47 protein-coding genes, 1 tRNA gene and 2 pseudogenes (1 of these 50 running past the window's edge) are annotated in these 57,671 nt (G+C 43.1%); 39 read left to right on the forward strand and 11 right to left on the reverse strand.

Translation table 11 applies throughout. The features are described from left to right. Positions 1 to 219: 219 nt before the first annotated feature. On the reverse strand, positions 220 to 1,521 hold the full coding sequence (purD, locus tag L2740_RS16940) for a phosphoribosylamine--glycine ligase (protein ID WP_248951270.1): 1,302 nt from the start codon (positions 1,519 to 1,521) through the stop codon (positions 220 to 222). 169 nt (positions 1,522 to 1,690) lie between these two features. Then, positions 1,691 to 3,280 carry a bifunctional phosphoribosylaminoimidazolecarboxamide formyltransferase/IMP cyclohydrolase gene (gene purH, locus L2740_RS16945; RefSeq protein WP_248951271.1) on the reverse strand — a complete coding sequence of 530 codons (1,590 nt, stop codon included), beginning with the start codon at positions 3,278 to 3,280 and terminating at the stop codon, positions 1,691 to 1,693. A 338-nt stretch (positions 3,281 to 3,618) separates the two neighbouring features. Here purH and zntR point away from each other — a divergent pair, with 338 nt between their 5' ends. The 9 genes from zntR (at position 3,619) to selB (ending at position 15,986) form a co-directional block, all read left to right on the forward strand. After that, positions 3,619 to 4,095: a Zn(2+)-responsive transcriptional regulator gene (gene zntR / locus L2740_RS16950; protein ID WP_248951362.1), complete on the forward strand. Its 477-nt coding sequence runs from the start codon at positions 3,619 to 3,621 to the stop codon at positions 4,093 to 4,095. Positions 4,096 to 4,149: 54 nt separating this feature from the next. Beyond that, positions 4,150 to 5,508, forward strand: coding sequence for an SO_0444 family Cu/Zn efflux transporter (locus tag L2740_RS16955; RefSeq protein ID WP_248951272.1), 1,359 nt, complete (start codon positions 4,150 to 4,152; stop codon positions 5,506 to 5,508). A gap of 179 nt (positions 5,509 to 5,687) precedes the next feature. Beyond that, positions 5,688 to 6,077: a thiol-disulfide oxidoreductase DCC family protein gene (locus tag L2740_RS16960; protein WP_248951273.1), complete on the forward strand. Its 390-nt coding sequence runs from the start codon at positions 5,688 to 5,690 to the stop codon at positions 6,075 to 6,077. An 820-nt stretch (positions 6,078 to 6,897) separates the two neighbouring features. Further along, entirely contained in the window at positions 6,898 to 9,918 is a 3,021-nt protein-coding gene (fdnG, locus tag L2740_RS16965) for a formate dehydrogenase-N subunit alpha (protein ID WP_248951274.1), read from the forward strand. 2 nt (positions 9,919 to 9,920) lie between these two features. Continuing rightward, positions 9,921 to 10,823 (forward strand): formate dehydrogenase subunit beta, encoded by a 903-nt coding sequence (gene fdxH, locus L2740_RS16970; RefSeq protein ID WP_248471418.1) that lies wholly within the window; start codon positions 9,921 to 9,923, stop codon positions 10,821 to 10,823. Positions 10,824 to 10,828: 5 nt separating this feature from the next. Further along, the gene (locus L2740_RS16975) at positions 10,829 to 11,473 is read left to right on the forward strand and encodes a formate dehydrogenase subunit gamma (RefSeq protein WP_248951275.1); all 645 of its coding nucleotides are present in this window, start codon (positions 10,829 to 10,831) and stop codon (positions 11,471 to 11,473) included. A 2-nt stretch (positions 11,474 to 11,475) separates the two neighbouring features. Continuing rightward, positions 11,476 to 12,465: a formate dehydrogenase accessory protein FdhE gene (gene fdhE / locus L2740_RS16980; RefSeq protein WP_248951276.1), complete on the forward strand. Its 990-nt coding sequence runs from the start codon at positions 11,476 to 11,478 to the stop codon at positions 12,463 to 12,465. 99 nt (positions 12,466 to 12,564) lie between these two features. Next, positions 12,565 to 14,070 carry an L-seryl-tRNA(Sec) selenium transferase gene (gene selA, locus L2740_RS16985; protein WP_248951277.1) on the forward strand — a complete coding sequence of 502 codons (1,506 nt, stop codon included), beginning with the start codon at positions 12,565 to 12,567 and terminating at the stop codon, positions 14,068 to 14,070. Further along, entirely contained in the window at positions 14,067 to 15,986 is a 1,920-nt protein-coding gene (gene selB, locus L2740_RS16990; protein WP_248951278.1) for a selenocysteine-specific translation elongation factor, read from the forward strand. Before selA ends, selB begins: the two co-directional genes overlap by 4 nt. Here selB and L2740_RS16995 read toward each other — a convergent pair. Continuing rightward, a tRNA-Sec gene (locus L2740_RS16995) sits at positions 15,964 to 16,058 on the reverse strand. The two genes, selB and L2740_RS16995, sit on opposite strands and share 23 nt — an antisense overlap. Before the next feature lie 287 nt (positions 16,059 to 16,345). Between L2740_RS16995 and fdhD the strand changes: the two genes are divergently transcribed. The 3 genes from fdhD (at position 16,346) to yedF (ending at position 18,849) form a co-directional block, all read left to right on the forward strand. Further along, positions 16,346 to 17,209: a formate dehydrogenase accessory sulfurtransferase FdhD gene (fdhD, locus tag L2740_RS17000; RefSeq protein ID WP_248951279.1), complete on the forward strand. Its 864-nt coding sequence runs from the start codon at positions 16,346 to 16,348 to the stop codon at positions 17,207 to 17,209. 59 nt (positions 17,210 to 17,268) lie between these two features. Then, positions 17,269 to 18,528 carry a selenium metabolism membrane protein YedE/FdhT gene (gene yedE, locus L2740_RS17005; RefSeq protein ID WP_248951280.1) on the forward strand — a complete coding sequence of 420 codons (1,260 nt, stop codon included), beginning with the start codon at positions 17,269 to 17,271 and terminating at the stop codon, positions 18,526 to 18,528. Between the two features lie 84 nt (positions 18,529 to 18,612). Then, on the forward strand, positions 18,613 to 18,849 hold the full coding sequence (gene yedF / locus L2740_RS17010) for a sulfurtransferase-like selenium metabolism protein YedF (RefSeq protein ID WP_012153712.1): 237 nt from the start codon (positions 18,613 to 18,615) through the stop codon (positions 18,847 to 18,849). A gap of 421 nt (positions 18,850 to 19,270) precedes the next feature. On the opposite strand, the gene L2740_RS17025 is transcribed toward yedF, so the two are convergent. Together L2740_RS17025 and L2740_RS17030 are read right to left on the reverse strand one after the other, a co-directional pair. After that, on the reverse strand, positions 19,271 to 19,999 hold the full coding sequence (locus tag L2740_RS17025; protein WP_248951281.1) for a YebC/PmpR family DNA-binding transcriptional regulator: 729 nt from the start codon (positions 19,997 to 19,999) through the stop codon (positions 19,271 to 19,273). 173 nt (positions 20,000 to 20,172) lie between these two features. Beyond that, positions 20,173 to 21,078: a LysR family transcriptional regulator gene (locus tag L2740_RS17030; protein WP_248951282.1), complete on the reverse strand. Its 906-nt coding sequence runs from the start codon at positions 21,076 to 21,078 to the stop codon at positions 20,173 to 20,175. A 143-nt stretch (positions 21,079 to 21,221) separates the two neighbouring features. Between L2740_RS17030 and L2740_RS17035 the strand changes: the two genes are divergently transcribed. Together L2740_RS17035 and L2740_RS17040 are read left to right on the forward strand one after the other, a co-directional pair. Next, a complete protein-coding gene (locus L2740_RS17035) occupies positions 21,222 to 21,587 on the forward strand; it encodes an isochorismatase (protein ID WP_248951283.1) in 366 nt (121 codons plus the stop codon). A gap of 526 nt (positions 21,588 to 22,113) precedes the next feature. Then, complete coding sequence (locus L2740_RS17040; protein ID WP_248951284.1) at positions 22,114 to 23,949, forward strand: multiheme c-type cytochrome; 1,836 nt, start codon at positions 22,114 to 22,116, stop codon at positions 23,947 to 23,949. Between the two features lie 353 nt (positions 23,950 to 24,302). Here the strand turns inward: L2740_RS17040 and L2740_RS17045 are convergent, their stop codons facing one another. Then, entirely contained in the window at positions 24,303 to 25,250 is a 948-nt protein-coding gene (locus L2740_RS17045) for a LysR family transcriptional regulator (RefSeq protein WP_248951285.1), read from the reverse strand. Between the two features lie 94 nt (positions 25,251 to 25,344). Between L2740_RS17045 and L2740_RS17050 the strand changes: the two genes are divergently transcribed. From L2740_RS17050 to L2740_RS17060, 3 genes are all read left to right on the forward strand, one after another. Further along, positions 25,345 to 26,418, forward strand: a complete 1,074-nt coding sequence (locus L2740_RS17050) for an HlyD family secretion protein (RefSeq protein ID WP_248951286.1) — start codon at positions 25,345 to 25,347, stop codon at positions 26,416 to 26,418. After that, on the forward strand, positions 26,418 to 27,989 hold the full coding sequence (locus tag L2740_RS17055) for a DHA2 family efflux MFS transporter permease subunit (protein ID WP_248951287.1): 1,572 nt from the start codon (positions 26,418 to 26,420) through the stop codon (positions 27,987 to 27,989). The genes L2740_RS17050 and L2740_RS17055 overlap by 1 nt, the downstream gene beginning before the upstream one ends. 142 nt (positions 27,990 to 28,131) lie before the next feature. Beyond that, positions 28,132 to 28,602, forward strand: a complete 471-nt coding sequence (locus L2740_RS17060) for a GNAT family N-acetyltransferase (RefSeq protein ID WP_248951288.1) — start codon at positions 28,132 to 28,134, stop codon at positions 28,600 to 28,602. A gap of 86 nt (positions 28,603 to 28,688) precedes the next feature. On the opposite strand, the gene L2740_RS17065 is transcribed toward L2740_RS17060, so the two are convergent. Then, the gene (locus L2740_RS17065; protein ID WP_248951289.1) at positions 28,689 to 28,946 is read right to left on the reverse strand and encodes a hypothetical protein; all 258 of its coding nucleotides are present in this window, start codon (positions 28,944 to 28,946) and stop codon (positions 28,689 to 28,691) included. A 172-nt stretch (positions 28,947 to 29,118) separates the two neighbouring features. On the opposite strand from L2740_RS17065, the gene L2740_RS17070 reads away from it, so the two are divergent. Continuing rightward, positions 29,119 to 30,006 (forward strand): radical SAM protein, encoded by an 888-nt coding sequence (locus L2740_RS17070; protein WP_248951290.1) that lies wholly within the window; start codon positions 29,119 to 29,121, stop codon positions 30,004 to 30,006. Positions 30,007 to 30,063: 57 nt separating this feature from the next. On the opposite strand, the gene L2740_RS17075 is transcribed toward L2740_RS17070, so the two are convergent. Then, a complete protein-coding gene (locus L2740_RS17075) occupies positions 30,064 to 30,903 on the reverse strand; it encodes a mechanosensitive ion channel family protein (protein ID WP_248951291.1) in 840 nt (279 codons plus the stop codon). Between the two features lie 212 nt (positions 30,904 to 31,115). Between L2740_RS17075 and L2740_RS17080 the strand changes: the two genes are divergently transcribed. Next, the gene (locus L2740_RS17080; RefSeq protein ID WP_248471401.1) at positions 31,116 to 31,574 is read left to right on the forward strand and encodes a hypothetical protein; all 459 of its coding nucleotides are present in this window, start codon (positions 31,116 to 31,118) and stop codon (positions 31,572 to 31,574) included. A gap of 60 nt (positions 31,575 to 31,634) precedes the next feature. On the opposite strand, the gene L2740_RS17085 is transcribed toward L2740_RS17080, so the two are convergent. Beyond that, positions 31,635 to 31,850 carry an HP1242/YdcH family protein gene (locus L2740_RS17085; protein WP_248471451.1) on the reverse strand — a complete coding sequence of 72 codons (216 nt, stop codon included), beginning with the start codon at positions 31,848 to 31,850 and terminating at the stop codon, positions 31,635 to 31,637. A 484-nt stretch (positions 31,851 to 32,334) separates the two neighbouring features. Here L2740_RS17085 and udp point away from each other — a divergent pair, with 484 nt between their 5' ends. Further along, positions 32,335 to 33,093 (forward strand): uridine phosphorylase, encoded by a 759-nt coding sequence (gene udp, locus L2740_RS17090; RefSeq protein ID WP_248471400.1) that lies wholly within the window; start codon positions 32,335 to 32,337, stop codon positions 33,091 to 33,093. 85 nt (positions 33,094 to 33,178) lie between these two features. Here the strand turns inward: udp and L2740_RS17095 are convergent, their stop codons facing one another. Further along, positions 33,179 to 33,931, reverse strand: a complete 753-nt coding sequence (locus L2740_RS17095) for an outer membrane protein OmpK (RefSeq protein ID WP_248951292.1) — start codon at positions 33,929 to 33,931, stop codon at positions 33,179 to 33,181. 392 nt (positions 33,932 to 34,323) lie between these two features. On the opposite strand from L2740_RS17095, the gene L2740_RS17100 reads away from it, so the two are divergent. The 19 genes and pseudogenes from L2740_RS17100 to L2740_RS17190 all read left to right on the forward strand — a co-directional run bounded on the left by L2740_RS17100 (position 34,324) and on the right by L2740_RS17190 (position 57,212). Continuing rightward, positions 34,324 to 34,809 (forward strand): NfeD family protein, encoded by a 486-nt coding sequence (locus L2740_RS17100; protein ID WP_248951293.1) that lies wholly within the window; start codon positions 34,324 to 34,326, stop codon positions 34,807 to 34,809. Positions 34,810 to 34,832: 23 nt separating this feature from the next. Next, a pseudogene (locus tag L2740_RS17105) lies at positions 34,833 to 35,132 on the forward strand (SPFH domain-containing protein); the annotation flags it as partial. 146 nt (positions 35,133 to 35,278) lie between these two features. Then, positions 35,279 to 36,388, forward strand: coding sequence for a site-specific integrase (locus L2740_RS17110; protein WP_248951363.1), 1,110 nt, complete (start codon positions 35,279 to 35,281; stop codon positions 36,386 to 36,388). Positions 36,389 to 36,393: 5 nt separating this feature from the next. Next, positions 36,394 to 38,622, forward strand: coding sequence for a hypothetical protein (locus L2740_RS17115; protein ID WP_248951294.1), 2,229 nt, complete (start codon positions 36,394 to 36,396; stop codon positions 38,620 to 38,622). Positions 38,623 to 38,624: 2 nt separating this feature from the next. Continuing rightward, complete coding sequence (locus L2740_RS17120) at positions 38,625 to 40,718, forward strand: site-specific integrase (RefSeq protein ID WP_248951295.1); 2,094 nt, start codon at positions 38,625 to 38,627, stop codon at positions 40,716 to 40,718. Then, positions 40,712 to 41,374 carry a hypothetical protein gene (locus tag L2740_RS17125; protein WP_248951296.1) on the forward strand — a complete coding sequence of 221 codons (663 nt, stop codon included), beginning with the start codon at positions 40,712 to 40,714 and terminating at the stop codon, positions 41,372 to 41,374. Before L2740_RS17120 ends, L2740_RS17125 begins: the two co-directional genes overlap by 7 nt. A 34-nt stretch (positions 41,375 to 41,408) precedes the next feature. Further along, a complete protein-coding gene (locus L2740_RS17130; RefSeq protein ID WP_248951297.1) occupies positions 41,409 to 41,846 on the forward strand; it encodes a VPA1267 family protein in 438 nt (145 codons plus the stop codon). After that, the gene (locus L2740_RS17135) at positions 41,843 to 44,005 is read left to right on the forward strand and encodes an AAA family ATPase (RefSeq protein WP_248951298.1); all 2,163 of its coding nucleotides are present in this window, start codon (positions 41,843 to 41,845) and stop codon (positions 44,003 to 44,005) included. Before L2740_RS17130 ends, L2740_RS17135 begins: the two co-directional genes overlap by 4 nt. 598 nt (positions 44,006 to 44,603) lie before the next feature. After that, positions 44,604 to 44,942, forward strand: a complete 339-nt coding sequence (locus L2740_RS17140) for a hypothetical protein (RefSeq protein ID WP_248951299.1) — start codon at positions 44,604 to 44,606, stop codon at positions 44,940 to 44,942. Positions 44,943 to 45,069: 127 nt separating this feature from the next. Next, entirely contained in the window at positions 45,070 to 45,675 is a 606-nt protein-coding gene (locus L2740_RS17145; RefSeq protein WP_248951300.1) for a type VI secretion system-associated protein TagO, read from the forward strand. Positions 45,676 to 45,851: 176 nt separating this feature from the next. Beyond that, complete coding sequence (locus L2740_RS17150) at positions 45,852 to 46,052, forward strand: hypothetical protein (RefSeq protein WP_248951301.1); 201 nt, start codon at positions 45,852 to 45,854, stop codon at positions 46,050 to 46,052. Positions 46,053 to 46,730: 678 nt separating this feature from the next. After that, entirely contained in the window at positions 46,731 to 47,189 is a 459-nt protein-coding gene (locus L2740_RS17155; protein WP_248951302.1) for a GNAT family N-acetyltransferase, read from the forward strand. A gap of 126 nt (positions 47,190 to 47,315) precedes the next feature. After that, on the forward strand, positions 47,316 to 48,041 hold the full coding sequence (locus L2740_RS17160) for a hypothetical protein (protein ID WP_248951303.1): 726 nt from the start codon (positions 47,316 to 47,318) through the stop codon (positions 48,039 to 48,041). Positions 48,042 to 48,678: 637 nt separating this feature from the next. Then, entirely contained in the window at positions 48,679 to 50,964 is a 2,286-nt protein-coding gene (locus L2740_RS17165; RefSeq protein ID WP_248951304.1) for a tellurite resistance TerB family protein, read from the forward strand. Between the two features lie 3 nt (positions 50,965 to 50,967). Further along, positions 50,968 to 52,275 (forward strand): ATP-binding protein, encoded by a 1,308-nt coding sequence (locus tag L2740_RS17170; protein WP_248951305.1) that lies wholly within the window; start codon positions 50,968 to 50,970, stop codon positions 52,273 to 52,275. Continuing rightward, the gene (locus L2740_RS17175) at positions 52,272 to 54,494 is read left to right on the forward strand and encodes a DEAD/DEAH box helicase (RefSeq protein ID WP_248951306.1); all 2,223 of its coding nucleotides are present in this window, start codon (positions 52,272 to 52,274) and stop codon (positions 54,492 to 54,494) included. The genes L2740_RS17170 and L2740_RS17175 overlap by 4 nt, the downstream gene beginning before the upstream one ends. Before the next feature lie 581 nt (positions 54,495 to 55,075). After that, positions 55,076 to 55,705 (forward strand): annotated as a pseudogene (locus L2740_RS17180) (SPFH domain-containing protein); the annotation flags it as partial. Continuing rightward, the gene (locus L2740_RS17185; RefSeq protein WP_248951307.1) at positions 55,705 to 56,646 is read left to right on the forward strand and encodes an SPFH domain-containing protein; all 942 of its coding nucleotides are present in this window, start codon (positions 55,705 to 55,707) and stop codon (positions 56,644 to 56,646) included. The pseudogene L2740_RS17180 and the gene L2740_RS17185, both read left to right, overlap by 1 nt. A 152-nt stretch (positions 56,647 to 56,798) precedes the next feature. Further along, positions 56,799 to 57,212, forward strand: coding sequence for an NUDIX hydrolase (locus L2740_RS17190; RefSeq protein WP_248951308.1), 414 nt, complete (start codon positions 56,799 to 56,801; stop codon positions 57,210 to 57,212). A gap of 123 nt (positions 57,213 to 57,335) precedes the next feature. On the opposite strand, the gene L2740_RS17195 is transcribed toward L2740_RS17190, so the two are convergent. Next, positions 57,336 to 57,671 carry the final stretch of a putative bifunctional diguanylate cyclase/phosphodiesterase gene (locus L2740_RS17195; RefSeq protein ID WP_248951309.1) on the reverse strand. It continues 1,737 nt past the right edge of the window, so only the last 336 of its 2,073 coding nucleotides appear in the window; its start codon lies off the right edge, out of view — the gene reads right to left on this strand; it ends in the stop codon at positions 57,336 to 57,338.

A 57,671-nucleotide genomic window follows, 5' to 3' on the forward strand; every position in this document is an offset into this window, starting at 1 on the left:
TTTTTACGGGCCAATATTACACGGTAGGCGATGGAGCGCGGTTAATTAACCTTTGCCATTTTTACGGGCCAATATTACACGGCAGGCGATGCTGCGCGGTTAATTAACCTTTGCCATTTTTACGGGCCAATATTACACGGTAGGCGATGGAGCGCGGTTAATTAACCTTTGCCATTTTTACGGGCCAATATTACACGGCAGGCGATGCTGCGCGGTTAATTAACCTTCACCGTTTTCACGGGCAATCGCGCGGTAAGCGATGTCAGTTCTAAAGTAGACGTCATCCCAATGGATTGCATCAACTAAAGTGTAAGCAGCTTGCTGCGCTGCCGTGACTGTATTGCCAAGGGCTGTTGCGCATAATACGCGGCCGCCGTTAGTCACTACGTGACCGTCTTGCATGCTAGTACCTGCATGGAACACTTTAGCGTTGTTATCACCAAGAGTTAAACCATCAATTACATCGTGCTTGCGGTATGTATCAGGGTAACCGCCTGCAGCCATTACCACACCTACTGCGGCGCGTGAGTCAAACTCAGCTGTCACTTGGTTTAGTTCACCGCGAGTTGCTGCAAGGCAAAGCTCAACTAAATCAGACTTAAGACGCATCATAATGGGTTGAGTTTCAGGGTCACCAAAGCGGCAGTTGTACTCAAGTACTTTAGCGCTTCCATCTGGTGAAATCATCAAGCCAGCGTATAGGAAACCAGTGTAAACATTGCCTTCAGCAGCCATGCCATCAACGGTTGGGCGAATAACATTTTCAATGGTCCAGTCGTGTACTGCTTGAGTTACAACAGGAGCAGGAGAATAGGCACCCATACCGCCAGTGTTTGGACCATGATCGCCGTTATCGCGGGCTTTATGATCTTGGCTGGTGGCCATTGCTAGAATGTTCTTACCATCTACCATCACAATAAAGCTGGCTTCTTCGCCTTTTAGGAACTCTTCAATAACGACGCGAGAACCGGCTTCGCCAAACTTATTGCCAGCTAGCATATCTTCAATAGCGGCATCAGCTTCACCTTGATTAGCAGCGATGATCACGCCTTTACCTGCAGCTAGGCCGTCGGCTTTAATTACGATAGGGAAACCCGTTAAGCCAGTTACTTGCTTAACATAAGCTTTAGCTGGCTCAATCTCAGTAAAGTTTGAGTAAGCAGCAGTAGGAATGTCGTGACGAGCTAAAAAGTCTTTAGTGAAAGCTTTAGACGACTCAAGCTGCGCAGCGCCCTTAGTTGGGCCAAAGATAGGTAGACCCGCTTCATTAAAGGCATCAACTACGCCTAGTGCCAAAGGCACTTCTGGGCCAACAATGGTAATTGCCACTTTTTGCTCTTCAGCAAATGCCACTAAGGCTGAGATCTCTTCAACGTTAATTGCCACGTTTTCAAGCTTTGGCTCTAATGCTGTACCCGCGTTACCTGGTGCTACAAAAACTGTTTCAACTTGCTCAGATTGTGCAGCCTTCCACGCCAATGCATGTTCGCGACCGCCGCCACCTATGATCAATACTTTCATATCTTTACCTTTTATAGCTGCGCCATTCTTCCTATCTCTGCATCAAGCATGCTCACGTATTGGCATACGCTGCGCGTGCTTTCTTTGACCTAGAAAAAATGGCTTGCTCTAAACGTTAAATATTAATTTTGTTAATGCGCGAATAAAGCCCTTTATTCGCGCAAACCAATTAATGACGGAAGTGACGCATACCGGTAAATACCATTGCCATGCCGTGCTCGTCTGCCGCTGCGATGATCTCTTCATCGCGGATAGAGCCACCTGGCTGGATGATACAGCTGATACCTGCTGCGGCAGCTGCGTCGATACCATCACGGAACGGGAAGAATGCATCTGATGCCATAACTGAGTTTTGTACTTCTAGACCTTCGTCAGCCGCTTTAATACCAGCAACTTTAGCACTGTACACTCGGCTCATTTGGCCTGCGCCAACGCCGATGGTCATGCTGTTCTTGGCGTAAACAATTGCATTTGATTTAACAAACTTGGCAACTTTCCAGCAGAACATTAGGTCTTTCATCTCTTCCGCTGTTGGCTGACGCTTAGACACTACTTTAACGTCATTTAGGCCAACCATGCCTTGGTCGCGATCTTGCAGCAATAAGCCGCCGTTTACGCGCTTGTAATCTAGGCTGGTAGTCTTAGCTGCCCATTCGCCACACTCAAGTAAACGAACGTTAGCTTTTGCAGCTACTACGTCGCGAGCCGCTTGGCTCACTTTAGGGGCAATAATGACTTCAACAAATTGGCGCTCAACAATTGCGCTTGCGGTTGTTGCATCTAACTCGCCGTTAAAGGCGATAATGCCACCGAACGCAGAGGTTGGGTCTGTTTGGAATGCGCGGTTATAAGCTTCAAGCAGGTTCTCACCAATTGCTACACCACATGGGTTAGCGTGCTTAACAATCACACATGCTGGTTCGTCGAACTCTTTTACGCACTCTAGTGCTGAATCAGTATCGGCGATGTTGTTGTATGACAGTGCCTTACCTTGCAGCTGAACTGCAGTAGCAACAGAGGCTTCATCAAGGTTGGTATCAACATAAAAAGCAGCTGTCTGATGGCTGTTTTCACCATAGCGCAGGTCTTGCTTTTTAACTAGCTGAGTGTTGTAAGTGCGTGGGAACTTAGAATCTGCATGACACTCGTCTTTGCTGTGCGCAGGCACTTTAGTGCCGAAGTAGTTAGCAATCATGCCATCGTATGCAGCAGTGTGTTCAAACGCGGCAATCGCTAAATCAAAGCGAGTTTCAAGCGTGGTGCTACCTTCGTTCGCTTGCATCTCAGCAATGACGCGGCCGTAGTCGTTAGCGTTAACGATGATAGTGGTGTCTTTGTGGTTTTTAGCGGTAGAGCGAACCATAGTCGGGCCGCCGATATCGATGTTCTCGATAGCGTCTGCAAGCGTGCAGCCTTCTTGAGCTACAGTTGCTGCGAATGGGTACAAATTAACCGCTACCAAGTCGATAGGCTTGATATTGTTTTGTTCCATTACGATTTCGTCGATACCACGACGCGCTAAAATGCCGCCATGCACTTTAGGGTGCAGAGTTTTAACGCGGCCATCCATGATCTCTGGGTGACCAGTATAATCTGATACTTCAATGACAGGCACACCATTATCAGCCAGCAGGCGTGCGGTGCCACCAGTAGAAAGTAGTTCAACACCTTGAGCATGCAGCGCTTGTGCAAACTCTAAGATTCCGGTTTTATCTGAAACGCTTAACAGCGCGCGACGAATAGGTCTGGCATTATTCATTGTAGGTACAGGGTCCAGTAGTTATTTTTAAGGATCTTTCGGAAAACAGAACAGTCTCACGCTATAAACGCCTACACTGCTTTCCAAAAGTCCCTCAATTTTTATACCCATCATCACGGCGCGCGTATTTTACCGTAAATTTACCTCTGGCGGTGTTTTTTTCTGCGCGATTTCACAATACGTTCAGCAGAACAAGCTTTCTTTATTATATAGGTGCAGAATAAGCCTTGACCTTGGATACAACTCCAAGGTTTATACTTAGATTACTGTCGTGGCGGAATGCGCTTTTGAGTCACGTAGAGTTTGAAATTGAATTTAACTTTGGGTTGGAGTTAGGCATGTATCGAATTGGTGAGTTAGCACAATTATGCGAAGTCAAAGCTGATACGTTACGTTTTTACGAAAAGCACGGTTTGCTTGCGCCATCGTCGCGAACAGATTCCGGTTATCGCATCTACACCGAGGCCGACGCCGAACGTTTACGCTTTATTTTACGAGCAAAAGCTGTGGGTTTTACCTTGGCTGAGATTACTGAACTGTTGTCGATAGAGCTAGATAAATCCAATTGGGCTTGCGCCGATGTAAAGGGATTAGTCGATGATAAGTTGGCCAATGTACAGGCCAAAATTGCCGAGTTAAATCATTTTCAATTGTCTTTGCAGCGTTTGTCTCAAGCATGTTGTGGTGGGCCGGAAAGTGCCGAGCATTGCTCGATCCTTGAAGCGCTAGAGTCAAATACCGATAGCATTCGCTGTGAAAATGATCAGCATAGTCATGGTGAGCATGAGTTCACCAAAGCCTGCGCAGATAAATAAGTGCAAAATTGCACAATTAAATTGAAAGCTTAAGAATATACGTGAGAAGTCGTTATGTTATTAGAAAACTTTATTGAGCTGTTTTTAGAGTCGGCCCCTTGGCTGTTGCTGGGCCTTGTATTGGCGGGCATGTTGAAGATGTTTGTGCCTATGGCATGGATGCAAAAGCAGCTTGGTGGTCATGGCTTCAAAACCACAGTTAAGGCGGCAGTATTGGGTGCGCCATTACCTCTATGTTCTTGCGGAGTTATTCCTGCTGCTGTTGGCCTGCGTCGCAGCGGTGCATCTAAAGCAGCAACAACTTCTTTTTTAGTTTCAACGCCTGAAACTGGCGTTGACTCAGTCACAGTTTCTTACGTATTGCTAGGGCCATTTATGGCGATTGTTAGACCAATAGCTGCGGTTACTAGTGCTATCGTCGCGGGCTTGTTAGTTGGCCGTGATGACAATGAAGAGCAGGTTACCAGTAAAAAAACTGAGTCTAATGGCAACAGCGCATCAACATCATCTTGCTGTAGCAGTAAAAAGGTTGAGCCTAAAACTGAAGCTATGAGCTCATGCTGCAGTAGCAAAAAAGCCGAGCCAAAAGTTGCAGCGGTTACGTCTTGTTGCAGTAGTAAAAAAGCAGTCGAAACTGTTGAGCCTAAGGCCGAAAAGTCTTCGTGCTGCTCAACTAAAGCGCCTGCCGCAGCTGCAGTAACTGCAGAGAAATCGTCATCTTGCTGTAGCAGTAAAAAAACCGATACAGCTAGTCATGCTGCCGGCCATAATCACAACCATGAAGATGGTGAAAGCTGCTGTGAATCAACCAAAGATATTGCTACCGAGTTAAAAGGCAATTCAGTTATTAGTCGTATAGGCAAAGGCTTACATTACGCGGCGACAGATTTAGTGCGCGACACGACAGTATGGTTATTGATTGGTTTATTCTTCGCGGCATTAGTACAAACCTATGTACCGGCTGACTTTATGGCGAAGTGGGGCGATGGCATTTTAGCGATGTTAGTGATGGTACTGATCTCTGTACCTATGTATATCTGCGCCACGGCATCAACACCTATTGCGGCAGGTTTACTATTAGCAGGTGTATCACCGGGGGCAGTATTAGTGTTTATGTTGGCGGGCCCAGCTACTAATATAGCGACCTTAGGCGTGGTAACTAAAGAGTTAGGTAAGCGCGCTCTATATGGCTATTTAGGTGGCGTGTTAGGTGTAGCGTTAGTGTCTGGTATCTTGGTGAATTACTTAGTGGATACCTTCGGCTTTGTGGTGATGCCGCAAATTGGTGAGCAGCATGAGTTATTACCAGCTAGTATCGTTTATACCTCTGGGGTGATCCTAGCGATACTCATGGCTAAAGTCTTCTTAGATAAGTTGCCTAAAAACTGGTGGCGCCGAGATTGCTGTTCTTAATTGCTTTAGCAATCGTGTTATCTGCATTATAAAGAGGCGCTCATTGAGCGCCTCTTTGGTTTTTAGCCCTAAACCAGTCTGTTCAAAAGGCTGTTGTTTACTTTATCTATGCTGGCGATATCCTGCTAAACCGTGTTAGAAACAACAGTATCGGGATAAAGTGTTGAGGAGAAGCTGGCTTGCAAAAGATTACTGAACAAACTGCTGTGGTGATCTTCGATGGCGCTTGCAATCTATGTGATGGCGCGGTGAGTGTGATTACACGTCATGATCCGCATAAAGAGTTTGAGTTAGTTGCGTTGCAATCAATCCAAGGGCAAGCATTATTGAGTCAATATCAATTAACGGATGTGGCTATGGATAGCGTGGTCTTGATAAAGCAGCAACACAGCTATTTGCGTAGCGATGCCGTTATTGAAATTGCAAAGCGACTCCACGGCTGGCCTCGTTTGCTAAGACATGCAGCTTTACTTCCAAAGGGATTGCGTAACGCGATCTATAACCTCATTGCCAAACACCGTTATCGCTTGTTTGGTCAAAAAGCGATTTGTCAGCTACCTAAGAAGTAATTATCTCAAGCTCTCTCAAAGCTGGTTCACTGCAAGCGCCCCTTAAACTCTGTCTAAACTGCTATCTCGGCTTACTCAAGTGGTAGCAAAAGCTGTGCAACTAAATTTATGCATTATTTGTTGAAAATACCCACTGCTTACCTGTGCCAAATTGGGGCAAAAAGAGTCTATCGGTACAACAGAGTTAAATTGCTATAACGGCAAATTCAGCTTTTTTTAGGCGCAAAACAATAATGCCATAAGTTTTGTATGGTTTTTGGCTGTGCCATATTGTCTAAAACTAAACTTCAAACCTAGTAATTGAGCACTAGGTTGCGTAGGCGTTAATTGTTTTTATCGCTGCTTATCCCCTTACTGTAAGCGTTTGTCAGTTCTTTTTGAGTGTTGCAAAGCCTCATATTCATTCATCTATTTAACATTTTATAGTCGCTGCATGTGAGACATAATGTCTTTTTACGTTGAGACATAAAGTCCTTTTTGTTGTTTTTTGGTGTTATTGGTTTTTTGTGCTGCTTGTTCGTGTTTTTGGTCCGTCTTTTTGGTTTTTTATTTGGCTTTTGTGTGTTTTCTCTTGTTTTTTCTCTGTTGTGGTTTTTGTGTGATTTCGATCGTGTGTAATAAATTGTCCGTTTAGCTGACTTTGGGGATAATTCTTTTACGTTAATAAGTCTGCTTCAGCCTTAAAAGTTTACGTATTTTACGTCAGTAAAAATATAGATCTGCTATCCAAGGTTGCAGACTCATTTAACGAAAACCAAAACTACAGCGCCGAAGATGAGATAGTCGGTCAGTGTAGCAATACTAATTGTGTGAGGGTGATATGGACAGACGACAGTTTTTTAAACTGTGTGCCTGCGGAGCGACCACATCGGCAATATCAGCGTTGGGATTAATGCCCGGCACTGCGATGGCTGCGCCTCGTGAGTATAAGTTGTTGAAAGCAAAAGAAACCCGCAATAACTGCTGTTATTGCTCTGTGGGTTGTGGCTTGTTGATGTACAGCCATGGTAGCAACGGTAAAAACGCCGAAAAAGCGATTTTCCACATTGAAGGCGACGCAGACCATCCGGTTAACCGCGGCGCACTATGTCCTAAAGGTGCCGGTCTAGTTGACTATGTGAATAGCCCTAACCGTAACCATTTCCCTGAAGTACGCGAACCAGGCTCTAACGAGTGGAAGCGTATTAGCTGGAATGAGGCATTCAGCCGTATCGCGCGTTTGATGAAAGACGACCGCGATGAAAACTTTATTGAAAAAAATAGTGATGGCACCACAGTAAACCGTTGGTTGAGTACCGGCATGATGACTTCATCTGCACAACCAAACGAAGGTGGTTTTATTACTCATAAGTTTGCTCGTTCTCTTGGCCTAGTGGCCATCGATACTATTGCGCGTAACTGACACTCCCCAACGGTAGCAAGTCTTGCTCCAACATTTGGGCGCGGTGCCATGACCAACCACTGGATCGATATTAAGAACTCAAATGTCGTGGTGATCATGGGCGGTAATGCCGCTGAAGCACATCCTGTCGGTTTCGGTTGGGTAACGGAAGCTATGGAACACAATAACGCCAAGTTGGTGGTTGTGGATCCACGCTTTAACCGCAGTGCAGCACTAGCTGACTGCTATGCACCACTTCGTAGTGGTACTGATATCGCATTCCTTTTAGGTTTATGTCGATACCTCATTGAGACTAAACAAGTTAACTACGAGTATGTCAAAGCGTACACCAACGCTAGCTACATTATTCGTGAAGATTTCGAATTCAATGAAGGCCTATTTAGTGGTTTTGATGACAAGAGTCGTACTTACGATAAAGACTCTTGGTACTACGAATTAGATGAAGATGGTTATGCCAAAGTTGATGAAACTTATGAGCACCCACGTTGTGTGTGGAACTTATTAAAGCATCACGTTGACCGTTACGACTTTGAAACAGTAAGCAATATTACCGGTACGCCAGTTGAAGATTATGAAAAAGTTTGTGCGCTAATTGGTAGCACACACGTTCATGATAAAGCGGCGACTTTCATGTATGCATTGGGCTGGACCCACCACACTAAAGGCGCACAGAACATTCGTTCTATGGCATTAGTGCAGTTGCTACTGGGTAATATTGGCGTATTGGGTGGTGGTGTTAACGCACTACGTGGTCACTCAAACGTACAGGGCGCAACCGACATGGGTCTGCTATGTCAGAACCTACCAGGTTACTTAAAGCTACCAAATGATAACGATACAGATTTAAGCACATATCTAAATAACTATACGCCTAAGGCGTTGCGTCCAGGCCAAACCAACTACTGGTCTAACTATCCTAAGTTCTTTATCTCACAGATGAAGAGTTTCTGGGGCGAGCACGCAACTGCGGCTAATAGCTTTGGTTATGACTGGTTACCTAAGTGGGACTTACAGTACGACTTCACCAAGCACATCGACATGATGTACAAGGGCCAAGTGAACGGTTACTTCGTGCAAGGGGTTAACGCGATTAACTCTATGCCAAACCGTAACAAGACCTTAGCAGCATTATGCAAGCTTAAGTATTTGGTGGTTATGGATCCGTTAGCGACAGAAACATCAGTATTCTGGCAAAAAGCGGGCGAGTTTAACGACGTGCAGCCAAGCGAAATTCAAACCCAAGTGTTCCGCTTACCGACCACATTATTTGCTGAAGAAGAAGGCTGTATCGTTAACTCTGGTCGCTGGATGCAGTGGCACTGGAAGGGCGCGAATCCACCGGGCGAATCTAAGCCAGATGCCGAAATTTTATCAGGCATCTTAATGAAGCTGCGCGAGCTGTATAAAGCTGAAGGTGGTGTATTACCAGAGCCGATTGAAGCGGTTAACTGGGCTGGCTACCACAACCCATACTTCCCACACGGTGAAGAAGTGGCAAAAGAGCTTAACGGTATCGATCTTAAAACCGGTAAGCAGCTTGATAGCTTTAGCCAGCTAAAAGATGACGGTAGTACGTCATGTGGTTGCTGGATTTACTCTGGTAGCTGGACCGAAGCCGGCAACATGATGGCGCGTCGTGATAACTCTGATACGTCAGGCAAAGGTATCACTCCAGGTTGGGCGTTCTCTTGGCCGCAAAACCGCCGCGTACTTTACAACCGCGCATCTTGTGATGTGAATGGTAAGCCTTGGGATCCAAAGCGCATGATCGTTGAGTGGAACCACGGCAAATGGCACGGCATCGATGTGGGTGACTTCAATATGACGTTACCACCACAAGAGTCTGCGCATCCGTTCATTATGCAGCCTGAGGGTGTGGGTCGTTTCTTCTCGCTAAAACTATTAGCAGAAGGTCCGTTCCCAGAGCATTACGAGCCGATGGAATCACCAATTGGTACTAACCCATTACACCCTAATGTGGTCAGTAACCCGGCGGTACGTTTGTTAGAGGGCGTAGAACAGACGCTAGGTTCACATACGGAATTCCCTTATGTGTGTACTACGTACTCGTTAACTGAGCACTTTAACTTCTGGACGATTCACTGTCGTTTAGCTGCGATTTCTATGCCGGAAACTTTCGTTGAACTGGACGAAATTTTAGCGGCCAAGAAGGGCATTGCGAATGGCGATTGGGTCAAGGTGAGCTCTAAGCGCGGTAGCTTGTTAACTAAAGCGTTAGTGACTAAGCGTCTGCAGCCACTGAAAGTTCACGGCCAGATGGTGCACACGGTTGGTCTACCACGTCATGGCGGCCATAACGCACTTACACGTAGAAGTTATAGCTGTAACGTACTGACCACCGAAGTGGGTGATGCGAATACCCAGGTACCTGAATTTAAGGCGTTCCTAGTGGATATCGCTAAGGCTGAGGGAGTTTAATCATGTCTGCTCAAGATATCATTTTAAGCTCTGGTACATCAGAGCTCACTCCTGCGGCGCAGGTTCGACGTAAGTTAAGTAAGGTGGCTAAGTTATTTGATGCCACTAAGTGTAATGGTTGTAAAGCGTGTCAGGTGTCTTGTTCTGAATGGAACGACCTGCGTGCACCTGTGGGTAGCTTCCAAGGTTCTTACCAGAACCCAATGGACCTGTCTTCTGAGTGTTGGACGCTGATGAAGTACCAAGAAGTTGAGCGAGATAACAAGCTAAATTGGCGTTTCGCCCATAGCGCATGTATGCACTGTGATGATCCAGCCTGTTTAACCGCTTGTTCAACTAAAGGCGCCATCGTTCAGCGTGCAAACGGCGTGGTGGATTTTGATTCTGATAAGTGTACTGGTTGTGGCTACTGCGTTTCGGCTTGTCCGTTCGATGTACCAAGACTCGATCCTATCGATCAAAAAGCTTACAAGTGCACCATGTGTTCAGACCGGATCCAAGTCGGTCAAGAGCCAGCTTGTGTGAAGTCGTGTATCACAGGCGCGCTGAAATACGGTACCCGTGAAGACATGCTGTTTATTGCCGACCTGCGGATTAAAGAACTGCGTAAGCGTGGTTATGTTAATGCCGGCCTATACAACCCAGAAGGCGTGGGTGGTACAGGCATGATCATGATTTTGCATGACATCAATAAGCCGCAAGACTATGGCTTACCAGCGGATCCGAAAACGAGTGTGCCAGTTAAGTTATGGCAAGACGTGGTTAAACCATTGGGTGCGGCGGGCATCATGGCAACAGTTGCTGTTGCTTGCTTACACCGCATTACAGTGGGTCGTAACCTTGTTGAAGAGGACGAGCCAGCTGCGTTCGACCACACTCACTCAGATAAGTCAGATAAGGAGTAACGCTCATGCATAAGCAGAATATGATTTTGCGCCATAAGTTGTTCGACCGCATCTGTCACTGGTTTGTGGTTGCAACGGGTTTGGTGACATTCCTAACCGGCTTTGCTTTCTTCTTCCCATCATTTCAATGGTTGGGATCGATTGCTGGTACGCCACAAATGGCGCGCTTTGTTCACCCAATTGCCGGTTTGATGATGTGTCTGCCGTTAATGGTGATGTTGGTGCGCTATTACCACCATAACAAGTGGGAAAAGAACGACCTAACATGGATGTTAGCTATCAAGGACGTGATGTTCGAAAACGAGGACAAGATCCCTGCAATCGGCCATTACAACCCAGGTCAAAAAGTGCTGTTCCGTACCTTCGTGGTGACCTCAATCGCATTGACGATTACCGGCATCATGATGTGGCAGCCTTACTTTGCCCCTTACTTTGATGCAATTGCTATTCAGTGGGCCATTTTAATCCACGCAATCTGCGCCGTGATCATGTTGATCTTCGTGATTGTGCACTTTTGGATGGCAACGTGGGTAGAAGGATCGGTTGCCGGCATGTTGTACGGCTATGTGTCGCGGGCTTGGTGCAAGAAGCATCACCCTAACATGCTAAACGATCCTGAATTAAAGACTAATAAGCAGGAAAAACACTAATTATGAGCACAGCAATACTCGACGCTGAAAAGATCCCTGGTCAGTCATTGGATATTAAAACCGTGATCGCAGCTGATCCAAAAGCCGTTTATCAATTTCGCGCTAAGCGACTTGCAGAGCTCGCCGAAGAATCTGGATTAACAGAATACTTTGGCCTCCTTGAGCAGTTAGTTGGCGCTCAAGAAAAGGTAGCGGCACTTTACGGTGAGGCGGCAAAGAGCTGCTTTGGCCCTAAGCCAGAGTTAGATCTCAACCAAGCTCAGCCTATGGCGCAGCAGCATTTTGAGTGGGGCAATTATTGGCAGTCGGTATTGCTGGAACTTGTTAGTGAACTTATGCCTAAAGTCAGTACTGACTTGCATGTAGTGCTAAAGGAACTAGCCAAAGCGGAAGCTGATGTACTGCAAGGTTACGCCAAGTCGATGTTAGGTGGTCACTTTGCTGAAGTACCAGCACAGTACAGCCTGTTTATTTGGGCATCGTTATCTGTGTACTGGTCACATTGGGCGGTGGATGTTGCCCAAACTTTGGCTGATAAAGGTGAGGCGCATAAGCGTTTATGCCCAGTGTGTGGCAGTCATCCAGTTGGGAGCGTTATCAAGGAAGAACCACGTGTTGGCCTGCGCTACTTGCATTGCAGCTTGTGTGAAACCGAGTGGCATGAAGTGCGCGCTGAGTGCACCTCATGCGGCGAAAGCAAGGGCGTATTCTTGTGGGCTGAAACCGAAACTAATGCTGCTATTCGAGTAGAAAGCTGCGACACCTGTAAGGGTTATACCAAGATGTTCTTTACTGACATCAACCCAAGACTGGAAGTGGCAGCCGACGACTTGGCGACCTTAGTGATGGACAGCCATTTGGTTGAGCAAGGATATAGCGCAACCACGGTGAATCCATTGCTTCTTGCTCATGAGCAAGAAGTAGAGCCTCAGCTAAGTGAAGAGCCTCAGCTAGAAAAGGAGCCTCAGCCTAAAGTCGGTGCTATCCATTAGCCAGCTTTAACAAAGTAAGTCGAACAAGAGCCGCATTACGGTGCGGCTCTTTTATTAACCTAAATATCTAACATCATTGAACCAACTAGACGAAGACCTATGACTCAAGCTATCAACTCAACTCAAGCCCTTTACCGTTGTTTACCTGCAATGGACAGCTTGCTGCTGATACCTCAAGTGATAGGTTTTATTGAGCAACAGGGTAAGCCTTGGATTAAATCATTATTGACGCAAATGCTTGATGATGCGCGTCAGCAAATCACCAACAGTCAAAGCTTACCAAACTGGTGCTTAGATTCCGCGAATATTACAACCGAGTTAGCCAGCCGTATTAGCAAAGCCCAGCGTCAAAGCATGACGCCAGTGATTAACTTAACAGGCACGGTCTTGCACACTAACCTCGGGCGCTCGCAGATGTGTGAAGCGGCGATTGATGCGGTCACCCAAGTGATGCGCAGCCCAGTGCCGCTTGAGTTTGATATGGGCCAAGGCAAGCGTGGTCATCGTGACAGCGCAATATCCGCACTTATTCATGAGCTAACGGGCGCTGACAGTTGCTGCATCGTTAATAACAACGCCGCAGCGGTTTTACTGATGTTGGCCGCAACCTCTGCCGGTAAAGAGGTGATAGTATCGCGCGGTGAGCTGGTGGAGATTGGCGGCGCCTTTCGGATCCCAGACATTATGGCGCAGGCAGGTTGCAAGCTGGTGGAAGTGGGTTGTACTAATCGTACTCACCTTAAAGATTACGCTGCCGCGATTACTGAAAACACCGCGGCGATAATGAAGGTGCACACTAGTAATTATCATATTAGTGGTTTTACTAAGGTCACTGAAGAAGCTGAGCTTGCAGCTCTATGTAAAGACAAAGGCATCGCACTGATCTCCGATCTTGGCAGCGGCGCATTAACGGATCTGTCTCGCTTTGGTTTATCAAAAGAACCCATGCCGCAGCAGATGCTAAAAGATGGCGTTAATCTGGTGAGTTTTTCTGGCGACAAACTGCTCGGCGGGCCGCAAGCAGGGCTAGTCGTTGGTGACGCGGAGCTGATTGCTAAGCTGCAAGCGCATCCACTAAAGCGTGCACTGCGCTGCGATAAAATGACTTTGGCTGCGCTTGAAGCCACCTTAATGCAGTACCGTAATCCGCAAACGCTAGATAGCCAATTACCTATTTTTAGAAAGCTCTCCCGTCCTTTGGTGGAACTTGAACAGCTTGCACAAACACTGCAGCAACAATTAGTTGATAGCGTCAATAGCAGCCTATTTGATGTAACAATTCAAGCTTGCCAAACTCAAGTGGGTAGCGGTTCGCAACCTGATGTACTGCTTGATTCTGTCGCGCTGTGTTTTGCTGTAAATCCTGCTGCAGCCAAAGGCCACAGCTCGCTAACTGTGTTGCAGCTGGATAAGCATTTTAAAGCTGCTAGCTTGCCAATTATTGGCCGCATTACCACTAATCAGTTGTGGTTAGATTTGCGCGGCGCTGACTGTGACAGCCAGCTTATCGAAGTCCTGACGACAAGCCTACTTAGGTTTCATAGAGAGATGGGCTTTCATAGAGAGATTGGCTTTGAGATAAAAAGCCCGGAGGTAGCATCATGATTATTGTTACCGCAGGTCATGTAGATCACGGCAAGACTAGCCTTATTCAAGCACTAACAGGTACCGATGCCGACCGATTACCGGAAGAAAAAAAGCGCGGCATGACTATCGAGCTGGGTTACGCCTTTATGGATTTAGCTGATGGCGAGTGCTTAGCCTTTGTTGATGTGCCGGGCCACAGCAAGTTTATTAATACCATGTTGGCAGGGGTGAGCTGCGCCAAACATGCGCTATTGATTATTGCTTGTGATGATGGAGTGATGCCGCAAACCCATGAGCACTTGGCAATTTTGCAGCTGCTTAATCTTGAGCACTTAATTGTGGTGCTCACCAAGCAAGATAAAGTCGATAACGAACGTGTTGAAATGGTTAAGCTTGAGGTGAGTGAGCTACTGGCTACACATCAAAGGCAAACCGATATCTATGTGGTATCTGCGCAAACAGGCTTTGGTATTAGTGAGTTAAGTGCTGCGATTACTCAGCTTGCACAGATGCAAATTACCAAGCTTAAACAGACTCGCGAGCAAGCTAGTTTTCGCATGGCAATCGACCGAGCTTTTAGCGTTAAAGGCGCGGGTCTTGTGGTTACTGGCACAGTGATCAGCGGTCACGTCAGCCAAGGGCAAAACCTGTATCTATCGGGTCAGCGAAAACCAGTCAAAGTTAGAACGCTACATAGCCAAGGTCGAGTGAGTGATAATGCCCATCATTGTCAGCGGGTGGCGCTGAATATTACTGGTGTTGATGCGCATCGCGGTGCTGTTCGCGGTGATTGGCTAACGGCGCTAGAACCTGTGGCAGAAGCAGACATTGCAGCATCAAAAGTCATTTGCGGCGTATTTGAATCTGTATTGCCATTTAAGCACTGGCAAAGTGTGCAAGTGCATCTTGGTAATCGCCACACCATGGCGCGTTTAGGCTTACTGCAAAACCTTACTGACGGCAGCGCCTTAGTTGAGTTGCAATGTGAGCAGGCATTAGGCTCTATCGAGCAAGACCGCATCGTTGTTCGAGACAGCGCTGCTAAAACCACATTAGGTGCCCTGCGAGTGTTAGACATTAACCCGCCAATCCGGGCTAAGCGCAGCATTGAGCGCTTAACTTACTTAGAAAACCTTAAACAGTGTGACTCGCTAACGGCGAGTTTACAGGTGCAAATAAACCATCACTGCGTGTCAAAGTCGGCTTTTATGTGGGCCAATCAGTTAACTGAACAAACGCCCTGTTTGGCAGACGAGCAGGTGATAAACCTTGATGGTTATCTGTTATCAAGCGCATTACAACAGCAGATTGAAGCGCAATTACTGGCACTCATTGCCGATTACCATCAGCAGTCGCCTGAGCTATTAGGTTTGAGTATTAATCGCCTGCAGCGCATGACCCATAATCACTATCCATTGCCAGTACTCTTGAAACTTACCGATGGGCTCAGGGAGCAAAAACAACTGCAAAGCACTCGTGGTTTACTGCACCTACCACGTCACAATTTAGCCTTATCAGAGGCGGAGCAGCTTGTGTGGTCGCAAATAAAGCAGCAACTACTTAGCACTAAAGGGCCTTTATGGTCGTCAGATTTAGCAACTGGATTAAACCTAGACCTGACTGTAGTGCGTAGCCTGTGCCGTAAGCTTATTCAGCTAGGTTATCTGTCAGCGATTATTAAAGACCGCTTTATGCTCACCGAAAGTCTGTATTTCTACGCCGATGTTATTCGCAATCAAATCAATACCAGTGGTGAGATCAAAACTGCCGATTTCAATTCAATTATTAAGCTTGGCCGCAAAGCCAGTATTCAGCTGTTGGAGTTTTATGACCGCAGTGGATTAACGTGGCGCAAGAAGAAAGATAATTCGAGAGTAATTAGAGATGGCAGCATATTTATAGCGAGTGATTTGGCGGAAGAACATAGGAGTTGAACCTACCCGGGACTGCTGGCAGCCCCACCTGGATTTGAAATCCAGACGTTTCACCGGAAACGACGTTCTTCCGTATCACTTGCGGCGAATAATAGGTAATTGTATTTGGCTAAACAATAGCGGCTTGCAGCAAACTTTATTAACTGTGAGTGCAAATGATATTTATCGCTAATAACGGTGCAGAGTGGGACATTATTTACCAAATAGTTACGGCATAGCTCAAATGATGCGGTGTTTTTATAAATGATATTAATCGACTTATATGTTTATTAAATGTGAGTCCTATTTACATCTATCCATATTGGCAATATTAACGCGCCTATTGTGATCTTATTTAATAGAAGAGATGGAACAGCTTTATGACGGAACTTGTATGTGGCTTAAATAATATTACTGAGCAAGCTTCAGTGACGTGTTTTCGTAATGATAGAGAGCAGTCATTAATAGAAACTGTGGCGAAAGAGGTCAGAGTCGCACTGATTTACAATGGTATTTCTCATGTAGTGATGATGGCATGCCCAACAGCACTAAAAGAGTTTGCTATTGGTTTTAGCTTGTCTGAATCGATTATTGAAAGCGTACGCGATATCCGTTCAATTGAAATTGAAACCATTGCTAGCGGAGTGCTAGTGCATATTGAAGTTTCACAGCGCTGTTTTATGCAGTTAAAGCAGCATCGCCGCAGTCTTGCAGGCCGCACGGGATGTGGACTGTGCGGTGTTGAGCAGATAGAGCAAACGGTTAAGCCCATTGTGCAAGTGACCAGCAACGAACGGTTTGACTTAAACAGTTTAAAAATGGCGCTAGCCAACCTGCACAAGTACCAAAATGCATTTAATTTGACCGGTGCTACTCATGCCGCTGCCATGTTGTCACCAGAAGGTGATATTATGTGCTGCTTCGAAGATGTGGGGCGTCACGTCGCGTTAGATAAATTAATTGGTCATATCAGTATCGATAAACCGACTCGTCATTCGGCGTTGTTATTAACCAGTCGAGCCAGTTTTGAAATGGTGCAAAAAGCTGCCGTTGCAAATATTAGTATTATATTTGCAATTTCTTCAGCAACTTCGTTAGCGATTGATATCGCGCATAAATCAAATATTACCTTGGTTGGTTTTTGTCGGGAAAACAGAGTGACAATATATACTCACCCTGAAAGGTTGTATTTGTGTAATAAAAAAGTCAGTAATGTTGAAAGTAATAACTTAGCTGTAATGTAATAAAGTTTATAAGTTGAACTGTTAATTTAAGTTCTTAATGTTAGTTGGTAATTTTAAATATGTGGTTAACCTTTAAAAATCAGTTTTTTATTAAATTCTGGTCGCCTTTTGCTGCCGTTATTGCAGCAGGAATATTGTCGACTTATTTCTTTGGTCTTACAGGCTCACTTTGGGCGGTAACCGGCGAGTTTACCCGCTGGGGTGGCCATGTATTACAATGGTTTGGCGCAGAACCTGAGTCATGGCAGTACTTTAAAATCATCGGCCTGAATGGCACTCCAATGGATCGTGTGGGTGGAGTGATGATAATTGGTATGTTTGGCGGCTGTATGGCGGCGGTGCTGTGGGCAAACAACCTAAAGCTGCGTATGCCAAGCTCGAAAAAGCGTATTGCACAAGCATTAGTGGGCGGCATGATTGCCGGCTTTGGTGCACGTCTTGCTATGGGCTGTAACTTAGCAGCCTTCTTTACCGGTATTCCGCAGTTTACTTTGCATGCATGGATCTTTGCTTTTGCCGCTGCAGCAGGTACTTATATCGGCGCTAAGATCACCTTATTACCGTTTTTCCGCTCTACCGCCACGCTAAAAGCGGGTGGCCTGAAGAAAATAGCCAAGCCGAATCCGAATCAAGTACGAAACCGTTTCCGCTTAGGTTGGTTGGTGTTTGCAGCCATGATTGGCTTGTCGCTGTATGTTATGCAAAGTTCGACAAAGCTGGGCATTGCCATGTTTATGGGCATGATGTTCGGTCTATTGATTGAGCGAGCGCAGATCTGTTTTACCTCAGCGTTTAGAGATATGTGGATCACCGGTCGTACGCATATGGCTAAGGCGATTATCTTAGGTATGGCAGTGAGTGTTATCGGCATTTATAGCTATGTGCAGCTAGGTATGACGCCTAAAACATTATGGGCTGGCCCGAATGCGGTGATTGGTGGCTTGCTGTTTGGCATTGGTATTGTGATTGCTGGTGGCTGCGAAACCGGCTGGATGTACCGCGCATTAGAAGGCCAAGTGCATTTTTGGTGGGTGGGTGTCGGTAACATTATTGGTGCAACCATATTGGCTTATTACTGGGATGCGATTGCCGAACCTATGGCGACCAGTTGGGACAAAATTAACCTGCTAGATGTGTTTGGACCGCTTGGTGGCTTGGGTGTGACTTATCTGTTACTGGGCTTATCGTTTGTGCTGATTTTAATGTGGGAGCAGCACTTCTTTAATAAGCAGAAGCGTGAACAACAAGCCGTGGCTGCAAAGCTTGAAGAGTTAAAGGCTGCACCAGTTGCGATGGCAACGTCTGCCACACAAGCTTAAAAATCGGTTTTAAAAGTAAGATTTATTCTATTTGTTCTATATTCGGCTCAATTAACTGAGCCGACTTTTGCTGAGGAGCAGTTTATGCCAGCATCTATCGTACCTGATTACAATTTAGAGATTTACGGTGAGCCTTGCCCATACCCAGCAGTTGCTACGCTTGAAGCGATGCAATCATTGAAAGCGGGTGAAGTATTAGAAGTGATCACCGATTGCTCGCAGTCGATTAATAACATTCCTAATGACGCAAAGAACCACGGTTACGAGGTTTTAGACATTAGCCAGCAAGGTGTAATGCTGCGTTATTTGCTTAAGAAGTAGCTTAAGAAATAGTTGAAAAATAGTTAAACAGCTCTGCCACGCGTGGCTTGGACAATCGATTAATAACATTATTATTTCAAGCGACGCAAAGAACCACGGTTACGAGGTTTTAGATATTAGCCAACAGGGCGTTATGCTGCGTTATTTGCTTAAGAAGTAGCTTAAGAAGTAGTTGAAAAATAGCTAAACAGCTCTGCCACGCGTGGCTTGGATAATCGATTAATAACATTATTATTTCAAGCGACGCAAAGAACCATGGCTATGAAGTTTTAGACATTAGCCAACAGGGCGTTATGCTGCGTTATTTGCTTAAGAAGTAATTCAAGACGTAAGCTCATAAATGAACGATAAAAAAGGCACTCAATGAGTGCCTTTTTGCTGAGTCGCGTTTGGCGAACCAGTAGTGAATATAGAGTTTAATTTACTCTGGAAGCTCGGCGTTGTGGTAAACGTTCTGTACGTCATCACAATCTTCAAGTGCCGCTAGGAACTTCTCGAACTGCTCAACTTCTTCAGCATCAGTAATTGCTGTCATTGTTTGCGGCACGAATGTGATCTCTTCCATCACATAATCTGTGTCTTCTGGTAGCTCAGCTGCTAATGCAGTTTTTACTTTGAAGAATTCAGTGTGTGGAGCGTAAACGCTGATCATGCCATCTTCTAGTTCAACGTCAGATACATCAACGTCAGCCATCATTAGCATTTCTAGAATTGCATCTTCGTCATCGCCAGCGAATACGAATACAGCTTGGTGATCGAACATGTGGCCAACAGTACCTGGGCCGCCTAGCTTAGCATCGTTTTTAACGAATGCCTGACGAACTTCAGTGAAAGTACGCTTAACGTTGTCAGTTAGACAGTCGGCAATAACCATGCAGCCGCCAGGACCAAAACCTTCATAACGCGCAGTTTCGTAGTCTTCACCACCACCGCCTTTGGCTTTTTCAATTGCACGTTCGATAACGTGTGCTGGTACTTGGTCTTTCTTGGCTTTGGCAATCATGGTGCGAAGCGCAAGGTTGCCATCTGGATCGAAGCCACCGTTCTTGGCGCAAACGTACAACTCTTTCCCGTAACGAGAATAAAGTCTAGTTTTTTGCCCAGCAGTTTTCGCCATGGATTCTTTTTTGTTTTGGTATGCTCTACCCATCTTGATCTTTCTCACTAAGCTTAAAAAATTGCCAGCAATGTTAGCAGCTTTATCGAAACAAATCAGGTGCAGGCCTTTAAAAATGCTAATCGCAGCGATTAATTTTGTTTTATGGCAGCAACTAAGGCCGTTATGCACAGTTACAGGATCCAAATGCAGCCAATTTATGGCCTTTACTGTGGAGACTGGAAAGACGTTATCAATGCGTCGATGGTTTTCTTAATAAGAAGTGGTGGTTCTCGGCCAAAATCATGTACGGCGTAAACACTGTTTACTTCACATTGATGGCTGCTAATGATTTCGCTTAACTCCTGTTGCTGCTGGGCTTGCTCAAATACAAAATCAGGCAATAGCGCTACGCCTAATCCAGCCTTTGCTAACGATAATACCGCAGCGGAGCTATCGGCGTAGCGATTAGCATTAAACTGTACTATCAGGTTCTTTTGGCCTTTAGTTGGGATTTTTGATTGCATTTGATGCTGAATTTTTTGTCCTTGCCAAGAATTTGCAATGTAATCGAGTTCTGCAAACTGCCCAGCGTTTATCGGCGCACTATGGCGCTGAATAAATGCAGGACTGGCGCAGAGTACATCTCTAAATTGACCGACTTTTCGCTGCATAAGGTTACTCGATGTCAGCTTGCCGACCCTCACAGCAAGATCGATATCTTGGCCAAGTAGGTCAATACGGCGATCTTGCAGCTGAATATGCGGGCGGATCATTGCGTTATTAAGGCAAAGTGCTGCCACTGCTGGGGTGATAATACTGTCGACTAAGGCATGGGGAGAGCTGATTTTTAACGGCCCTGCGAGTGTATCCGCCGCTTCTCTCGCCTCTTGCCAAGCGATTGCGGAAATAGCTCCTAGCTCATTGCAGCGCTGGTAAAAGTCTTTACCTGCTGGGGTTAATTGTTGCTTGCGAGTGGTTCTATGCAGCAGTTGCACACCTAAGGCGAGTTCAAGTGACTTTAAGTGATGACTAATAACGGACTTAGAGAGATCGAGCTTATCAGCCGCAGCACTAATAGAACCGCTATCGACAATATGTTTGAAAATGGCCATATGCCGTAAATGTTCCATATTGCTGTCCTTATCTTTTATCTCGTTAGTGGTTTTATATTGTTCTGTTTAATCGAACTATGATTGCGATTTTAGCTAGGTTATCAATGCTAATGATCGCTGTAAACTGCAGGCATAAATTGATTCAAATACAGGTACACACTATGTCACAGCAATTACTCGATGCCGTAAAACTTGCCAGCGCCACTTGGATGCAAGGTTTTAACACTCAAAATGCAGCACAGTGCGCTGCACAATATGCTGCAGATGCGCCAATGTTAGCGCGTCCTTTTGGTGAGTTTGTGGGGACTGAAGCGATTCAAGCTTTTTGGCAAAACTTGATTGATCAAGGCTATGCGGATGTTGAATACACAAGCCCTGAGTTTAAAGTGCTAGATGAAAAGTCTGTACTATTAACTACGGCTTGGAAAATGAATAAAGCCCATGGGGTAGTGCACAAAGAGATTTGGGTATTGCAAGATGATGGCACCGCTAAACTTGTTGATGATGAGTTTGAAGTTTTAGGCTAGCTTTTATGGTTGGCGCTCAAAGCTGACACTAAGAGCTGTACCAAGAGCTAGTACTCTCGGCTAAATTCTCACGGTACATAATTCGGGCTATACACTAATATTTTCAATTTGCTGCTTAGTAGCGATGTAATAAATAAGCTGATTATATTTAGTGTGTTAGCTGCCTAATTGTCATTTAAGGCTTAATGTGAATTAAGCCTTTTTATATTTAGCGTATGACGTGTTCTTTAATTTATATATTTATTGGAAGCCATTGTTTAAGTATATGAATATTACTAATAAATATGCCGTGCGGTAAATTGGCGTTATTTGCTTAGATTGAGTGGGATTTAAGTTTTAATTAATGGAGTTTCATTAACTGAATATTAAATTGGTATCGCTTATGTTTTATTTGCTTATTTATGTGAACTCTACCTCTAAAGAAGTATGTTGTTGAGAAATTAATCACAAAAATAAGTGTGGGCAATCTTTAAGGTATTTACGGGGGAGTAAAAGATCACGACTTAATAAAAATTATGGAGTGATGATGAGAAAATTTAATAAATGCAGTGCGGTGTTAATAGTCGCTACCGCTTTCGGTTTAGCAGCCTGTAGCGATGGTAAAGATGGCAGTGATGGTGAAGATGGCACTAGCCCACTACCGCCAGTCGTTGAAGCGACTGAAATCACTAATGTTGAAATGCTCAGCCATACCTTGGAGGAGGGGGCGGTGCGTTTCGAATTTGAAGTCACTAACGAAGAAGGCTTGTTAGTTAGCGGACTTGAGAAGGTGAGTGCTGAAGTGGCAGCGCTAACTGATAAAGGTATTGCTCGCAGCCGCCCGGACTTTGAAGGCACTATCGTCGGTGGTAGCGCTAGTGAAGAAACAGTCGGCGCAAGCCTGACAATGACTGAAGATGGTCGTTATGAGTTTCTAGCACCTATGCCTGCGGTTAATGCGGGTACTGAAGGCATCATTCGTCTTGCAGTGGGTGGTAGCGAGAAAATTGCTAAATCTGCTTATATTGTGGTCGATAAAACTGAAGGTCTACACACCACATCAACGGCAACTTGCCATGGTTGTCACGTTGACTACGCCGCATCAAATCTAAAACACCCAAGCTATACCGCAATTAACACTGACGGCGAGACTGACTTAGTTGCTGGCTGTATGGTGTGTCACGGTAATGTGGTTCGTGACGAAGGTGGCTATGCGCGCAACTCAATGCAAAAAATTGGTCATATTAATCACCAGAAGTTTGAAAAAGACTTTGAGCCAGCTAACTGTTATACCTGTCACGCAGAGCCTATTACCAAAGTAAATAGCATGCAAACTTGTACAGATTGTCACGATGCTGCTGGCGTTGGTAGTGCGGCAGTCGCAATGACTTACAGTGGTTTTAGTGAATCAGATGATGTGCGTTTATTCCACAAACAAGTGGCTGAAAAAGCGCAGGTTCGTGATGAGCATTCATCAACTATTTCTGCACCATACATGAGCGCAGATGCGGGCTACTGTACCGATATCGCCTTGTTTAAAGGTGATGAGCAACTGAATCTTGAGACCTTGCTAGCCGATGGTACTGTCTCGTATTTAGGCGCTTACCTACATGGTTATGATAATGGTTCTATCGTTGGCCGTGCAGCACGCACTGCAACGACGACATATGATGCTAACGGTACAGCTTCTATCTGTTTTGCCAGCTTAGATGCGACTTTCCCTGAGTTAATGGCAAGCTCGCGCATTACCTTTAACTTTGGGGAGGATGCTAGTTATGACGGTGTGACCTTGCATGGTTACTCTGACATGATGTCTGGTACGCTATATGAGCGCCGCCATAGTGTCACCATGGATAGCTGTAGCACTTGTCACAACAACGAAACCAATTACCACAAGAATGGTAGCTATGCCGATGGTGGTTTAGGTTGTGTCGCTTGTCATAACAATGGTCAAGATCGTAGCTCAGCAAACTCTGCACCAGGCTTTGGCCCTATGGTTCACAGCATGCACTGGGGCGTTGGTAGCTCAGCAATTACTGGTGAACCAAACTCTGCGACTCAGCTTAATGCAGAAAACTGCGTGGCTTGTCATGCTGAGGGTATCGACTTAAATGCTGTTCCTAACCAGTACATGTTGTCGAAAGCCTTTAATGGCGGCACACCAGGTGTAGCTTCAAGCCCTGTCACGGCCAACTGTTTTGCTTGCCATGATAGCGACCAAGCACTGAACCACATGAAGTCGAATGGCGGCGAAATCAATACTCCGGTTGACCATACAGGCGATTGGTTCAGCCAGGGCACTTCAGAGTCGTGTGCAACTTGTCACGCTGAAGGTCGTTCGTACGGTATTGACAAGTACCACGTGTTTGACCGTAAGGAATAAAAAGTAAGGGTTAGCGGCTCCCTGCAATCTGCTAACCCATCACTTTTTAGGGCGTGATTTGATCAGTATTTGAATAAGTGACTCTTTTAAATACTGATTACTTGGCGCCTTTTTTATATTCTTAAATATTGCTCTGTGTATTTTAATTTATATTTATAGTGGTTTTTGTGATTATATTGCTTCGCAGCTTAAATGTAACAGCTTGTATTAATTTTTAGTGCTGATGCTTACGCTGAATACTTAAAATATAAAGGGTGAGAGTGACGGTTTAATATATTGAAATTTGTTTGTAGCGACTTAAGCTGCTCCCTGCTCAGATTCAATGCAGATAACAGCTTTGGTTTATTTCTGCTTTATTGATTACTAAAATCTGGTCGCTCGATAAAGTCTGGCACCTCTAATACTCTGTCTTGCCAATTATTAAATAGCGCTTGATAAAGAAACTCGATAAAGACCTGATAGCGCCTCGGTATATACACCCGCTGCGGCATACTCATGGTGACTAAGCTTTGCTTCATCGGAAAATCATTCAACACTGTAACTAACTCACCTTTTTCTAACGCATCATGGGCTATCACTAGTGGGATAGCTGCTATACCGAGTCCTTCAATCGCGGCTTCACGCATTAGGGTGATGTTGTTGGTTTCAAGCCTAGATTTAGGCTCGATAGTGACCCATTCTTGGCCATTAAATAGGGTCCAATTACTGTCGATATGTGGCGAGCTTAGACGAATACATTGATGTTCACTTAATTGCTCCGGGCAATTGGGTTCGCCTTGTTGCTGCAGATACTTAGGGCTTGCCATTAAAATCTTAGGAGTATTAATCAAGGCGTAGGTCTTAAGCCTGTCATCGGTTTGCGCAGTGATTTGAAAGAGTAAATCTATACCTTCTCCAATCACATCTACAGGGCGGTTTGTTAGTTCTGCTTCAATGGTGATATCGGGATAAAGCGCTAAAAATTTAGCGAAGATCCGCCCAAAATACAGTTGGCCCATTTCAATCGGGCAGACGATTTTTAGATGCCCTTTAATGGTTTGCTGTCTGGCGCTTAGTTGATCTTCGGCATTTTGTAGATCAGCTAAAATGCGATTAACTCTATGATAGTAATCAGCCCCCGCTTCGGTCAGTTTTAATGCGCGGGTGGTTCTATATAACAGTTGAACGCCGGCATCAGCCTCTAGCTCTGCCACTTTGCGGCTCACGGTCGCTTTAGTTAACCCCAAGGCATTAGCTGCCTTAGTGAAACTGCCTTGTTCGACGACTTGAGAGAACATTTGAATGCGGTTGAGATCTATCATTGTTACACCTGTGAAACAGTGGGTAATATTTTAGCTATCTAATAAATATACTGAGACAGTATTAAACTATGACTCACTAATCAAGGAGTCATTCATGTCCAAAACCAAATTATTTATCGGGATCCCAGCCCTTATACTTGCACTTGTAGCAGGTGGTTATTATTGGTGGACTCAAGTACGTAATTTTGAATCTACCGATAACGCTTATGTTGAAGCGGATATCTCTCATATCAGTGTAAAAGTGCCTGGCTATGTGACCGCCACTTTTGTCACCGATAACCAACACGTGGCCAAGGGCCAGTTATTAGCACAGCTAGAAGATAGCCAATTTGCGGCTAAAGTTGCCCAGAGTCAGGCATTACTTAGCAGTGCTAAAGCGCAGTTAACCACGCTTAATGCGCAAATTGATTTACAACAAGCATTGATCAGTCAGGCGCAGGCGGGGGTTACAGCTGCAAAGGCTGAGCAAGTTCGTAGCCAGCAGCAGTTAAGCCGCGCATCAAAACTAAAGGTAAAAAACTACAGCTCACAAGATGCGGTTGATGAGGCGCAGGCGGCTTTTGAATCTGCCACCGCCCATGTTGATGAAGCCCAAGCCGCTCTTATTGCTAAGCAGCGGGAGTTAAATGTATTTAAGGCGCAATTAGTTGAAGCTGACTCGAGTGTTGAGCAAAACAAAGCGGGCTTGGCATTAGCGCAAATTCAGTTAGCCGATACTCAAATTACCGCGCCATTTAGCGGCGTTATCGGTAAACGCGGTGCGCAGCAGGGTCAGTATGTACAGCCAGGGCAAGCCATTTACAGCCTAGTGCCTGATAACGCAGTGTGGATCACCGCTAATTTCAAAGAAACTCAGATTGCCGATATGCACGCAGGCCAGCAAGTCGCCATTGAGTTAGATGCGTTTGCGGGTAAGCATTTCTCTGGTGTGATTGACAGCCTGTCACCTGCCTCTGGTGCCAAATTCAGCCTATTGCCAGCAGAAAATGCCACAGGTAATTTTACTAAGATTGTACAAAGGATCCCGGTACGCATCCGCCTAGATAAAGATTCCGCGGCTCAGCTTGAACAGGGCAGAATTGTTCCGGGACTTAGTGCGCTGGTCAAAGTCGATACTGCAAGTGATAGTCAAAGCCCTGCAGTTGTCGCAAGTAGAGCGCAATACTAATGTCAGCGACTAGAGCTGATACATTACCATCTATTGAGCGAGTTGAACCCGGCAGTCGCCGCGCTTGGATAGCCGTATTTGGCGGATTAATTGGTGCATTTATGGCGATTTTGGATATCCAAATCACCAATGCGTCGATGAAAGAGATCCAAGGCGGATTAGGGGCAACTTTAGAAGAAGGCTCGTGGATCGCAACTGCGTATCTAGTAGCGGAAATGATAGCAATCCCGTTATCAGGCTGGCTTAGTAAAGGCCTAGATATTCGCCGCTATATGTTGTGGAACAGCGCGATATTTATCTTTGCCTCTTTGCTGTGTTCTATTGCATGGAATCTTGAATCTATGATTGCCTTTAGGGCGATGCAGGGTTTTTTTGGCGGCGCATTGATCCCTATGGCCTTTAGGCTGATTTTAGAATACTTACCCGACAGTAAACGCGCGGTAGGTATGGCGCTTTTTGGTATTACCGCGACTTTTGCGCCATCAATTGGCCCCACTTTAGGTGGCTGGCTTACCGAACAATTTAGTTGGCACTATCTGTTTTACATCAATGTACCGCCTGGATTGGTGGTGATGTCGATGCTGGCTTATGGCTTAGTTAAAAAGCCAATTAATTGGCCAGAGCTTAAGAATGTCGATGTTATGAGTGTGCTGACCATGGCTTTGGGGATGGGCTGTTTGGAGGTCGTGCTAGAAGAGGGTAACCGTAAAGACTGGTTTGGCTCAGATCTTATCCGCAATTTAGCCATTGTGGCTGCGGTAAATATTGTGATTTTTGTTTATCTGCAGTTTAAGAAAAAAGATCCTTTGGTCAACTTGAGGTTACTGGCAAATCGTGACTTTAGTTTGTCGACCATAGCTTATTTTTTACTGGGATTAGCACTGTTTTCATCGATCTATATGGTGCCTTTATATCTGTCGCAAATTCAAAATTACAACTCGTTAGAGATTGGTGAAGTCTTGATGTGGCTTGGCTTTCCGCAGTTGCTGATTTTGCCGTTTATGCCCAAGTTAATGCAGCGTTTTGATAATCGTTATTTAGCCGGCTTTGGTTTCTTCATGTTTGGCGTGAGTTACTACATGAATTGTCATATGACTGCTGACTTTGCTGGGCCGCAATTAATTGCCTCTATGGTGGTCAGGGCTATTGGCCAGCCGTTTATTATGGTGCCAATCGGCATGTTAGCGACGGCTAGATTAAAAAAGTCTGAGAACGCTTCGGCATCGACAGTATTGAATGTGGTGCGCAATTTAGGCGGAGCATTTGGTATTGCATTAGTTGCAACCCTGACTGACAACTTAGGCAGAATTCATTTAGCTCAGATGAAAGAAACCTTGCCTGCCGTGAGTCCTCTGGCTAACGGGTATTTGGATCAAACAGCAGCTATGTTACAAGCAGCGGGTTCTGACCCTGTCACCGCTAGCCAGCAAGCCTCTGCTTTGCTTGGGCAAACCATGCAGCAACAAGCCATGGTTCAAGCTTATAACGATGTATTTTTTATTATGGCAGGGTTGTTGATGATAGCTGTGGTATCGGTGTTGTCGATTCGTAAGCCGATAGCTCAAACTTAAACAGATGCTTAAGCCTTTTGAGTTAACCAAATGGCTATTAACGAATAGGTGTTATTGGCGTGAAAAACTCGCCATTTAACGCCTGTTTTTATCATAGCAAAGTGCTAGACTGCAGCCTATTGCCGTGTATTAGGAGCAAGCTATGCTTTGGAAATCTTTGTCTTTTTCTGAGCTTTCACTTAACGAGTTATATGATCTATTAAAGCTTAGGGTTGATGTGTTTGTGGTTGAGCAAAACTGTCCCTATCCAGAGCTAGACGATAAAGATCGCCACGCTCAAACTCAGCATTTACTGGGTTTGAATGAGCAAGGTGTTATTCAAGCTTATGCCAGAGTGCTCGCACCTGGTGTGAGTTATCCTGATGCCAGTATCGGGCGGGTTATTGTGGCTGAAGCTGCCCGTGGTGGTGGTGTTGCTCATACCTTAATGCAAAAAGCCATTGCGATTTCGATCAAGCGCTGGCCAGAGCATAATATTCAGTTAGGTGGGCAAGAGCATTTAAAAGGCTTTTATCAGCAACAAGGTTTTGAAGCTGTTTCTGAGATGTACTTAGAAGACGGCATTCCGCACATCGACATGCTACTGACCTTAACTGAGTCTGCTAAAACTTAAGAGGTTGTGAGGCGAATAAATAACTGAAGCCCAATCACTTAGCAGGCTCTTATCGTGCGGCTAAGCAATGAACTTACCAAGCATAATTAGTGCTTATTTGACTGTCTAATTTGCACTTTAGGTGAGTAATCCACCTCGCCATTAGCTTCAATTACCGCTAAGGATTCATTTTGTGTGATAAATGCAAGCGGGCTTGAGCTCAGTTGTCGAACAAAAAGTAATTGATAACCAAATTTGTGCAGATCATAAAGAGTAATTTTTTGCTCCGCACTCATTAACTCCCAATGGCTATTATGAGATCGTTGGCTTTGGCGCCTCTCTCCAGTTTGCAATGCCGTTAGCATACTCGCCTCGTTCATGAAAAAGTGGTTTGTGTTACTAGTTTTAGTTTACGTTATAAACACGCAATCGGTTTAATCTATGCAGCTTTTATGACAATTAATATGTAGCTGTTTATTTTACAGATGAAAAATGTTCAACTTCTGCATCGATAAAATGCTGTTGAAATAGGAGAGAGTGTTGCTGAACTATATTGAGCCTGTGTTTAGGCCACCATCAGAATGGAAGTCTCTTATACTGCAGGTCACCAATGGTTGTAGCTGGAATCAGTGCAGCTTTTGTGACATGTATACTCAGCCGCAGAAACGTTTTCGGGCGCAAAAGACCGACAAAATAGAACAAGACCTAATTGCTGTTGCGGGGTCTCGCGCTCATATTAGCCGAGTATTCCTAGCCGACGGCGATGCCATGACCTTGCCATTCGCCCGTCTAGAAGCCATTTGTTTAATGATAAAACAGTATCTGCCAAACGTAACCAGAATTAGTAGTTATTGCCTGCCACGCAATATTAATAATAAAACCCCTGAGCAGCTTCAACGTCTTAAAGAGCTTGGACTCAGCCTACTTTATATCGGTTGTGAAAGCGGCGACGATGAGGTGTTAGCCCGCATTAAAAAGGGCGAAACATTTGCATCATCACTGGCAGCCTTGCAGAAAATTAAAGCGGCGGGGATCAAAGCTTCGGTGATGATATTAAACGGTTTAGGCGGAGTAGAATTATCCAAGCAACATGCCGAGAACTCTGCCAAATTAATGAATGCAGCCCAGCCAGAATACTTGTCGACCTTAGTGGTCACTTTACCTTTAGGCAATGAGCGTATGGACGCCGCCTTTGACGGTCATTTTCAGTTACCGAATCAAGCGCAGTTATTTACTGAGATGCATACTTTACTGACTCATCTAGAGCTTGATAAAACCGTGTTTCGCTCAGATCACGCCTCAAACTATTTGGTGCTAAAAGGCATACTCGGTAAAGATAAAGCTGCACTTGTTGCGCAAGTCGAAGCCGCGATGACAACCCCAGAGCGTATTGTATTACGTCAAGAGTGGCAGCGGGGGCTGTAGTGAATTAACAAAAAGAGCAGCTATAGCTGCTCTTTTTGTTTTATGCGGTAAATGAGTTTATAGGTGCTCTTGGATTTGGACCTGTTTAACAGGGCAAGGGATCTCTATATTCGCCGTTTTTAATGCTTTAAAAAGTGCTGCATTGGTTTGATACTTATCTTGGAAGTAGCTTTCAGTGGGCACCCAATAGCGAATACCGATCTCAATACCAATACTATTAAAATCATTAATACCGACTTGGGCTTTGTCGCCCTCAAATACTCTTGGACTATCGGCGAGCACTTTAGCTAGCATGGCGACGACTTCTTCAGTATTCGCTTGGTAACTGATATTAAACTTAGTCTCAACTAACTTGTTGGCAAAAGAGTTATGTAAGATCTCACCAACAATATGCTTGTTTGGAATGTTGATCTCTTCGCCTTCTTCGTTAGTTAATACAGTCATACCTAAGTGAATATCTTTAACTAGCCCACCTACGCCTTTAATCTCGATAGTATTACCGACGATAAAGGGCCTAGTCACAATAATAGTGATCCCCGCGGCGTAATTAGCCAGCATGCCTTGTAGGGCTAAACCAGCACCTAATGATGCGGCACCAATTGCAGCAACCATAGGGGTGACGCTAATACCTAATTTACCTAGGGCAATGATCCCGACCATCACGATAATGAGTATACGAACAAAGTTGCTGGTGAAGTTACTCAGAGTGATATCTATTTCATGTTTTTCAAAAATGCGAGTAACAAGGTTGGCCACCTTAGATGCTATCCACAGGCCAATTAAGAAGATAATGATGGCACCAAGAATACTAAAACTATACTGCACTAAAAACTCAGTTATAGCGGTATAGGCATTCTGTAACTGCGCTATTTCTTGGTCTAATCCTTGCTCTTCCATTTTTGTATCCCTTATGACAACGTCTGCTAATTAGATTACTGAATAAACAGGATTTTGTAACTTAGAATTTATATATGTATAGCGGAAGACTTGATTCATTAATGACTGAAAAACCTTTGCGTGAAGAGGATCAAGCTTTGCCGCGAAGTTTACTGTAGCTATATCAATAATAGGTTATTCTTTCTGCTAATTCTAATTTGTCGAGTCCAATTATGAGAGCACTTATTTTCGCTTTATGTAGCCTGTTTACCACATCTGTTCTGGCTAATACTTATCAGGTTGGCGACCAAATCACTGATATCAATTTACAAGATCAGCACGAAGCGGTTTACAACGTTGATAGCAGCACCACTAAAGTGCTTTTTAGCCGCAGTATGGATGGCGGAACCTTGATTCAAGAAGCGCTAGAGGCTGAACCTGAATTAGTTAGCGACACTGGACTGATTTATGTGGCTGATATTAGCGGCATGCCGTCTTTGATTGCGCGCTTTGTTGCATTACCTCAGTTTAAAAAGTTTCCTTACCGCGTCGCACTAGACAATGAAGGTGAGCAAACTAAGCCCCTGCCAGCAGAAAAAGATCAGGCGACTTTGATTGAGCTAAACAATAATCAAATTACCAAGATTACCTTCTTTGCCACGACAACAGATTTACTTGCTGCTTTGAAGTAGCAAACTACAACAGCTAAAAAGGGCGCTTAGCGCCCTTTTTTATTGCCTAAAATACGCAACTTAACTGGAGTGACCTTTCAAAATATCGTAGATCTCTTCTTTCAGATGTAGCTTTTTCACTTTTAGTTCATGCACTTCAGAGGTGTAATCGCTAGCGTTACTCTTTTCCAGGTTTTTTATCTCCTCATCGAGTTCATTGTGCTTGTTAAACTTCTTTTGGAAGTGTGCGTCAGATGTTTTTAATTGGCTGATAAGTTCTCTGTACTCTGGAAACATGCAGGCGTCCTTTTGGCTGTTTTAGTGCGGATTAATCATTTACTTCACTTTTAAACTAGCGCGATTATTGACCGTTAAATGTGATGTTGATCGAATAATGAGCGATTGAATTGTTAACTTTATAAATGCGGATTTATCAGCGTTTATTAAGGTGAAAAATATGCCAGGTAAGCAGGTAAAACACAGCAAATAGGGAGCGCAATTTCTGAGGCTTTAAGTTAGCTAAGTTATTGCTAATATTATATATAATTATTATCGAAATACTTTGTATTTAGCTTGGTAAAGACGGGCGCTTTAAGCTGGCAGTATCAGTTGAAGCTGCTATATTTTAGCTCTGCTGATTTGATGTGTTGGTAACTAGATTACGACATTTCATTGACTCTTGGCTGGAAAAGTGTGATCTAGTTAACCTTTTATGGGTGGCGACTAGGTTAAAGTCGCATTAATCCGATTATTAATATCAAAAATGAAAGGGGTTTTCACGATGTCTGATGTATTTCATTTAGGCTTAACTAAAGAGATGTTAGATGGTGCTAGCTTAGCGATCGTGCCAGGTGATCCTGAACGTGTTAAGCGTATTGCCGAGTTAATGGAAAATGCGACCTTTTTAGCAAGTCACCGTGAATATACCAGTTATTTGGCTTATATCGACGGCAAACCCGTAGTAGTGTGTTCAACTGGTATTGGTGGCCCATCAACCTCTATTGCAATTGAAGAACTCGCTCAGCTTGGTGTGCGTACTTTCTTGCGTGTTGGCACAACTGGGGCAATTCAACCACATGTGAATGTGGGTGATGTTATTGTGACTCAAGCTTCTGTGCGTTTAGATGGCGCGAGCTTACATTTTGCGCCAATGGAATACCCTGCGGTTGCTAACTTTGATTGTACTACTGCTATGGTTGCAGCAAGTCGTGAAGCTGGCCTTGAGCCTCACATTGGTATTACTGCATCGTCAGATACCTTCTACCCAGGCCAAGAGCGTTATGACACTGTATCTGGCCGCGTAACTCGTCAGTTCAAAGGTTCAATGCAAGAGTGGCAAGACTTAGGCGTGCTTAACTACGAGATGGAATCATCAACGCTATTTACCATGTGTGCTTCACAAGGTTGGCGTGCTGCATGTGTTGCGGGCGTAATTGTAAACCGCACACAGCAAGAGATCCCTGATGAAGCTACCATGAAGAAAACCGAAGTGAGTGCGGTTTCTATTGTGGTTGCAGCAGCCAAGAAACTATTGGCTTAACTTTGGGTTGAGCTTATTGTTTTAGTTTTACCCACAAAAAAGGCGCTTTCAGCGCCTTTTTTAATGCTCAATTGGTTGCTCAAATTTAGAAATGATATTTAGCAATCACAGAGTAAGTGTTTTGATCTATGCCATTAACACCATATTTGTTTTGCCAGTAATCATACTCGATACCAACAAACAGCTTATTCTTTTGGTGCTCACCTAACACAACCGCGCCTAAGTCATACTTAAGCTGTGGGTTGAAATGGAAGTTGCTCTCGTAGGCCGCTTCGTCAGTGGCAAATACCCAATCGATGTAACCATCAAGTACTATATTGGAGTTGCCAACAGGAAAATCCATTCTAAACGACGGTGATAACTGCCAGCCATCACTGATGTTTTCGCTACCAGAAGCATGACGACGGTAAGTATTTAGCTGGAAGTAGCTGAAATAAGGCACGTTAATATCCATACCAATACCGTATAAAAAGCTCTTAACTGGGCCTTCGCCTTCTTCTAAAGCTAGCGCTAGTGATAAGTCAGTTACAGGGCCAAAGCCAATTTGCTTACCTAAAATCTTGCCAGCACTTAAGCGGGTCGAGATTTCGCCGTAGGTAGTATCGTCTTTGCCGCCATTTTCTCCATTAAAAAATATAACATCCTGGAAAGCGAACCAGTCGCCATATTTCCAGTCACCAGCTGTTTCAAACGTCAGCGTGGTTTGCTTGTCAGAAGGAGCTAAATCGTAATTCTCACCATGTAGAGCGGTAACACTAACGTCCCACCAATTAACCAAGTTATCGGCCATTGCTGCAGGGCTAGCGAGTAAAGCTAGACATAGAAGTTTGTTGTTCATCATAACGCCTTTGTTTTTATTGAGGTCGAAGATCTAGGTATATAAACCCTTGCTAAAGCATGGGTTTTATTCGCGGGGAATATAGGCGTTTTGCTGACAATGTTCAAAGATTTTGTGAGTGTTTTTTCTCTGCTCTAGTCAATATGGATTTAACTTGTTGAAATAATGGGGTTTACATATTTATGTTTGCTTGGCCATTATCCCTTTTAGCAAACGTTGTTAATCGCTATTAGCGACTTTTACTCCTGATAATGGCCATGTTAGTGTGGGCGCAGTAAACCTGTTGGATGGTTTTTGTTACAGCCTGGAGTGGATAATGTTGACATAATATGTCGTATTGTTCAGCCACAACTGATATAGTCGTTGTAGATTTTCCATTTTCAGGGGGAAATATGGAGTTTTCAAATCCCATTCTAATTTGGGCATGCATAGGTATCTTACTTATGCTGGCTGAAATCATTTTACCCGGCGGTATAGTGATCTTTTTAGGTGCGGCTTGCTTAATCGTTGCTGGCGCTTTGACTATAGGTTTAGTTGAAGGAGTAACTCAAAGTTTAACGCTTTGGTTTATTGCATCTATGGTTCTTCTACTGGCGTTTCGTCAGGTCACACAAAAGTTAGTCGGCGGCGATGCCCATGTCGATAACACAGATGAAGAGTTAGATATTTACAATCAACTCGCCATCGTCAAACAAACTATAGGTCCAGCGCAACAGTTGGGACGTATTGAATTTCAAGGCAGTGAATGGCCCGCTTTAGGAGATGGTAGCGAGATTGCTGCTGGCGCTCAGGTGAGGATTATTTGCCGCGACAACATCGCCTTAGTGGTCGAGCCGATTGCGGCTGATAGTGAGCACTTTTCGCCTAAAAATCATTGATTTAAAAAGGAAGGAATCTATTTATGTTCGGAATTACACTGTTTGTTCTGTTTGTGTTTTTTATTCTCTACAAATTACTGCTGATTGTGCCTATGCGTGAGGTCAATGTTATCGAACGTTTAGGTAAGTTTCGTACTGTGCTACAACCGGGTTTTCATTTTCTAATCCCGTTTTTTGACCGCGTAGCATACAAGCATGAAATCCGTGAACAAGTCCTTGATGTACCGCCACAAAGCTGTATCTCAAAAGATAACACTCAGCTAGAAGTTGACGGTCTAGTCTACCTAAAGGTGATGGATGGCAAGCTTGCAAGTTACGGTATTTTATAGTCCGTTATGTTTCTACCCTTGCTTTTTTCTCTGGCATATATATAGTTAGTATATTGTTCGGCAAATGTTGCAGGCTTGTGTTGCACTCTCGATACTTACTCAAAAATTTCAAATACGGTTCTACTCTACAAAACATCGAAATGATATTTGATTGTGATAGAGAGCCGCATCACCCTTCTTGCTTTTATTTATTTAATTTAAAGTGTGTAAGACATGCGGCGGACAACACTTGCGCATCACAGTGCAATCAAATTAAACAGTTTTTGGATTTTCTCGAACAACTTGAAATAGGCTTAGAGCATGTTAGTACCGAGGTTGTTCAAAAATATCTATTTGGCTATCTTTTTAAAAAGAAAAAACTGCAAGCCAGCACAATTAAAATACACTCCACAACTCTTTTCTCCTTTTTTAAGTTTTGCTTTGAGCGCTGCTTTATCAGCGAGCGCGTTATTTATTTCAGTGTTTTCACTGATGAGTATGTTGAGAGCCAGCAGACTTACGCCGAGTTAGCGCTCGAAATTAAAGATCTTTACATGACCAACTCCGACATAAAATTGCTTTGCGAACATGTAAGCGGCAATTCCGACTTCATACGCAAGCGCAACAGACTTGCGATGATGTTCGGCTATTACGCTGGCCTTCGCACCAGTGATGTCGCATCTAACCCGCTATTAACTGTTGCTTACTTCAAAAGATGCATCCCTAATGTGCTTGAAGGAGGAGAGTTGCCTATATCGCTGGACATATCTTATATAAATAAAAAATCATCTAAAAAAGTGTCTCTCAACATTGAGTTTGCTCTCATTTCTGCAATCCATGACTTCATATACGATGCTAACATCCAAGATAAGTTGACTAGCAACACTCCACTCATTTGCCAAGAAAATGGCTCAGCACTAAACGATGACCGATTTGCTTCACGCAAGTTCTCCGAAGCGGTTGAAAATTTGATTGCTGCCGGAAATATCAATAACTCCGAGGTAAAAAAATGGCGAAAACGTCACTTTCATATCTGCCGTAAATGCTTCGCTACAAACAAAGTTGTCTGGTGTCGGGAGCAAGGTTTACCACCTTCTATCATTGTCAGAGATTATCTCGGCCACGCTGATTTTGGAACTTCTATCAAGCACTATATATACGCCGATTGGCTGCTGAACCAGCACAATAATAAAGAGTATTTAACTTTCCTAACTGCTGACGAAACGAGTCTAGGGCGCAAATTTATGAAGAAATCGGCAATAGAGATGTAAAGAATATGGATAGTTCATTTAACGAGCACACTGATACCATTGACTACGATTCGCTAGAGATGCCAGCGAAAGTTGTGTCGCTAGAACAACTGCGCAACAAGAATTCAACGTCGATATATTTAGGCCGACTAGGCACCGCCAATACTGAGTACGGAGTGTCTATTCCACAAGGTTACGAGGATGACCTAGTCTGCCAATGCATGATTTGGTTTTTAGGAACAACTTATGTTCAAAACCACACGAACAAAACCATCATCAGATATATTACAAATATACAGTATTTTTTTGACTTTTTAACGCACAAAGCGCCTACAGTGCCGCTTCCTTTCTCGATTTTAAACGAATACAAGCACTACATAACCACAGTGAGTGATGCAAATAACAGCGGCCTAACTCAAAACAAAAAATATCGCGGAGCACTGCTGCCTCTAGAACATCTCGCGCTTTCACAATCAGACGAAAATCAAACAAAGTCGCAGTTGCCAGAGAACCTGCTAAATTGGCAGGAGCACGTAACATATCGAGTTAAAGCCGGACGACTTGGCAGTAACTTATCAGAAAACTCGGAAGCGCGTGACTGCTTATCATCACTATTTAAAGGCTGTGAGTATAGCGACACGGCACTTATCAATTCACTTAAGGTTGTAGCAAGCACTACCTTATTGCTTTTCGCAGAAAAAAGAGGTGCACTGCGCGAACATCTTGAAAAGGATAAAGAGTTCCAATGTCTGTTGGTTGAGGCGCTTGATAAACATACAATAAGTGAGCCACCAAACTCATGCGGATTCTTGCGCACCAACAACGGTAGAAATTCACAAGAGCAGGTTGATTATGCCCACGGCCTATACCACAGACTATCAAAAGCGGTATGTGAATTAAACGACCCTATTTTGCTTGAGGTATGGTCATATAACCTCGGTAAAGTAAATCCTGCATCCAGTAAAGTGCGAAAGTTCACCTGGTCATCCACTCCTACGATTAACGAAATGACTAATTTGTGGTCAGTAGTAACCGCAACCGATGGGCGCATTAATACTAATCTAGCTGTATGTAACAGAAGTAAGAGTACAAAGGTGTGTAGTGTATCAACTATTAATGCACTTACAGTGCGTGACTTGCTGACGATCACCGACTTTGAGCAACTTCTTATGCTCTGGCTAAAAAATGCGGATAAAATCTACGATGATGCTGCACTCGCAATGACAATAGATGATCACATTATTTCTACCGAAGACGTATTTGGACGGTCGATAAAAGGACGTAGAGACAAAATGAATCGGGTGGTCCTTTCAACCCCCGCGACAAAGGCTAACCTTCTATACTACGCCACTGTAGAGTACACAAATGCAATTGAATCCTGTCAAAAGCTACTGTGCAAAGATCAACAAGGTAAACTATTTCCGGGATTTGCTTTCTCTTGGCTAAAATTCTTATCCCCAAAGACTAGGGTCGTAAGCCCCACGTACAAATTACTGACTTCATTAGTTGACGACAGCAGCCACATTTTATTGTTTCTAAAATCAGAGCTTGGCGAGACTAAGCTAAAGCCTTTCCAATGGTTATTGCAAAACATAATATCACAAAAACAAAGCCTTAACGCATCAGCCATCCGTAATTCGGTCATCGCGGCCGAAGCAGCACGAGGCATGCGCGGTGAAGCTTTTGATGATGCGCTCGATAGAGACGCGGAGGCGGCAGGACACAGTGTAGAGACTCGACTAAACACCTATATATCCCGCACAAAGTCACGAGAGATTGCAAGCTCTGTCATCGACATGGAGCGAAAAGCTATCGAAATGATGGAGCAGGACGCGAATGCGATTTTAAATGCATTTGAAAGCGCCAAGGAAGGTGGTTTTGATGTTATCAGCCAGGCGCAGGTTGAAGAGCTCAGAAAGAAGCAAAAATACAAAGACGTTAATAGTAGCCACAGTAAGTTGTACCAAGCCTTTGAATCAGAAGAGCAGGCAGACGGAATGCTCTACGCACAAAACAATCATTATTTGTTTATCGAGAGTCCTCTTAGCGTGGCTTTTATGCTAACTCAAATCCACCTAAAGCTAGCAAAAGCCGATCTAAACAAAATTAATCTCAATGATGCACAGAACACATCACTACTAACTGATGTAGTCATCATGCGCTATGTAATGGAAAACAAATTCACAACGCAAGTTGTTGAAGAAGGTGAGAAGTTCTTTGAAGAGCACATTAAGCCGACCTTAGAGATCAATTAAAGATGGATAATAGACAAGCACGCAACACAGGATTACTTCCGCAACCAAGTGAACAAAGCAACGATGAAGCTCTCGTTAATGATATATATAGTGCAGATCATGCGCTCACATTTTATGAGCTATCTGATGACAGCGAATATAAGCTTAATCAACTTAACGATAAAAATATCAAAGAAAAGTGGGCGTTCTGGGCGAAGGGAGCAATTGTCAACTACTTTGGTGGGTGGGATGATGTAAAAAGACAGACGCTCAAACAAAAAAAAGGTACCTCCATGGTTGTCGTCGGAGCCTTTTACGCTATAGCCTTATTCGCTAGCCGTCACTACCCAGACACTCCCATCGCGCAGTGGAAAATGTTTCATGTTAATGAATTAATTCAACGCCTACTACGACGTGAATTCACTACTAGAGAGAGAGACTCCGAACCCCCTTACTTTAGTTATAGCAGTGTAGAAAAGGTCATAACCAGTTTACAAACTACATACTCCGCGTTTATTACAAGAGAAATTTCAGACGGCCTGTCATTCAACCTTTCGACAGCTCAGAAGGTTATCCGAAGCGCCGTTAAAGAAGAAATTCCCAAGTTCGGGTTATTAGTTGAAGAGTGGATAAAAGGAGGGAGTTTCACTGCGTTAGATGCCGTCTTAGCCGCAACCATGAGCGCCTACGCCCTTAGCATTCTGAACCACCCAAAAACTAAATTTTTACAAGACTTTTATCAAGTACAACGTCAAACAGGTGAAGTAATACCCTTTACATACTCCGCCCTGTTTTATAGGGCGCTCTACACTTTCGCCTTAAAAGAAGTTGATAACGTAGAACACTTGACAACATCAAATGGAAGAAAATATAAGGAAAAAGATCTCGAAGCCAAAAAGCTCTATCTTGAGCTAATCAACCGTCACCGCGATAGCGTTACCTTGTATAATCGTACAGGCTTCCCTTTTGAGTCCATCGCTGAGTTCCATGATTGGATAGACTCAGTCTACGATGCGTGCTATTGGCTATTCTTGGCGATGACAGGGGTTCGAAATAGCGAAGTAACCTCACTCAACGGGGACAGTTATGATGACGTTAGTCAGCGCTATAGAACAAAAGTCAAAAAAACAGATAACCGCGCAAATCATGACCGTGGCGGTGCCGATTTGATTAAGCAGTTATTCGATACCTTGAATAACTTAAGTATCGCCCCCAAACGCGAGCGTCCAGATGGTAAAACCTTACCTCTGTTTGCCGCAACATTCAAAATGGACTCTACTAGCACAAACCTAACTGAGTCGGAGGTTATAGCCGGCAATATCTATCCAGTTATATCAAGGCGTAAAGGCTGTCAGCTTGGTGCATCAACTTACACATTAAGATGTCGATTGAAGCGATTCTGCAAGGCTTTTGCAGAGGCGCAACCAAGCTTTGCCAAAGAAGTGCTCGATATTCATCCGCATCGCATGCGTCACACGTACGGCCAGTTCATTCTGAGACGCTTTGAAGGTTATATGGAGGAATCATTACGAATACACCTTCGCCATGCAGCAGGATCTTTCATGATCAACACCTATAAGAGTAAAAAACACGAAGAAGATGCGAGAATCGCGAATGAACGTCAGTACATAAACGAGATCGTCAAGCGCATATATAATGAGGTCGATGGAAAGTTAGAAATAGAAGGGAATGAGGATTTGTTAGGCGCGGCAGCGCGTACCATTCACCAGATGATAAGCAAAATAAGTACAAAAAAGCCAGATGAAGTTAATGGCGCACTATTGGCTATTTCCGGTGAAATCGAAAGCATAAAAGCACACAACTACGGCTATTGCTTAGTGATGAAAAAAACGCGCAGTCAAAGCAAGTGCTTCGATAAAGCGACGAACGCACCGAAATTAAATCGCGGACAGTTTGATGTTTGCGCGGGTTGCCCCCACTTCATGTACTCGAAAAACAGTCACGAAACTGAAATCATTAACCATCGTTTTTTGCATGAAAAGCAAATAAAAACCTATGAAATTCTTGGTGTATCTAAAGACAGTAAAGTGATGCGTGCTTCTCAAAAAGCGGTTCAGAATGCGGAAGCTATATTGGATAGGAGTGCAGTGTGGTGATGGGCGATTTAGATGATGTCAAAGCATTCTATAGTGCAAACAATCCAAGCCGATCGCCTAAAATCAATAAGGTTGAACAATATCCTGAGTGGGTTGAAACTGCTGAGCAAGAACAGCTTTTCAATGCTGTAAACACTCAGTACAAGACTTGCTTAAACTTCATACAAAACATAAAGCGTGGTGAAGTTGAACTTGTAAAAAAAAGAGAGAGACTTATCCAAGGCACGGCTGTTTGTATGGTTGCCAAGGTTCATCGCAAGCAACTAACTCCGGCAAAACAACCGAATATCACCAGGCGGATAGATGAGCTTAACGCGGACTTGGAGAAAGCCTTCGCTCTGCGCAAGGCGGCAATCAAGGCTGACCGTTCAAAGAGAAATGCAGAATTACTCAAGCAAAATAAACAGCTGAAAAGTCAGGTTAAGTCAGAAATCGAACGTGCTTCGGTGGATTATTTCAACAGTTTTTTAGAATCTAATTGGGCAAACTCTCTCGATTCCGTGTATGAGAAATTGAAAGAGGCGAAAGCAAAAATACAGAAGCTCGAAGTAGAGAATGCTAATTTGCGCAACCTCAACGCTGAGTTAGAAAAGGCGATTGAACGTAAACTTTCCAAAGAGAAGACACTTACCAACATTAAAGTTGTACGTGAGTAGTCAACCTTATAAAAATACAAGAAATAAAGAGATTATGGCAAGCGGACAACAAAAAGCACAGCAGAACCTCGAAGCGTTCGAAGTATGGCAAGCAACTCAGACGAATGATGATTTCAAGCAAATCATATTTAAGGGGCAACTAAATCGCGGAGAAATAGCTAAGGCAATAGGGTGCGGGAAGTCAGCATTAACTCAAAACCCTGCGTTAAAAGAGGCGTTGAAGTCGCTTGAAGACAGGCTACGCGACAAAGGCGTACTGCCGCCACTGACCAAATCGGCAAAGAAAGATACCGACAAACCAAAAGAATACGACAACACTCGTAATCGCCAACTACTCGATGCTAAACGAGTATCTACCTTAGAAGCAGAAAACATTGAGCTTAAAGCCAAGGTTAAAGAGTTAGAGGGCAAGCTAGAGCGCTTTGGTGAGCTGAATGAAACCCTTTCTGAAATGGGATTCATGCCACGATGAATGCAGCTTTGCATGAAGATCAAATGCGTGTCACCAGCATCCCTTATAGCTCAAATAATATGGTGATATTCAGCGGCGTGCCGCTGGCAAAAAACTCATACAAAACCAATAGTGGTAAGTATTACGTCACCATCAAAACAGATCCTGATTCAATTCCCGTTCAACCTGCCATCGGCCAACACTGGTCGGTAAAAGGCGCTCGCTTAATAGAGGAAATGGAAACAGGCGATTACATGATGCAGCAGCACACCTATGAATCGCCTCACCGTATCGAATGCAGCCTGCCCGAAACGGGTGAACAGCTTGTTCGCTTTATTGCCAGAGAGAGCGACTTTAAGGGAATTGGCGAAAGCAAAGCCAGAGCGCTCTGGCAGCTTCTGGGGAAGGATTTTCACGCCGTATTGCGAAATGATGTACCGGAGAGTCGAGAGCGCCTGAGAAGCGTTCTGAGTGTAGATTCCATTGATGCGTTGTACGAGGGCTATGCCAAGTACAAAAATCTGGCCTACTGCAACTGGATGTCAGAGCATCAAATACCTGCCAGCATACAGCAACGCCTGTTAAAACATCATGGCGAAGAATCCATTGAAGCTATCAAGCAAAATCCGTATGTGCTGATTGGCTTTGGGATGCCGTTTGCGGATGTAGATAAACTGGTCGAATTCGACCAGTTTAAGAGCACATATTGTGATCATCGCAGACTAAGCGCAGCACTTGAAGCTTCCATTCGAAAAGAAATCGAAAAAGGTCACACATATACAACTCAAGCGAGTTTACGACCCTATCTAACCAAACTACTTAAGAATAAAGAGTTGGTGACGGAAGCGTTCAAAGCAGGTCACGACAAGGCACAATACATCCTAAATCCTGATTCTGGCACCTACCATCCAACCGCTCAGTTGTTGATGGAAAATGTCGTTGCCAAACGACTCAAAGCATTAGCCAGCCAAAATAACCTTTATGACGAATATGCAAATTCTGCATATTGCTCTGCGGTTGATGAATTGCCCTACGAGCTAACCAAGAAACAAATTGAAGCAGTAACAACGTGTTTAGATAGCGCTGTGAGTTGTATCACTGGCGGAGCTGGCACAGGTAAAACGACGGTACTTAGAACCGCACTTCGAGCCTACCATCAAATGGGATATGAAATACATGCGGTAGCGCTGAGTGGTAGAGCCGCTATGCGCTTGCACGAGTCAATTGGTTTTATCACCTCAACTATCACTAAGTTACTGCGTGAAGAGCCTATAGAGCCAACCTCAGACCAACAAAAGCATCTTCTGGTAATAGATGAAGCCAGTATGATTGACTTGCCAACCATGTATCGCTTGGTCAACCATATTCACCCATCGGTTCGAATAATTTTCACTGGCGACCCAGACCAACTACCGCCGATAGGTTGTGGCAAGGTGCTGGCTGATATCGTTCTGTCTAAAGCCATTGCTAACACCATGCTAGATATCGTTAAGCGTCAGGAAGGCTCAACAGGTATTCCTGAATACTCCAAGCTCATTAATCAAGGTATCGTGCCTGAGAAATTAAGCACAGGCGCTATTCACTTCCACGAAACGACCAAGAGCGGCATTGCTCAAGTCTGTTGTGACGTGTATCAGCAATCACCTGAAAACAGTCGTGTCATGGCACCGACCAAAGCACTCGTTGCTAGTATTAATAAATTAACTCAAGAAGCCGTCAACCCTAATGGAAATAGACTTGAGTTCGAAATGCACGGTGAACAGTTTTTCCAAAACTTAAGGTTGAACGATGCAATTCTATTTACGCAAAACCATTATGACAAAGGCATCCAAAACGGCTCTCTAGGTACGCTAACCAGCGTTGAATCATCTGGTGAAAGTTATGGCGAAGTAACGCTGGATACGGGGGATAAAGTTGAGGTCACACAATCCGTGCTCGATTGCATGGAATTGGGTTACGCAATAACCCTACACAAAGCCCAAGGTTCGCAGTTTCCTAGAATCATTATCGCACTACAGAAAGGTAAGATAGTTGATAGAGCGTGGCTGTATACAGCAATTACCAGAGCAGAGAACGAAATCCATATCGTTGGTTGCTCCGAAGACTTCAGGGCAATTACATGCCCACCAAGCAACTCGCACAAGCGCAACAGTTATCTGAGAGAGATTCTAACTAGTTAAAAAGCATACTCGTAGTTAAAAAAGCATACTCGACTAAAAAATGTATACCGAAGCATACTGACGTATACCGCTTGTAATTTCAGAGGCTTATTGTGCGTTCATATTAAAGTTTGATAAATCATAATAAAGTCTGTTATTTATAATATAGTTTGATATTTTTTGCAGGCTGATACGGGGGAGAAGTAACGCATTTGTGCCCCTTTATTTCTTAGCGAGAGAAACTGGATGCACTGGATAACACCCAATAGTGCCATATATTTTCTAATGTCTTGGGCAGTCAGATCTGACTTTAAATTAATAGATCAATATACAGTTATAATTTCACGCTGGTAATCCGTGAGGAAAGTGAACAAAAAACGGGTGCTTTATGCTCTATCAAATTTTTCATTTTGGATAACATATTGAATTTATGATGATTGGTGAAAGGTTGTAGAGACCTCTACATCAGCTTGCTTAGTTTTGCGGGCAACTTATTCAATCTTTTGAAAGAAATGTTAACTTTATCTGTTTATTTCAATGGATTAGCGTGGCATAGTCGCTGTAAGTTAAATTTTAGGCAGCAGTTTATTGGGCTGCTATTCAATTTAAGGAGAGATTGGTGACAACAGTCAATAGGGAGCGGTTAAACACCCTAAAGTATATTCAAGAAAACCCTCAATCTAGCACTGATTCTGAAAAGGTATGCGGCTATATTATTGATGACCTATTTAACAGTGAGCTAGTTTTCGGCTATAGATCGAATGAGTTGGGCCGTGGTCCTGAACCTATCTATCACCGCTTGCAAATCACAACAAAAGGTCGAGAGTTCATTGAAAAACAAGGACTTTCAATTAAGCTGTCAGCGATGATCCAAAACCCATACTTGGTAGGTATCACTTGTACTGTCATTGGCGGGCTAATTTTAGCATTTATAACGATGCGATATCTGGCTCAATGAGAGCTTATAAAATATAACAAAACGCTAAACTAGACACCACACGCTAGGCATTTTTGCTTCGCAAAAGTATATACCAAGGTGCTGCGCAAGTTGGCTAAGATGCTGAAATATAAGGAGAGTAGTGTAAATGAAATATCTTGGAGTTTTAATTCTTTTAACCGCATCCTTTAATTCTTGGGCAGATCAAACTAAAGATATTGCTGTTTGTGCTAGTGAAAAAAGTGATGCTATGCGTTTAGTTTGCTTTGATTCGTTAGCAACAAAGTTAGGAGTAAACAAAGTAAAATCAAAAGCGCTCCCTTCAAAAAGTAAATGGAATGTAAGAGAAGACCGATCCCCAATAGATGACTCAGTCAATATTACTATGTCACTTTCTTCAAACGACAAAGTAAGATCAGGTTATAAAAATGTTCAACCTCGTTTATATGTTAGATGCTCAGAAAATAAAACTAATGTATTTATTACTTGGAATTTATATTTGGGCTTAGATAAAACTCAAATGCTGACGAGATTCGATAAGCAGAAAGCAACAACAAGTACTTGGAGTCTTTCCACTGATAATAAAGCAGTCTTTGTTAGAGGTGGTGATATTGATTTTGCTAAAAAATTAATCCAGCATAATAAATTGTTAACTCAAATAACTCCATATAATGAAAGTCCTGTTATGGCGACATTTGATCTTTCGGGGTTAGGTGAAGACATTAAACCATTAAGAAAAGCTTGCGGGTGGTAATGTGCTGCTACACAAGTCATTTTAGCAGGACAAAAAATAGCCGTTTTTTTTGCTCATGCCTCGCTACTTTTAACCCGCTATTTTATTTACTCTGAATGAGGCGTTAAGTGCAGTTATGCGATCAAAGGCTCATCAAGTAGCTATTTCGATAGAACTCGCCATATGGAAATTTAATTATGAAAAATAAGATCCAGCTTCAAGAAACTATCACTAATAAAGAAGCTCAGTTATCCAGAGCGAGAAGAGAGTCTAATACTTGGAGTTCAGGTAAATACAAAACATCTAGTAATGCTCAAGTATCAAAGATATTTGTTCAATCTCTAGAAAATGAGATTGATGGATTATACAAAGAACTGAGTGAATTAGAGAATGGATAAAAAAATAGAAGTAACCATTCCTAGAATTCAGTAAATAATCAATGATTTTGGCGGTACTGAATTCACTACAGCTGATATTCTAAGAGGTTATTCTGGTGGGTTTTATAGCAATGTTGGGACACCAGCTTAAGCTCTGAAACGTTTTTGTCAATTTTCGAGTCACGGAAGGCTTCGTTGACTCACTTATGCCCCTTTATTATTTTCACGAATCTAAATGATAAATGGCACAAGTAAGCTTTGACTATAGAAAAGCTAATGTGAAAGGTTTGGTGTACACCATAAGTAATGCCTGTCCTTTTTCTTTAAGCTCAATTTTCCGACTCCACCTTCCTAGAGCAAACTAAAATAACTGTAATCCTATACAGGTATAATGAACTTGATGAATCAGACAGATTTATTGAAGCCAGAAAGTGAAAAAATTGCATCGATAAATTTTTAACATCTGAAATAGCACCTGCTTATCATGCAGTTAGGTTTCCGCTTTAATCTTACAAGAGACCCGATAAATGTTCTGCATTACTTTGCGGAGAAGGTAAATTTAAATTTGTTAACACCAGCAAGATGAACTGCTTTACATCAATGAGTTACGTTGCTAGCTTTGACCTAAATTAAAAAAGTACAGGGATTTATCCGAGACGCTGGATAATAAGCTGTTAGCTGCCAAAAGGAATTGAGTATATGGAAATATTTCACGCCACAATAGAAGATGCAGAAAGTTTACTCGAGCTTCAACGCGTTGCGTATCAATCAGAAGCTGAACTGCATAATGACTTTGATATCCCGCCTTTAACTCAAACGCTTGATGAACTAAAAGCAGACTTTGAGAAGAAAACCATTTTGAAAGTTGTTGATAACGGTAAGTTATTGGCAAGCGGTCAAGCTCGCTTAGAAGCTGGTAGTTGTCATATTGGACGAATGGCGGTATGGCCTGAACTGCATGGCAAGGGTGTTGGCTCTAAGTTGCTTTCTTCACTTGAAACTGTATTTCCAGAAGCTAAACGTGTCGAGCTTTTTACAGGGGAGTTTAGTGCTTCGAATTTAGCGATGTATAAACGTCGTGGTTATTCTGAGTTTAAAACGGCAAAGTTGGGTAAAACGAGAGTTGTATTCTTAGAACGTAACCTAAAAAGCAGCTAACAAAGTTTTAAAGTCGGACTCGTAACAGCTTGCTCGGTTCCACTTCGTTTCACATTATAGCAAGCTATTACTCGCCGCTTAAAACGGCGTTATGTGTCTGAAGAGCTCACAATTATCGAGAGTAAGATGAAATTGATTCGAAATATGAAAGACTCGCTTTTGAATGCAGGTGAAGCGGCAAAGGAACTCTGTCAGGCTACAGAGTCTTCAATAGATTTTTTCATTGAAAGTGAAGTCTTGTCGGAAGTCCCATTCGTAGAGTATGCGTTCTCAATAAAGAATGCATATGATAAATACCAAGTCGCAAAGGTTAAAAGAAACTATGCTAACTTTATCAAGTCTGCATCCACTCTAAACTCGGAAGAAACCCTATATTTCACCGATCAGATTTTTGCTAATACTGAGCAGGCGGAAGAAGCAGCTGAAACCATTTTTGAAATTATTACTTCTGCAGAGCGCCCAATTAAGGCTGAAATACTTGGTCGCCTCTGTGTTAGTTTTGCTAAGGGTAAAATCGACCTGAATGAGTTTAACTCGTTAATGCATATTACATGTGCTGCAACAGTTCCGGCTCTTAGAGCGATGCAAGGGCTAATGAACTTATATAGCAATCAAGTAAGAACCTATTATCAACGTTCAAAGCCATATATAGCTCAATTATCCTCTGTTGGTTTGGCTGTTAACTCTGGTAAATCAAACGGTTGGGAGCTGACAGAGTTAGGAATTCAACTAGCTTCATTTGGTTTTGGGCTTACGCTATATCAAGCTGATGGCAAATTGTATGAAATGCCAACAGAACTTAGTGAGTCGAACGAATTTCTAGTCTTCGAAGGTGACGAAGAAAACACATAACAAACGCTTCAAGACGGATTCGCAACGCGTGGCATTCTTGGTTTGCGGTAAATTTAGTGATTTAGGTGGTGTGCGGAAACATCGTATTGCGTTGCTCACCACTTAAGCGGGCGTTAGCGCATATCCGATTGTCATAGCTTTCCTAATGCCAAGAGCCATTTTCATAGCTTAAGCTCTAACCAATTTCTGTCCATCAACGTGTCAGTGAACCCAAGCTGACACGTTTGTGCCCCATTATTAGTTTCGCAGCTGAAAAGGAAAATAGGCCGAGAAATTTTTTCTATAGAAAAGCTAATCTGAACAAGGGATATTTCAGTTCAAATAGGTAGCTACGCCTGTACCATCTTTTCATATAAACCCAGAGGTGTTTTATGATGATCGAGTAGTGAGGGGACCGTTTCAATAAATAGATATAAGCGCTTTTTGCTCGCTCTTTTATAAACACTAAATCGCCCCAAGTGAATCACTTATTTTCATTTTATCCCTTCACCTTTGCTTTTTTCACTTGAAGTGTTTGCCATATATTTCACTAAGGGTATATCCTTGTGGTTCAACTGCTAGCAGAACCGATAACTAGTTAAAATTATGTAAAATTATTCTTTCATAAAACCCTCCCTTCTCCACATAAGGAAAAATAATGGAATATTTTATAGGAGCTATTGTTCTCTATATTTTGTATCGATGGATATCAGGGAACTCGAGATCCAATACAATAAAAGACCCAAAAACTAGAAATACACAGTCTCAAATATCAGAACATAGAGCTAGTACCTATGCTTCATCTAGCACTAATACATCATCTATTTCTTCATACGACAGTGCAGATGATGAATTTGCTACATTCACCATCCAGACAAGCTATGGTTATGAATCAGAAAAATCATCGAATAAGCAAAAAGGTCGATGGATAGGAGATAGTGAGCAGCTAACAATTAATGGTCGAAAACTCGATAAAGGTCTTTTCTACTTTGGTGGAGTGATGAAATCTTTGAGTGGATATGAGGTTGAACCTTCGTTAGTCGATGAAACAAGATCTGTATCTAAACCGCCTTTAGATAGTAGTGCCGAAATATATACTGATGAATCATTAGGGTACTGGCCTAGTTATGCAACACTCTCCGAAGGTTGCAAAGGTACGTATCTCGATTGGTTAGCTTCAGAACGTTCAAATCCAAATATCCCAATTGGATATGTTTTCATATATTTTTACGGCTTAGAACGAAGAGTTATAGAGAGCAATACTACCTCAGATGTCTCTGATCCAGAGTTCATAGCTATTTTTGACGAGGTTCTACGCTTAAATAAAGTATTTAGTGTCAATCGTTCATTTAATCGATATTCATCTCATTTACTAGAATTGATGACTCTGCTCAGACCTTTATTGCTTGCATCTAAGGTAGACGAAATACCTGAGACGACTAATGCTTTTTCATTCAAAATTAAACTTGCTGAAACTGTTGTAAAAGAGCAATCTGTGGGAGCTGAACTAGCTTTAGCTTGGTTGAAAAATACGATCGAATATTCTCTCAAGATGCCAGCAAGAAGATGTGAAGAGGAATTTAAACAACTTTTTGAAATCCGCTTTACACAAAAGTTTGGTGAAGGCATACCTGTTAAGCCTAATAAAACAAAGTTACGTCTTTCATACAATCCTGCAAGTAACGGGATTCATGGGGTAGATTTGACTATGGAAGAACTACCTGATCCAAGTATTTTGAAAGGGCCTATTAATAAGCTCATTCCCATTGCAGAAAGTTGTACTGAGGAGTTGGCAAGTTACAGCCGATATTTAGGTAAGGTCGAGACTTCTAAAAATGACATCGCAGCGTTAATGCTATTGCCTAAAGAGTTGGTTAATGAGTCAAATTCTCCTGTCATTAGAGAGTTTAAAAAATGGGCAGAACAAGTCATAGAAAAGCAAGACGGACTTACGACGATTAAAGAATTTTGGTCGCACACAGGGATGCCCTTTCCTAAGGCCATAAATAAAAAAGAAAATGAACTACTAACCAACCTGGCTAGCAAAGCGAATATAGGAATAGCCCCTGATCAACGCTTTCATCAAGCAAAGGTTACAGTTGATGGCAATATTGTACTGTTCACACCTGCCCATGGTGAGTTCTTTGAACCCAGCATAGCGTTTAATCAAGTTAGTCTCGCCATGAGACTTGGTGCAATGGTCGCAACAATCGATGGCTACGTTGATCAAGAAGAAAAGTTTGCACTGCAAAGACTAGTGGATCAAGATGAAAATTTGAGCCCGTCAGAAAAAAACTCACTCAAAGCTTACTTGATATGGAGGCTAAATAGCCCAGTAAATACAGCAGGATTGAAAGCAAGAATCGAAAAGCTTAAAACTAATGAAGTTGAATTTTTAAAGAAGTTCATGATTTCCATCGCGCTAGTTGATGGCAAGGTAGATTCATCTGAAATAAAACAAATCGAAAAACTCTATACCTCACTGGGGTTGGATAGATCTCTTGTTACTCGTGATATCCATAATTTAACTTCCTCGAGTAGCCGTACTTTTACTAGTTCGGAAAGTACCGATACTAGCGCCAATACATTTAAATTGGATGAAGGCACTTTGGCTATGCACGAGAGTGAAACAAGTGACGCCAAAACAATGTTAGAAAATATTTTTGCAGTTGATGATGAACCTGAAGTAGAGATTGTTAGTCGAGTACAAACAGAGTCGGATGGATTGGACGATGCCCATAAAAAGCTGTTCGACACATTGCTCAGTAAAGAAACATGGTCACGCAATGAAGTTCATGAGTTTTGTAGCAAACTTAGCCTCATGGTAGATGGTGCGATAGAAACCATTAATGACTGGGCTTATGAAAAAGTAGATGCACCTGTATTAGATGATGATGGTGATATTTATGTTGATCTTGAAATTGTTGAAGAGTTAAAAGGATAAATGATGATTGCGAAAAAAATACGGTCTAAAGAAAGAGATGCAATTATCCAGTCTTTAAAATCAGGAGTGACACCAAAAGTAGGAATTCAACACATTCAAGTGGGCAGAGTAAAAGAACTAAAAGCGCTCATTCAGGATATTGAGCGTATCTCAGATGGTGGTTCTGCTTTTAGACTCATTATTGGAGAGTATGGTTCGGGAAAAACATTTTTCTTAAGTGTTATAAGATCAATCGCTCTTGAGAAAAAATTGGTAACCGTCAATGCTGATCTCTCACCGGATCGCCGCATTCATGCTTCATCAGGTCAAGCTCGTAACCTTTACTCTGAGTTAATGCGTAACATGTCGACACGGAATAAGTCTGACGGTAACGCTCTAACAAGCGTCGTTGAAAAATTTATTACTGAAGCGAGAAAAGAAGCAGAAGCATCGAACAAAGAAATAACTGTAGTTATTCATGAGCGCCTTTCGTCTTTATCTGAGTTAGTTGGTGGATACGACTTTGCCAAAGTTATCGAAGCTTATTGGCTAGGGCATGAGCAAGATAATGATGACTTAAAAAGTCATGCTATCAAGTGGCTTAGAGCGGAGTATTCAACGAAGACCGATGCTCGTAAAGACTTAGGTGTCAGAAGCATAATTACGGATGCATCCTTTTACGACTCTCTAAAGCTTTTGAGCCTATTTGTTAGGCAAGCTGGCTATCAAGGCCTAATTGTTAACCTCGATGAACTGGTGAATTTGTACAAGCTAAATAGCACTCAAGCAAGAACGTCAAATTATGAGCAAATTCTAAGAATGCTTAATGATTGTTTACAGGGATCAGCGGAGCACCTTGGTTTTCTACTGGGTGGTACGCCGGAGTTTTTATTAGACCCTAGAAAGGGGCTATATAGCTATGAAGCGCTTCAGTCACGTCTAGCAGGAAATACGTTTGCTAAGCAGGCTGGTGTAATCGACTACTCCTCACCAGCACTACACTTAGCTTGCCTTACACCAGAAGAACTTTATATTCTTTTGAAAAATTTGAGGCACGTTTATGCTTCAGGTGACCAATCGCAGTACCTTGTGCCCGATGAGGCGCTTAAATCATTTCTTCACCACTGTAGTCAGACTGTTGGGGATGCTTATTTCAGAACACCTCGTAATACGATAAAAGCATTCTTAGACATGCTTGCGGTAGTTGATCAAAATCCATCTATAGTATGGGACAGTTTAATTTCATCGGTCTCTATTGAAGAAGAAAAACCTTCAGATGTCGAACTTGAGGTCGAAGAGATCGAAGATGGACTTGCTGACTTTAAACTATGATCGACGAACATAAAAAGTTAGACATCAGGGTCCAGCAATGGATCTTTAAGCAAGGCTGGGCAAACTTAAGAGAAGTACAGTGCTTGTCTATAGAGCCGATACTATCTGCTGAAACTGATGTTCTGATCAGTGCTTCAACTGCAGCTGGTAAGACTGAAGCTTTTTTTTTACCAGCAATTAGTGCCATTGCAGATCAAAAAGAAGGGATTGGTATTCTATATATTAGTCCACTAAAAGCCTTAATAAATGATCAGGATAGACGTTTAGAGAGTCTTTCGGATTTACTGGATATACCTGTCACCCCGTGGCACGGTGATAGCCTACAAAGTCGGAAGAATAAATTAAAGCGTTCACCAGCTGGCATTGTATTGATTACTCCTGAATCACTCGAGTCATTGCTTATTCGTGATGCTGGATGGGTGAAGTCTGCATTTTCTAATTTAAAATATATTGTTATTGACGAATTCCATGCCTTCCTAGGTACTGAACGTGGACATCACTTACTTTCCCTGCTTCATCGTTTGGAGCATCTTCTGGGGAGACTAAAGTCACCAATTCCCAGAACGGCATTGAGTGCAACCCTTGGTGAATTGGAAAAGGTACCATTGTCTCTTAGACCAAACCAATCCTTACCGTGCAAAATAATTAAAGATTCGCACTCAACATCGACATTTAAGATTCAAGTTAAAGGTTATGTAAATTCGGTAGGTGTAGATGATAAAGCTCCTGTAGATGCGGAATACCAAATATGCCAAGATTTGTTAAAATTTTGCCGTGGAGGTAATCATTTAGTCTTTGCAAACAGTCGAAAGCGAACTGAAAGTATAGCCGCAACATTAAGTGATTTTTGTGATCAAAAAACCGTACCTAATGAGTTTTTTCCTCATCATGGTTCACTCTCGAAAGAGCTTCGGGAGAGCTTGGAAAAGCGACTTCAAAAAGAGCAATTCCCTACGACAGCTGTTTGTACTATGACACTTGAATTGGGTATCGATATCGGAAAAGTAAATTCGGTTGTTCAGGTCACCGCTCCTCATTCCATTTCTAGTTTAAGGCAACGAATGGGGCGTTCAGGGCGGCGTGGAGGACCATCTATACTTCGAATGCTGATCGCTGAAGACGAGTTAACAAAAGATTCGAGTGTTATCGATAAACTCCGATTGGAGTTAGTGCAATCCCTCGCAATGATCAGATTATTAATTAGCAATAAATGGTATGAGCCTGCTGATACGTCTCTTTACCATTTTTCAGCGCTTCTGCATCAGACACTTGCAGTCATTGCACAATGGGGGGGGATTAGAGCTGAGCAGTTGTTTAAATTACTTTGTAAGGAAGGTCCTTTCCAGAATGTCGGAGTTGAGAACTTTAAAGCTCTCCTGATTCATATGGGGCAGACTGAGCTGATAACGCAGTTAGGTAACGGTGAGATTGTTTTAGGGCTATTAGGTGAGCGCATTACAAATCACTATTCATTTTATGCGGTATTCAAAACTCCAGAAGAGTTCAGAGTCATTAGTGGCGTAAATACAATTGGAACACTGCCTGTTGATTCACTTGTGTTAATTGGCCAGCACATTATTTTTGCTGGAAAGCGCTGGAGAGTAAAAGATGTCGATACCGACAAAAAAGTTATCTACGTAGAGTTCTCCAAAGGTGGGAAACCGCCAAAATTCGGTGGCGGCGGGATGTCAATTCATGACGTAGTGCGTCAAGAAATGTATCGCATGCTTAAAGAAGGCGATTACAAGATATCAGTCGGCGACCAAAAAGTAGATTTTGCAGATACTCCAGCTAAAGAACTATTCCATGAAAGTATAAGTTTTTTTAATACAGCAGGACTAGCGAACAGGTCATTGCTACAGACTGGTAATACAACCTACATATTCACATGGTTGGGAGATAAAATAGTAAATACGATCGTAGCTCTTCTTATTAAGGAAGGCTACGAAGCCGGTGCTTATGCTGGAGTTATTGAAGTAGAAAAAACATCCCTTGAAGATGCCAAAGCGACATTGCAAACTTTAGCACAAGCCCAATTGCCTAATGAAACAATGCTAGCCGAATCAGTGTTAGAAAAGCAGGTCGAGAAGTTTGATGAGTTCTTGCCAGACGACGTTTTATCTATTGGGTATGGCACCAAAACATTTGACACTAATGGTGCTAAAAAATGGCTTGAGAAGTTTTCACTGGAAGTTGGGAACAGAGGTATGGGGTCATAGAGTCATAGAGTCATAGGGTCATAGGGTCATAGGGTCATAGGGTCATTGTAAACTTTATTTGATTACCATACATTTACTAATCCCACGACCTATCTTTAGACCCTTTACACTAAATGATTTCTGTCCAAAAGCGAGTTTGAAAATGATCAAACTTAATTATCAGAAACTGACATTCGTCCTCAGATAAATTATCAAACAATAGCGGTATTACCGTTCATGACAACCATAATTTTTTATCAAACTTTATTATGGTCGTACACTTATCAATAAAAAATAAAAAAATTTATTACTCTAGGGAGTGACTACGGGTGTCAAACGGAGGTAAGTTGTGTGTAAACGCTCCGCGTTTTCCACATCTTATTCCGTGTTCTTGCGATAGCAAGATGTCCACGTAGTTGAGCGACCAAACCCTCAGACAGCGTTAGTGATTTAGCCAAATAGAAAAAAAATAATCTACATTTTTTTCTCTGATTATTTTTTATTGAGTATTTCTTCGTGATCACCCCATTTACCGCCCTATGCGCAGATGAGGTCACTCACTCACTCGCTTGGGAGAAAAAAATTAAGGGCTATAAGCGAGTGAAGATTATCGCCGCGCCGCAGTGAATCTAGCGCAAACCACCATGCGATCTGAAATCGGTAAGTTAAGTCTTAGCCAAACCTTCTCTGAGCGAGACAGTCTTAACGAGTCTATTGTGCGTGAAATTGATAAAGCCTCTGATCCATGGGGCATTAAAGTGCTGCGCTACGAGATTAAAAACATTACCCCGTCACGTAAAGTTATTCATACCCTTGAAAAGCAAATGGAAGCTGAACGTAGTAAGCGTGCAGAAATCACGTTAGCCAATGCTGAAAAGGCGGCAATGATTAATCTATCTGAAGGTGAGCGCCAAGAGGCAATCAACCTGTCAGAAGGTGAAAAGCAGCGTCGAATTAACGAGGCAAAGGGTACTGCACAAGAGATTGCCATTGTTGCTCGAGCAAAAGCAGAGGGCATGGAGCTGGTATCTGCAGCGTTAGCAAAAGATGGCGGCAACGAAGCGATGAATATGCAGCTTAAAGAGCAGTTTATTGCGCAAGTCGGTAAGATCTTAGGTGAAGCCGATGTGTCGGTTGTACCGGCAGAGCTGGCTAAAATCGAAGGTTTTTTTGAAGGCATGGAGCAGGTTACTAGCGCAGTAACAGCCAACTCAGCAAAAGGAGTACGCTAATGATTGCAGGCATTAATACCGATATGATTGTCATGGCTATTTGGGGCTTAATTTTCGCTATTTTTGTGATTAAGCTGTTTCAGTCGATTCGCTTAGTTCCAACAAAATCAGCTTACATTGTCGAGCGTTTAGGTAAGTACCACTCAACCTTAGATGCTGGTTTTCATGCGCTAGTACCTTTCGTTGATAAAGTGGCTTACATCCACGACCTCAAAGAGGAAACTATTGATGTACCACCACAGGAGTGTTTCTCTTGTGATGAAGTCAATGTTGAAGTTGATGGGGTTATCTATATCTCTGTGGTTGATCCGGTTAAGGCAAGTTACGGAGTGACGGATTACCGCTATGCTGCTATTCAGCTGGCACAAACCACGACTCGAAGCGTGATTGGTACGCTAGATTTAGACCGTACCTTTGAAGAGCGTGATGTCATCAGCGCTAAAGTAGTTGAAGTGCTAGATCAAGCCGGTGCTATGTGGGGTATTCGGGTACATCGTTACGAGATTAAAAATATTACGCCACCAGAAACGGTTAAAAACGCTATGGAAATGCAAGTAAATGCCGAGCGTGAGCGCCGTGCACTACTGGCAAAAAGTGAAGGTGATAAACAGAGTAAAATTAACCGCTCTGAGGGTATTAAAACCGAAACCATTAACCACTCTGAAGGTGAAATGCAACGTCGTATCAACGAGGCTGAAGGTAAAGGTGAAGAGATCTTAACCATTGCTCGAGCAACCGCTGAGTCGATTGAGCGTATGGCTACCGTAATTGCCGCACCGGGCGGCAAAAATGTAGTACGTATGCAGTTGGGTGCTCAGTATCTAAAGCAGCTTGATGGTGTTAGTTCTGGCGAAAGCAAAGTTATTTTGCCTGGTAACATGATGGACTTTGACCATTGGATGAACAGCATAGGTTTGGAAGAAACACCAAAACCAAAGTAAATGCGCGATAAAATTATGTCGCCATGTTTGTTTAGCAATTGCTATCGCTAACGAAAAAATGAAAGTGTTAGTCCTTATATGGGGTTAACACTTTTTTTTGGCGTTAGTTAAGCTAGGTATAATTTATACTGATTGATATTAAAGGTAGGCAGATGGCATTTGATGATAAGTTCCGCCTTAGCAGTCATGCGGTGATTATTAAGCAAGATGGGTCAGAGCCCAAAGTGCTATTGCTTAAAGCGACTTATGGTAATTGTGATTGGGGTTTACCTGGTGGGGCATTAGAGCCTGGGGAAACAATTCACGATGCCTTGCTGCGAGAATGTTTAGAGGAGCTTGGTGTAGCGGTTAAAGTCAACTATCTTAGCGGCGTTTACTATCATCAAGCTTATGAGTCACAAGCGTTTATCTTTAAGTGTGAGTTGCCTCCTGCCGCAAATATTATGTTGAGTGATGAGCACAGCGAGTACCGCTTTATACCTGTGTCTAGCCTTAGTGTTGTGCAAAAGCAGCGAATTGAAGATTGTTTAAATTATAATGGCGTGGTGATAAGCCGTAGGTTCTAGCCTTAGTCACTTACGGCTTTTGTCGTTTGGCATTTTAGGGTATTTCAGTTTGTTGCTTTAGCTACTTAGTTTGTTATTTAAGTTAAGCACTGAAAATTAGCATCTAAAATAACTACTTTGCAGTTATATCACCTTGAGAGTGTGATTATTCTGCTGCACTAACTTTTGATGTAATTCCTGATATTTCTCGCCAATGATAAGTAACTCATCAAAAGCTGCAGGCTTGCTAATTAAAAAGCCCTGAGCGTAATCACACATCATAAAGCAGAGTTCATCTAGCTGTTTTTGGGTTTCAACTCCCTCGGCAATCACTTGTATACCTAACGCATGTGCCATCTCAATGGTCGCGATGATCAGCTCTTTACTCTTATCATCCTTATTCATATCGTTGATAAAGCTGCGATCGATCTTAAGGATTTTAAACGGGTAAGTGCGCAAGTAACTTAGTGATGAGTAGCC

This window comes from Shewanella pneumatophori, assembly GCF_023283895.1.
Classification (GTDB): Bacteria; Pseudomonadota; Gammaproteobacteria; order Enterobacterales; family Shewanellaceae; genus Shewanella; species Shewanella pneumatophori.

Coding starts and splice junctions, on each gene's coding strand:
- purD (WP_248951270.1), bottom strand. CDS start 1,521: ATGAAAGTATTGATCATAGGTGGCGGCGGTCGCGAACATGCATTGGCG.
- purH (WP_248951271.1), bottom strand. CDS start 3,280: ATGAATAATGCCAGACCTATTCGTCGCGCGCTGTTAAGCGTTTCAGAT.
- zntR (WP_248951362.1), top strand. CDS start 3,619: ATGTATCGAATTGGTGAGTTAGCACAATTATGCGAAGTCAAAGCTGAT.
- L2740_RS16955 (WP_248951272.1), top strand. CDS start 4,150: ATGTTATTAGAAAACTTTATTGAGCTGTTTTTAGAGTCGGCCCCTTGG.
- fdxH (WP_248471418.1), top strand. CDS start 9,921: ATGTCTGCTCAAGATATCATTTTAAGCTCTGGTACATCAGAGCTCACT.
- L2740_RS16975 (WP_248951275.1), top strand. CDS start 10,829: ATGCATAAGCAGAATATGATTTTGCGCCATAAGTTGTTCGACCGCATC.
- fdhE (WP_248951276.1), top strand. CDS start 11,476: ATGAGCACAGCAATACTCGACGCTGAAAAGATCCCTGGTCAGTCATTG.
- selA (WP_248951277.1), top strand. CDS start 12,565: ATGACTCAAGCTATCAACTCAACTCAAGCCCTTTACCGTTGTTTACCT.
- selB (WP_248951278.1), top strand. CDS start 14,067: ATGATTATTGTTACCGCAGGTCATGTAGATCACGGCAAGACTAGCCTT.
- fdhD (WP_248951279.1), top strand. CDS start 16,346: ATGACGGAACTTGTATGTGGCTTAAATAATATTACTGAGCAAGCTTCA.
- yedE (WP_248951280.1), top strand. CDS start 17,269: ATGTGGTTAACCTTTAAAAATCAGTTTTTTATTAAATTCTGGTCGCCT.
- yedF (WP_012153712.1), top strand. CDS start 18,613: ATGCCAGCATCTATCGTACCTGATTACAATTTAGAGATTTACGGTGAG.
- L2740_RS17025 (WP_248951281.1), bottom strand. CDS start 19,999: ATGGGTAGAGCATACCAAAACAAAAAAGAATCCATGGCGAAAACTGCT.
- L2740_RS17030 (WP_248951282.1), bottom strand. CDS start 21,078: ATGGAACATTTACGGCATATGGCCATTTTCAAACATATTGTCGATAGC.
- L2740_RS17035 (WP_248951283.1), top strand. CDS start 21,222: ATGTCACAGCAATTACTCGATGCCGTAAAACTTGCCAGCGCCACTTGG.
- L2740_RS17040 (WP_248951284.1), top strand. CDS start 22,114: ATGAGAAAATTTAATAAATGCAGTGCGGTGTTAATAGTCGCTACCGCT.
- L2740_RS17045 (WP_248951285.1), bottom strand. CDS start 25,250: ATGATAGATCTCAACCGCATTCAAATGTTCTCTCAAGTCGTCGAACAA.
- L2740_RS17050 (WP_248951286.1), top strand. CDS start 25,345: ATGTCCAAAACCAAATTATTTATCGGGATCCCAGCCCTTATACTTGCA.
- L2740_RS17055 (WP_248951287.1), top strand. CDS start 26,418: ATGTCAGCGACTAGAGCTGATACATTACCATCTATTGAGCGAGTTGAA.
- L2740_RS17060 (WP_248951288.1), top strand. CDS start 28,132: ATGCTTTGGAAATCTTTGTCTTTTTCTGAGCTTTCACTTAACGAGTTA.
- L2740_RS17065 (WP_248951289.1), bottom strand. CDS start 28,946: ATGCTAACGGCATTGCAAACTGGAGAGAGGCGCCAAAGCCAACGATCT.
- L2740_RS17075 (WP_248951291.1), bottom strand. CDS start 30,903: ATGGAAGAGCAAGGATTAGACCAAGAAATAGCGCAGTTACAGAATGCC.
- L2740_RS17080 (WP_248471401.1), top strand. CDS start 31,116: ATGAGAGCACTTATTTTCGCTTTATGTAGCCTGTTTACCACATCTGTT.
- L2740_RS17085 (WP_248471451.1), bottom strand. CDS start 31,850: ATGTTTCCAGAGTACAGAGAACTTATCAGCCAATTAAAAACATCTGAC.
- udp (WP_248471400.1), top strand. CDS start 32,335: ATGTCTGATGTATTTCATTTAGGCTTAACTAAAGAGATGTTAGATGGT.
- L2740_RS17095 (WP_248951292.1), bottom strand. CDS start 33,931: ATGAACAACAAACTTCTATGTCTAGCTTTACTCGCTAGCCCTGCAGCA.
- L2740_RS17100 (WP_248951293.1), top strand. CDS start 34,324: ATGGAGTTTTCAAATCCCATTCTAATTTGGGCATGCATAGGTATCTTA.
- L2740_RS17110 (WP_248951363.1), top strand. CDS start 35,279: ATGATATTTGATTGTGATAGAGAGCCGCATCACCCTTCTTGCTTTTAT.
- L2740_RS17115 (WP_248951294.1), top strand. CDS start 36,394: ATGGATAGTTCATTTAACGAGCACACTGATACCATTGACTACGATTCG.
- L2740_RS17120 (WP_248951295.1), top strand. CDS start 38,625: ATGGATAATAGACAAGCACGCAACACAGGATTACTTCCGCAACCAAGT.
- L2740_RS17130 (WP_248951297.1), top strand. CDS start 41,409: ATGGCAAGCGGACAACAAAAAGCACAGCAGAACCTCGAAGCGTTCGAA.
- L2740_RS17135 (WP_248951298.1), top strand. CDS start 41,843: ATGAATGCAGCTTTGCATGAAGATCAAATGCGTGTCACCAGCATCCCT.
- L2740_RS17145 (WP_248951300.1), top strand. CDS start 45,070: ATGAAATATCTTGGAGTTTTAATTCTTTTAACCGCATCCTTTAATTCT.
- L2740_RS17150 (WP_248951301.1), top strand. CDS start 45,852: ATGAAAAATAAGATCCAGCTTCAAGAAACTATCACTAATAAAGAAGCT.
- L2740_RS17155 (WP_248951302.1), top strand. CDS start 46,731: ATGGAAATATTTCACGCCACAATAGAAGATGCAGAAAGTTTACTCGAG.
- L2740_RS17160 (WP_248951303.1), top strand. CDS start 47,316: ATGAAATTGATTCGAAATATGAAAGACTCGCTTTTGAATGCAGGTGAA.
- L2740_RS17165 (WP_248951304.1), top strand. CDS start 48,679: ATGGAATATTTTATAGGAGCTATTGTTCTCTATATTTTGTATCGATGG.
- L2740_RS17170 (WP_248951305.1), top strand. CDS start 50,968: ATGATTGCGAAAAAAATACGGTCTAAAGAAAGAGATGCAATTATCCAG.
- L2740_RS17175 (WP_248951306.1), top strand. CDS start 52,272: ATGATCGACGAACATAAAAAGTTAGACATCAGGGTCCAGCAATGGATC.
- L2740_RS17185 (WP_248951307.1), top strand. CDS start 55,705: ATGATTGCAGGCATTAATACCGATATGATTGTCATGGCTATTTGGGGC.
- L2740_RS17190 (WP_248951308.1), top strand. CDS start 56,799: ATGGCATTTGATGATAAGTTCCGCCTTAGCAGTCATGCGGTGATTATT.